47 protein-coding genes and 1 tRNA gene (1 of these 48 only partly in view) are annotated in these 57,671 nt (G+C 41.0%); 31 read left to right on the forward strand and 17 right to left on the reverse strand.

All coding sequences use genetic code 11. From position 1 onward, the window contains the following. Positions 1–828 precede the first annotated feature (828 nt). The 6 genes from QTN47_RS01105 (at position 829) to QTN47_RS01130 (ending at position 6,304) form a co-directional block, all read left to right on the forward strand. Positions 829–1,515 (forward strand): succinate dehydrogenase cytochrome b subunit, encoded by a 687-nt coding sequence (locus QTN47_RS01105; RefSeq protein WP_369327458.1) that lies wholly within the window; start codon positions 829–831, stop codon positions 1,513–1,515. 76 nt (positions 1,516–1,591) lie between these two features. Further along, positions 1,592–3,565 carry a fumarate reductase/succinate dehydrogenase flavoprotein subunit gene (locus QTN47_RS01110; RefSeq protein WP_369327459.1) on the forward strand — a complete coding sequence of 658 codons (1,974 nt, stop codon included), beginning with the start codon at positions 1,592–1,594 and terminating at the stop codon, positions 3,563–3,565. A 130-nt stretch (positions 3,566–3,695) separates the two neighbouring features. Continuing rightward, the gene (locus QTN47_RS01115) at positions 3,696–4,457 is read left to right on the forward strand and encodes a succinate dehydrogenase/fumarate reductase iron-sulfur subunit (protein WP_369327460.1); all 762 of its coding nucleotides are present in this window, start codon (positions 3,696–3,698) and stop codon (positions 4,455–4,457) included. A gap of 226 nt (positions 4,458–4,683) precedes the next feature. Continuing rightward, a complete protein-coding gene (locus QTN47_RS01120) occupies positions 4,684–4,884 on the forward strand; it encodes a hypothetical protein (RefSeq protein ID WP_369327461.1) in 201 nt (66 codons plus the stop codon). Positions 4,885–4,934: 50 nt separating this feature from the next. Further along, positions 4,935–5,717 (forward strand): hydrogenase nickel incorporation protein HypB, encoded by a 783-nt coding sequence (gene hypB, locus QTN47_RS01125; protein WP_369327462.1) that lies wholly within the window; start codon positions 4,935–4,937, stop codon positions 5,715–5,717. A 254-nt stretch (positions 5,718–5,971) separates the two neighbouring features. Then, positions 5,972–6,304, forward strand: a complete 333-nt coding sequence (locus QTN47_RS01130; RefSeq protein WP_369327463.1) for a hypothetical protein — start codon at positions 5,972–5,974, stop codon at positions 6,302–6,304. A 544-nt stretch (positions 6,305–6,848) separates the two neighbouring features. On the opposite strand, the gene QTN47_RS01135 is transcribed toward QTN47_RS01130, so the two are convergent. Then, entirely contained in the window at positions 6,849–10,121 is a 3,273-nt protein-coding gene (locus tag QTN47_RS01135) for a TonB-dependent receptor (protein ID WP_369327464.1), read from the reverse strand. A 207-nt stretch (positions 10,122–10,328) separates the two neighbouring features. Between QTN47_RS01135 and QTN47_RS01140 the strand changes: the two genes are divergently transcribed. From QTN47_RS01140 to QTN47_RS01175, 8 genes are all read left to right on the forward strand, one after another. Further along, on the forward strand, positions 10,329–10,976 hold the full coding sequence (locus QTN47_RS01140; protein WP_369327465.1) for a DUF47 domain-containing protein: 648 nt from the start codon (positions 10,329–10,331) through the stop codon (positions 10,974–10,976). Between the two features lie 44 nt (positions 10,977–11,020). After that, positions 11,021–12,061, forward strand: a complete 1,041-nt coding sequence (locus QTN47_RS01145) for an inorganic phosphate transporter (RefSeq protein ID WP_369327466.1) — start codon at positions 11,021–11,023, stop codon at positions 12,059–12,061. Positions 12,062–12,117: 56 nt separating this feature from the next. After that, a complete protein-coding gene (gene galE, locus QTN47_RS01150) occupies positions 12,118–13,173 on the forward strand; it encodes a UDP-glucose 4-epimerase GalE (protein WP_369327467.1) in 1,056 nt (351 codons plus the stop codon). A gap of 1,056 nt (positions 13,174–14,229) precedes the next feature. Then, positions 14,230–15,795, forward strand: coding sequence for a ribonuclease Y (gene rny, locus QTN47_RS01155; protein WP_369327468.1), 1,566 nt, complete (start codon positions 14,230–14,232; stop codon positions 15,793–15,795). Positions 15,796–15,912: 117 nt separating this feature from the next. Then, a complete protein-coding gene (gene rplS, locus QTN47_RS01160; protein WP_369327469.1) occupies positions 15,913–16,263 on the forward strand; it encodes a 50S ribosomal protein L19 in 351 nt (116 codons plus the stop codon). Between the two features lie 119 nt (positions 16,264–16,382). Continuing rightward, a complete protein-coding gene (locus QTN47_RS01165; RefSeq protein WP_369327470.1) occupies positions 16,383–16,607 on the forward strand; it encodes a Sec-independent protein translocase subunit TatA/TatB in 225 nt (74 codons plus the stop codon). A 35-nt stretch (positions 16,608–16,642) separates the two neighbouring features. Further along, a complete protein-coding gene (gatA, locus tag QTN47_RS01170) occupies positions 16,643–18,094 on the forward strand; it encodes an Asp-tRNA(Asn)/Glu-tRNA(Gln) amidotransferase subunit GatA (RefSeq protein WP_369327471.1) in 1,452 nt (483 codons plus the stop codon). 87 nt (positions 18,095–18,181) lie between these two features. Continuing rightward, positions 18,182–19,213 (forward strand): lytic transglycosylase domain-containing protein, encoded by a 1,032-nt coding sequence (locus tag QTN47_RS01175; protein ID WP_369327472.1) that lies wholly within the window; start codon positions 18,182–18,184, stop codon positions 19,211–19,213. Positions 19,214–19,406: 193 nt separating this feature from the next. Here QTN47_RS01175 and QTN47_RS01180 read toward each other — a convergent pair whose 3' ends face one another. From QTN47_RS01180 to QTN47_RS01190, 3 genes are all read right to left on the reverse strand, one after another. Further along, positions 19,407–20,699 (reverse strand): anthranilate synthase component I family protein, encoded by a 1,293-nt coding sequence (locus QTN47_RS01180; protein WP_369327473.1) that lies wholly within the window; start codon positions 20,697–20,699, stop codon positions 19,407–19,409. Positions 20,700–20,712: 13 nt separating this feature from the next. Further along, positions 20,713–21,165, reverse strand: a complete 453-nt coding sequence (locus QTN47_RS01185) for a hypothetical protein (protein WP_369327474.1) — start codon at positions 21,163–21,165, stop codon at positions 20,713–20,715. Between the two features lie 88 nt (positions 21,166–21,253). Continuing rightward, positions 21,254–22,516, reverse strand: coding sequence for an adenylosuccinate synthase (locus QTN47_RS01190; protein WP_369327475.1), 1,263 nt, complete (start codon positions 22,514–22,516; stop codon positions 21,254–21,256). A 338-nt stretch (positions 22,517–22,854) separates the two neighbouring features. On the opposite strand from QTN47_RS01190, the gene QTN47_RS01195 reads away from it, so the two are divergent. Beyond that, a complete protein-coding gene (locus QTN47_RS01195; RefSeq protein ID WP_369327476.1) occupies positions 22,855–23,424 on the forward strand; it encodes a signal peptidase II in 570 nt (189 codons plus the stop codon). A gap of 77 nt (positions 23,425–23,501) precedes the next feature. Here QTN47_RS01195 and QTN47_RS01200 read toward each other — a convergent pair whose 3' ends face one another. Next, positions 23,502–25,760, reverse strand: coding sequence for a RelA/SpoT family protein (locus tag QTN47_RS01200; RefSeq protein WP_369327477.1), 2,259 nt, complete (start codon positions 25,758–25,760; stop codon positions 23,502–23,504). Between the two features lie 141 nt (positions 25,761–25,901). Between QTN47_RS01200 and QTN47_RS01205 the strand changes: the two genes are divergently transcribed. Beyond that, positions 25,902–27,737: an ABC transporter ATP-binding protein gene (locus QTN47_RS01205; protein ID WP_369327478.1), complete on the forward strand. Its 1,836-nt coding sequence runs from the start codon at positions 25,902–25,904 to the stop codon at positions 27,735–27,737. A gap of 470 nt (positions 27,738–28,207) precedes the next feature. Beyond that, entirely contained in the window at positions 28,208–28,483 is a 276-nt protein-coding gene (locus QTN47_RS01210; RefSeq protein WP_369327479.1) for a hypothetical protein, read from the forward strand. Positions 28,484–28,716: 233 nt separating this feature from the next. Here QTN47_RS01210 and QTN47_RS01215 read toward each other — a convergent pair whose 3' ends face one another. After that, the gene (locus QTN47_RS01215) at positions 28,717–30,264 is read right to left on the reverse strand and encodes an SUMF1/EgtB/PvdO family nonheme iron enzyme (RefSeq protein ID WP_369327480.1); all 1,548 of its coding nucleotides are present in this window, start codon (positions 30,262–30,264) and stop codon (positions 28,717–28,719) included. A gap of 318 nt (positions 30,265–30,582) precedes the next feature. On the opposite strand from QTN47_RS01215, the gene porV reads away from it, so the two are divergent. From porV to QTN47_RS01245, 6 genes are all read left to right on the forward strand, one after another. Next, positions 30,583–31,722, forward strand: coding sequence for a type IX secretion system outer membrane channel protein PorV (porV, locus tag QTN47_RS01220; protein WP_369327481.1), 1,140 nt, complete (start codon positions 30,583–30,585; stop codon positions 31,720–31,722). Positions 31,723–31,844: 122 nt separating this feature from the next. After that, complete coding sequence (gene ispF / locus QTN47_RS01225; RefSeq protein WP_369327482.1) at positions 31,845–32,321, forward strand: 2-C-methyl-D-erythritol 2,4-cyclodiphosphate synthase; 477 nt, start codon at positions 31,845–31,847, stop codon at positions 32,319–32,321. A 60-nt stretch (positions 32,322–32,381) separates the two neighbouring features. Beyond that, positions 32,382–32,828, forward strand: coding sequence for a dUTP diphosphatase (dut, locus tag QTN47_RS01230; protein WP_369327483.1), 447 nt, complete (start codon positions 32,382–32,384; stop codon positions 32,826–32,828). A 45-nt stretch (positions 32,829–32,873) separates the two neighbouring features. Then, positions 32,874–33,692: a lipoprotein insertase outer membrane protein LolB1 gene (lolB1, locus tag QTN47_RS01235; RefSeq protein WP_369327484.1), complete on the forward strand. Its 819-nt coding sequence runs from the start codon at positions 32,874–32,876 to the stop codon at positions 33,690–33,692. A 60-nt stretch (positions 33,693–33,752) separates the two neighbouring features. Beyond that, positions 33,753–35,195: a murein hydrolase activator EnvC family protein gene (locus QTN47_RS01240; RefSeq protein WP_369327485.1), complete on the forward strand. Its 1,443-nt coding sequence runs from the start codon at positions 33,753–33,755 to the stop codon at positions 35,193–35,195. Positions 35,196–35,334: 139 nt separating this feature from the next. Next, positions 35,335–35,754: a hypothetical protein gene (locus QTN47_RS01245; protein WP_369327486.1), complete on the forward strand. Its 420-nt coding sequence runs from the start codon at positions 35,335–35,337 to the stop codon at positions 35,752–35,754. Positions 35,755–35,860: 106 nt separating this feature from the next. On the opposite strand, the gene QTN47_RS01250 is transcribed toward QTN47_RS01245, so the two are convergent. The 7 genes from QTN47_RS01250 to QTN47_RS01280 form a co-directional block, all read right to left on the reverse strand. Continuing rightward, positions 35,861–36,697, reverse strand: a complete 837-nt coding sequence (locus tag QTN47_RS01250) for a universal stress protein (protein WP_369327487.1) — start codon at positions 36,695–36,697, stop codon at positions 35,861–35,863. A gap of 170 nt (positions 36,698–36,867) precedes the next feature. Continuing rightward, entirely contained in the window at positions 36,868–38,046 is a 1,179-nt protein-coding gene (locus QTN47_RS01255; protein ID WP_369327488.1) for an acetyl-CoA C-acyltransferase, read from the reverse strand. 673 nt (positions 38,047–38,719) lie between these two features. Further along, positions 38,720–39,466, reverse strand: coding sequence for a nucleotidyltransferase family protein (locus QTN47_RS01260; protein WP_369327489.1), 747 nt, complete (start codon positions 39,464–39,466; stop codon positions 38,720–38,722). A gap of 3 nt (positions 39,467–39,469) precedes the next feature. Beyond that, positions 39,470–40,927 carry a RapZ C-terminal domain-containing protein gene (locus QTN47_RS01265; RefSeq protein ID WP_369327490.1) on the reverse strand — a complete coding sequence of 486 codons (1,458 nt, stop codon included), beginning with the start codon at positions 40,925–40,927 and terminating at the stop codon, positions 39,470–39,472. Between the two features lie 277 nt (positions 40,928–41,204). Then, positions 41,205–42,521 carry an ABC transporter permease gene (locus QTN47_RS01270; protein WP_369327491.1) on the reverse strand — a complete coding sequence of 439 codons (1,317 nt, stop codon included), beginning with the start codon at positions 42,519–42,521 and terminating at the stop codon, positions 41,205–41,207. Between the two features lie 26 nt (positions 42,522–42,547). Then, positions 42,548–43,489 (reverse strand): ABC transporter ATP-binding protein, encoded by a 942-nt coding sequence (locus tag QTN47_RS01275; protein ID WP_369327492.1) that lies wholly within the window; start codon positions 43,487–43,489, stop codon positions 42,548–42,550. Between the two features lie 394 nt (positions 43,490–43,883). Next, entirely contained in the window at positions 43,884–45,272 is a 1,389-nt protein-coding gene (locus QTN47_RS01280; protein WP_369327493.1) for an aminopeptidase P family protein, read from the reverse strand. A 240-nt stretch (positions 45,273–45,512) separates the two neighbouring features. On the opposite strand from QTN47_RS01280, the gene kbl reads away from it, so the two are divergent. From kbl to QTN47_RS01310, 6 genes are all read left to right on the forward strand, one after another. Next, a complete protein-coding gene (gene kbl / locus QTN47_RS01285; protein ID WP_369327494.1) occupies positions 45,513–46,700 on the forward strand; it encodes a glycine C-acetyltransferase in 1,188 nt (395 codons plus the stop codon). Positions 46,701–46,795: 95 nt separating this feature from the next. Further along, positions 46,796–47,623: a penicillin-binding transpeptidase domain-containing protein gene (locus QTN47_RS01290; protein WP_369327495.1), complete on the forward strand. Its 828-nt coding sequence runs from the start codon at positions 46,796–46,798 to the stop codon at positions 47,621–47,623. Positions 47,624–47,853: 230 nt separating this feature from the next. Continuing rightward, positions 47,854–48,855 (forward strand): VWA domain-containing protein, encoded by a 1,002-nt coding sequence (locus tag QTN47_RS01295; RefSeq protein ID WP_369327496.1) that lies wholly within the window; start codon positions 47,854–47,856, stop codon positions 48,853–48,855. Further along, the gene (locus QTN47_RS01300) at positions 48,852–49,490 is read left to right on the forward strand and encodes a tetratricopeptide repeat protein (RefSeq protein ID WP_369327497.1); all 639 of its coding nucleotides are present in this window, start codon (positions 48,852–48,854) and stop codon (positions 49,488–49,490) included. Before QTN47_RS01295 ends, QTN47_RS01300 begins: the two co-directional genes overlap by 4 nt. Before the next feature lie 220 nt (positions 49,491–49,710). Next, positions 49,711–50,466 (forward strand): hypothetical protein, encoded by a 756-nt coding sequence (locus QTN47_RS01305; protein WP_369327498.1) that lies wholly within the window; start codon positions 49,711–49,713, stop codon positions 50,464–50,466. Between the two features lie 242 nt (positions 50,467–50,708). Beyond that, positions 50,709–51,155 (forward strand): META domain-containing protein, encoded by a 447-nt coding sequence (locus QTN47_RS01310; RefSeq protein ID WP_369327499.1) that lies wholly within the window; start codon positions 50,709–50,711, stop codon positions 51,153–51,155. A 69-nt stretch (positions 51,156–51,224) separates the two neighbouring features. Here the strand turns inward: QTN47_RS01310 and QTN47_RS01315 are convergent. The 4 genes from QTN47_RS01315 to ispG form a co-directional block, all read right to left on the reverse strand. After that, positions 51,225–51,296, reverse strand: a tRNA-Arg gene (locus tag QTN47_RS01315). A gap of 76 nt (positions 51,297–51,372) precedes the next feature. After that, entirely contained in the window at positions 51,373–52,380 is a 1,008-nt protein-coding gene (locus QTN47_RS01320) for a retropepsin-like aspartic protease (RefSeq protein ID WP_369327500.1), read from the reverse strand. Positions 52,381–52,440: 60 nt separating this feature from the next. Continuing rightward, positions 52,441–52,968 carry a YceI family protein gene (locus tag QTN47_RS01325; protein ID WP_369327501.1) on the reverse strand — a complete coding sequence of 176 codons (528 nt, stop codon included), beginning with the start codon at positions 52,966–52,968 and terminating at the stop codon, positions 52,441–52,443. A gap of 19 nt (positions 52,969–52,987) precedes the next feature. Further along, positions 52,988–55,030 carry a (E)-4-hydroxy-3-methylbut-2-enyl-diphosphate synthase gene (gene ispG, locus QTN47_RS01330; protein ID WP_369327502.1) on the reverse strand — a complete coding sequence of 681 codons (2,043 nt, stop codon included), beginning with the start codon at positions 55,028–55,030 and terminating at the stop codon, positions 52,988–52,990. A 177-nt stretch (positions 55,031–55,207) separates the two neighbouring features. Here ispG and trmD point away from each other — a divergent pair, with 177 nt between their 5' ends. After that, on the forward strand, positions 55,208–55,891 hold the full coding sequence (gene trmD, locus QTN47_RS01335) for a tRNA (guanosine(37)-N1)-methyltransferase TrmD (protein ID WP_369327503.1): 684 nt from the start codon (positions 55,208–55,210) through the stop codon (positions 55,889–55,891). A gap of 530 nt (positions 55,892–56,421) precedes the next feature. Further along, positions 56,422–57,671: the 5' portion of an adenine deaminase gene (ade, locus tag QTN47_RS01340; protein WP_369327504.1), read on the forward strand. It continues 382 nt past the right edge of the window; 1,250 of the gene's 1,632 nt are visible here — the first part of the coding sequence; the start codon lies at positions 56,422–56,424; the stop codon falls past the right edge of the window.

Here is a 57,671-nt window from a genome sequence, read left to right on the forward strand (position 1 = left end):
AGTCACGTTTTCATGCATGACAGATATTAAATGAGCGATGATAAATACTTATAATTTAGTAAAGGATTTTATCTCAGATCTGAGTCAATTCAAGATCGGAAGGATGAACTGCTGATAGCTGATAGCTTAGAGCTAAAAGCTTTTTGTTTATTAGGATTTTTGAAAATTTAGATGAGCGGAAAATGGGACCGGGATTAATGGGATTTGGAGATTTGCAGGATTTTTTTGTGGAGTAGTCACGTTTTCATGCATGACAGATATTAAATGAGCGATGATAAATACTTATAATTTAGTAAAGGATTTTATCTCAGATCTGAGTCAATTCAAGATCGGGAGGATGAACTGCTGATAGCTTAGAGCTAAAAGCTTTTTGTTTATTAGGATTTTTGAAAATTTAGATGAGCGGAAGATGGGACCGGGATTAGGAAGGATTTTTAAGATTTATTGGATTTTTTCTTTTCTGGTGTTAGTTATCAATGAGCGTTTATAAATATCTATTATAAGGTGAAGTATTCTATCTCAGATCTGAGTCAACACAAAATCGGAAGGATGAGCTGCTGATAGCTGATAGCTGACAGCTGAAAGCTTCCAGTGATTTGTCGGATTTTTTCTTTTCCATTGATATGTGAAAGCTATTTAAATCAGCGTTTATAAATATTTATTGAAGGGAAGAAATTCTATCTCAAATGTGCGTCAATACAAGATCAGAGCGATACAATGCTGATAGCTGATAGCTAATAGCTGACAGCTTTTTTTATTTTTTTTACAATTCGGTGGCAATCATGTCCTATTTTTGCAGCGATTTTCTCACAAACAACACTTGTCAGTATGACCTTGAAACAAATTTTCACTTCTGCTGTAGGAAGGAAATTGACGATGGGCTTAAGCGGAATTTTCCTGATTCTTTTTTTGATTGTACACGTAGGATTAAATGCCTGTATCTGGGCAAACGATGGTGGTGAAATGTTCAACAGGGCGGCTCACTTTATGGGCGCGACCGTTGTAATGAGGATTTTAGAAGTTGGATTGTTTGTTTTTATTTTCATTCACATCATCCAGGGGTTAATGCTGGAAGTATCCAACCGTAGCAAGCGTGGAACTGCTTATGCTGTAAGTTACGGCAATCGCGGTAGCAAATGGTACAGCAGAAGCATGGGCCTTTTAGGCACTATCATCCTGTTGTTCCTGGTAATTCACTGGATCGACTTCTGGATCCCATCCCGTTTTACCGGTGTTGAGGATGTTACCCTCAGCGATGGAAAAACCGTTCACAATTTATACGCGTTAATGCAAAACAGGTTTGAAGTAACCTGGATTGTTGTAGTATATATATTAGGTTGTATTTCTTTAGCATATCACCTTGCTCATGGTTTTCAGAGCGCATTCAGAAGCCTTGGCGTTTACAACAAAAAGTATAATGTAATGCTAACCAACTTTGGCTATGCGTTTGCCATTATAGTTTCCCTGGCTTTCATTATGATGCCGGTGAGCATGTACTTCCATTGGTTAAGCTAAAAAGCCCGTACGCAAAGAAAAATTGCGTGGTCATTTAATCAGAATAATCAGACTAAATCAGTTAAATCTGCGACGTATGTTAGATGCAAAAATTCCTTCAGGGCCATTAGATCAAAAATGGACCGATTATAAAGGTCATTGCAAATTGGTTAATCCTGCCAACAAGCGTAAACTGGAAGTGATCATTGTGGGTACAGGGCTGGCAGGCGCTTCAGCAGCCGCTGCATTAGGCGAGCTGGGTTATAAAGTGAAGGCATTTTGTTTTCAGGATTCTCCCCGCCGTGCGCACTCCATTGCTGCTCAGGGTGGTATAAATGCTGCAAAGAATTATCAGAATGATGGTGACAGCGTTTTTCGCCTGTTTTACGATACAATTAAAGGTGGCGACTACCGTGCAAGAGAGGCCAATGTGCACCGCCTTGCAGAAGTTAGTGCCAATATTATAGACCAATGCGTTGCCCAGGGTGTACCCTTTGCACGTGAATATGGTGGATTATTGAGCAACCGTAGCTTTGGTGGTACCCAGGTGCAAAGAACTTTTTATGCTGCCGGCCAAACTGGTCAGCAATTATTAATAGGTGCATACCAGGCACTGGAAAGACAGGTTGCTCTTGGTAATGTTGATATGTATAACCGTCACGAAATGTTAGAAGTGGTTGTGATTGACGGAAAGGCACGTGGCATCATCACCCGTGACCTGATCACCGGCAAACTGGAAAGACATTTCGGACATTGCGTTCTATTGTGTAGTGGTGGATACGGTAACGTATTCTACCTTTCAACCAACGCAATGGGCAGCAATGTTACTGCTGCATGGAAAGCACATAAAGCAGGAGCTTATTTTGGTAATCCTTGTTTTACACAGATCCACCCTACCTGTATTCCCGTAAGTGGTGATCATCAGAGTAAATTAACGCTGATGAGTGAATCGTTGCGTAATGACGGTAGGATCTGGGTGCCCAAAAAACAAGGTGATAACCGCAGGCCTAACGAAATTCCTGAAGAAGAAAGAGATTATTACCTGGAAAGAAGATATCCGGCATTCGGTAACCTGGTTCCGCGTGACGTGGCCAGCCGTGCTGCAAAAGAAAGATGTGATGCAGGTTATGGCGTAGGATCTTCTAAACAAGCTGTATATCTTGATTATGCAGCAGCGATAGAGAGATATGGAAAGGGTGAAGCCAACAAACGCGGTCTTGATCATGCTTCCAAAGAAGAGATCATCGCAATGGGTAAGGATGTGGTGAAAGAAAAATATGGAAACCTGTTCGACATGTATGAAAAGATCACAGGTGAAAATCCATATGAGGTTCCGATGCGCATTTACCCTGCTGTTCACTATACAATGGGTGGCTTGTGGGTTGACTATGAATTAATGACAACTGTTCCTGGCTTATATGCACTTGGTGAAGCTAACTTTAGCGATCACGGTGCAAACCGCCTGGGTGCTTCGGCACTAATGCAGGGCCTTGCAGACGGATATTTTGTAATTCCTTATACGCTTGGTAACTACCTGGCAGATGAAATCCGTACGAGTGCAATCCCAACTTCGCACGCCGCTTTCGAAGCTGCTGAAAAGTCAGTGAAGGACCGTATTGAAAAGCTGATGAGCATTAAAGGAGCACAAACTGTCGAAAGCTTCCACAAACGCTTAGGAAAGATCATGTGGGATAAATGTGGTATGGCTCGTAACAGCCAGGGTCTGCAGGAAGCGATCACTGAAATTCAGGCGTTGAAAAAAGAATTCTGGAGCGACCTCAGGATTCCGGGTGAAATAAATGAAATGAACTTCGAGCTGGATAAGGCAGGTCGCGTTGCGGACTTTATCGAGTTGGGTGAGTTAATGTGTAAAGACGCTCTTGATCGCGCAGAAAGTTGCGGCGGTCACTTCCGTGAAGAAAGCCAGACTGAAGAAGGTGAAGCATTACGTCACGACGACAGGTTCATGTATGTGTCTGCCTGGGAATACAAAGGCGACCATAATTGGGAGTTACACAAAGAATCTTTGGATTACGAAGTGGTAAAACCAAGTCAGAGAAGTTATAAGTAAGTTGTACGTTTTACGTTATAAGTTGTAAGTGAACAGCCGACTTACTGATGTTTGAAATTTTCAATTGAAAAAATAATCCTGTGATGCGCGAAAATGTAAAGTGTGTCACATCACATAAGCACGTTTTTCTATGGAACATAATACCATGAATCTTACGCTGAAAGTATGGAGGCAGAAAAATGCCAACGATAGGGGAAATTTTGAAACTTACCAGGTGAGCGATATATCGAGCGAGATGTCTTTTCTCGAAATGTTTGATGTATTGAATGAGCGCCTGATCAGGGAAGGAAAAGATCCTATTGCATTTGATCACGATTGTCGCGAAGGTATTTGCGGTATGTGCTCGATGTACATTGATGGTAAGCCTCATGGTCCATGGACACAAAACACCACCTGCCAGTTGCACATGCGTGCATTTAAAGATGGCGATACAATTGTTGTTGAACCCTGGAGGGCTAAAGCGTTCCCTGTGGTGAAGGACCTTGTTGTAGATCGTACTTCTTTTGACAGAATTATCCAGGCAGGCGGTTATATTTCAGTAAACACAGGTAATGCCGTTGATGCAAACGCGCTTCCTGTTGAAAAAGAGAAAGCTGATGCTGCCTTTGCTGCTGCGGCCTGTATAGGTTGCGGTGCCTGCGTTGCGGCTTGTAAAAACAGCTCTGCACTGTTATTTGTGAGTGCTAAAGTGGCGCATCTTGCATTGTTACCACAGGGTGATCCTGAGCGCAAAACGCGTGTTGTTAACATGGTAGCTCAAATGGATAAAGAAGGCTTTGGTTCATGTACCGCTACAGGAGCATGTGAGGCCACCTGTCCAAAAGGTATTACTATTGAGAACATTGCGAGATTGAACAAAGAATATATGGTTGCCAGCCTTACTTCAAAATAAGCCTGCGCAATAAAAAATGTGAATATGCCGCTCCTGGTTCAGGGCGGCATTTTTTGTTCCGCAAAGTTGGATCAGCTTAGGTTCTCCGTATCTATGGGCATGTATTAAAAATTGCCAAAGCTGACTTATCTCATATTTTTTGCCCCCAACATAAGTTAAGTTGCAATATGCCATACGAGCCGTTGTATCCAAGCGGCTTGTCTTCTTGTTATTTAAATCAAGCCATATGAAAAAGAAACTGGCCATTGCCTGTTGCTCATTATTAGCCTGGGTAGTGACTTTGGGAACTCCTGTTCAAACTGGTATTACAGAGGGTGCATCTTCCAACACATCACGCTATTTATTTGAGCCATTTGACGTAGTTGTAATAACATTCGTTGCATCGGCTTTTTACTTTTTGTTTATCAGGAAGAACAGTGAGCGATGAAATTTCTGATGGATATATTTGAATTCAAACAACTCAAGTAATAATCACTTATGAGTGGTTGCCATAGCAAATGGGAAAACAGTCCGGAACACGAGAAAAGTTGCGGACGATGTGCTAACTGCGCGAACGGTCATGTGCACGCGCATGATCAAAATACGGAAAGAAATAAACACCCGGGCTCTGAAAGCCGTTCGTCGGTTTCGTCAGATGGGAATGAAATACCTGCTGCAAGGAACCGGTTCTATTTTGAGTCAAAGAATATTGTTGCTATTAACTTGTTGGGAGCATCAGGTGCGGGTAAAACCAGCTTGCTTGAGAATACCATTACTGCTCTTTCCGGTGAAATCTGTTTCTCTGTAATTGAAACTGATAGACATAGCAACTACGATACTAAAAGAATTGAAGAAACTGAGGCCAGGGTAATAAGTTTACGTACGGGTGATGGATGCCAGCTTTTTAGCCAGATGATTAATGATGCGTTGAAGATATTGAAGCCGGAAAATAATTCAGTTTTGTTTATTGAGAACCTGGCGGCTCCGCTTTGCCCAACTTTACACGACGTGGGTGAGCAAAAACGGGTTGTTATTTTGAGTGTAACGGAAGGGGAAGAAAAGCCTTTGGTGTATCCTGAGATGTATAAAACGGCAGACTTATGTCTGATTAGCAAAAGTGATCTGTTGCCGTATGTTGATATTGATCTAGAATACCTGAAAGCAAATATTCGAAAGGTGAATAATGATTTGCGTTGCATAATACTTTCCTGTCGACTTAATGAAGGGATGAATGAATGGTACGACTGGATAAGAGCAATATCTAAAATGAAAAAGAAATAAGGTAATGGATCAAAAAGCTCTTGTTTTGGTGAATGAAAAGTTAAATCGCAATAATGCATTTTTATTTCCTTTATAAGCATTATTACCAGTGTTCGCAATAAGCATTTGAACACCTTGAATTTAGAAACTTTAGTTTTAGGCAGCGTTAGAAGTTGCATGTTAAATTGCCCTAAATGCCCGCGTTTTAACTCTGGGCAAGGTTTATTTCAGCATAAATATGCAGACCTTTACAGCAGCACCATAATTGAAACGCTATGAAAGTGTTGAACAGAATTGAGGATGACGATAAGCGTTTGCTTCGCACAGCTTCAACGATTGAATTATATAAGCACAGCAGGGTTATTCTTGCTGCCTTTGCAATTTTGCTTCCAGGATTCGTGTTTTTCCTTGGGGCTCTTGTTATGAATGAATATTCTGTTGCAGTTATTGCTTTACTATTTTCTTTGTCCGGATTTTTACTTGCTAAATGGTTAATCGACGGGAAAGCGGAAAAGCTTAAAAAGCAAGAACGCGCTCAACAGGACGAGCAGGATGTCATTCAATTCCCTTCCTCAAAGACAGGTGGTTTTGCCAAATACCAATCATAGCGATCCCCAACGTTTGATCAGCGTTCGGGTGAGAACGACTTTGATAGCGTTACACGTGGACAGTGAAGCGCAGTACCAATCATTTACAGTCAATGAGCTAATACATAAAAGCTCCGTGATTTAAAAAACAAAACCCCGATAGACATCGGGGCCGACATGAGAAAATCTACTGACTAATTTGTTTGCTTGCTATTATTCTTCCACAAAGATGTCTTCGCAATATGAACTAATATTTAACCGCACGTGAATAAACTATTAACAAAGCGGAGGAAGGCACCATGTCTGATTTTTGATCGCTGATCTCTGATTTCCTTAGGTTCTACCTGCAAACAAGAGTTAACATTATTTATTCGAAAAGGAAGATTTAAGGTTTATCAGGTCATTTTCAATATTGGGCAGTACGCTCATTTCGTACAAATCAGAGAAAAAAAAAATCAGCGATCAATAAATCATCCCTCAATTCAGCCATCAGGTTTTTGCGTAACAAAAAGGGCCGCATCCGTTTCCGGAACAGCCCCTTTTTAATTATACCTTAGCTATATTATTAGAATGTGTATTTCAATCCTAATTGTGCTTGCCAGCGGCTGTTAAGCGGGTCAACCGTATAGTATTTGCCGTTATCAGTTGTTGGTTTCTGGAAGCTGAACGTTGGCGTATAGTTCTTCGCAGGATCTGAACTTGGATTGCCTGGTTTAATACCGTTAGCATCTGTTTCAAACTTCAGGAAGTTAACTGTATAGTTGTTTGTGTTACTTACGAAAGTAATGTGTCCCCAGTCATTATTCAGGAAGTTCAGGAAGTTAAACATATCCAGGCTTAACTGAAGTGAATGCTGTTTGTTGTTGCCTTTAAATCTGAATTCGTGCATCAGCTTTAAATCAAGCGTATGGTTCCATGGAGTGCGAAGTGCATTTCTTGAAGCATACTGACCACGGTGGCCTTTCAGGTATTTATCACCTTCGATGAAGGCATTCAGATCGTTCCACTGAGAAGGATCTTTCAGGTTGATATCTGACTGACTCTTTGGAATATAAGGCAACGCTGCGTTACCATTGATGATGCCGCCCGGTGCGCCGGTGTAAACAAGGCTGTATGGGCTACCACTCTGACCTGAATAAACAAAACTTAATGAAGTGATGTTTGTATTCGAACCATTCCAGTTAACACTTGTTCCTGCAAAAGCAACTATGCGATGACGCAAATCAAAGTTTGAATAGGCAAGTTGCGGATTGTTTGCAGAGATTGCAGGGTTATAATCCCAGTTACTTTGGAATGAGTTACGAATACCATTGCTGATGTCTTTAGACATGCCATAAGTGTAAGCTGCAGACCAGTTAATGTTCATCAGGTTTTTCGCACCGAGTTTAATATTGTTGGTAACTTTTGACAGCTGTGCAGTAAGATTGTAGCGGTATCCCTCTTTTGTATTGCTTAATAAGAACACGCTTGAATATTTACTGCTAACATCACCACCTGTATACAGAGGCGTTTGTGTAGGTCCTGTGCTGTAGTACTTCACACCACTGTCTTTCTTGTTGATCTGCTGGAACATAACATCGTTGATGGTCTTGGTGTACATCGCATCCAATGTAAGTTTATATCCATTGCCGAATTTGAAATCGGCTGCAATATTTGAACGCCAGATAGTTGGCATTTTGAAATTGTTGTCAATCAGGTCAAGCTCTCTTTTATTTACTGCGCCTGCTCCACCATATTTGCCGATTGTATCAACCAGTTGATTGGGTCCTACTAAAGGAACATAACCGTTGTTTGAATTCTTGTAGTCGATGTTGCCGTAGTCGTTACCATTAAGTGTATAAGCATAACCTAACCATGCGAACGGAACTCTTCCGGTGAAAATGCCGCTACCACCTCTTAACACTACAGATTGATCATTGTTGATATCCCAGTTGAATCCCAATCTTGGTGAAATAGTTGCGTTACCCAGCCATTTGTTATTCAGTTGACTGAAAGGAGTATGACTATAGGTTCCGGATTCGTGTGTGTCATTTGTAATGCTGTTCAAATCCTTATCCAGTTGTGGTTGATCCCCAACATAAGAATAGTCAATGCGGAGACCCGGAGTCAGTTTGAAGTTCTTGGTTAAAGAAATTTCATCCTGCGCATAAGCACTCAGCATTGCTACGTTAAACTTAGCTCCAGGTGTATTCTCGGAAAGGTTGGTAAAGTTGTTTTTACCCTGGTCAAAAGCGAAAGTACCACGAATACGGCTTGGAATATTGTTTACAAAGTTATCAACGGTACCGTATTGCCAACGGCCGTTCCACGAGTTAATAAATCCGTAATTAAAGTCATAGAACTCGTTGTGCGTACCAAAAGTGAACTTGTTGATGCCTTTTGTCCAGCTAACGTTATCAGTAAGTTCAATCGTTTTCTGGCGGGTATTGTAAATAGCAGCTTCGCGCCATGTACCTAACCACACGTTGCCTGCTCCGTTGGTAATATCAATATAAGGAGAAGGTGTATTTCCGCTGCGAGGAAAATCTCTGTAATCATGAACATTGATATAGCTAACTATCAGGTTGTTGTTTACTGAGTTGCTCAGTTTGCTCTTCAGTTCTGCAACAACATTCACGTTCTTTGTATGTTGTGTAAAGTCTGTTGATGAAAACTGGAATGTAGTGTTTGTACGCTCAAGGTTGTTACCCTCACCATTTGTATAGATTGCTCTGACCATTAATGAGTTGTTCGCATTAATGTTGTAATCTATACGGGCGAAGAATTTATCACTGTTTGTAAAGATTTTGTATTTGTCATAAGAACCTGCATCAAAACCTGCGGCTTGATATGCTGCAGCAATTCTTTGTGCATCAGCAACTGTAACAGCCGCACCTTTGTCACCTGCATTGAAAAAAGTAGGCTCTTGTCTGCGTGTAATTTCACCATTAACAATAAAGAACAATTTGTTTTTGATGATGGGCCCACTCAGGGTTGCACCGTATTGATAATCGTAAAAATCAGAACCGATCTTGGTTTTCTGACCATCAACACTTTTACCTACCAGTGATTGGTTTCTTCCATAGCCGTAAACAGATCCGTGGATGTCATTTGAACCGCTTTTTGTTACGGCGTTAACACTACCGCCGGTAAAGTTACCCAGCTTCACATCGTATGGAGAAAGCTGAACCTGTACTTCCTGGATCACATCTAGACTATAAGGGTTGGTTCTTGTACCTGAACCGGCTGTTCCGCTTTGACCGCCACCACTAACACCTCCAAAAGAGTTGCTAAAGCCTATTGCGTCATTGTTCACAGCACCATCAAGCGTAATATTGTTATATCTGAAGTTAGTTCCTGCGAACGAGTTGTTGTTAGACTGAGGCGTTAAGCGTGTAAAATCGCTGATGCTTCTTCCCAGGGTAGGTAAGGTGTTCAGTTGTCTTGTTCCCACAGTCAGGCCTGATGGAGAAGCTCTTCTTCCTGAAGACATTACAGTAACTTCTTTCAGATCATTTGAAGAAGTGCTTAATGCCACCTTTAGGTCCGGGTTGTTGCCTAAAGACAAAGCGATATCAGTTAGTGTTTCATCTTTAAATCCCACAAAAGAGATCTTAATAGTATAAGGGCCTCCTGGCTTCAGGTTAGGAGAAGAAAAATACCCTTTGTTGTTTGTCTGGGTATGAGTTTCGTAGCCTGTTGGCTCGTGCTTTAATGAAATTGTTGCTCCGCTAATGGCTTTACCGGCAGCATCAGAAACAAAACCATTTAACGTTGAAGTCGTTTCCTGTCCATAGGTCACCAATGTGCATAGCAAGGCAAAAAGGATCACCGAAGCAATTGAAAATAGCTTGCGCATTTTTGTTAATTTTCCGCAAATCACGAACTTGTATATTACTGAATTGTTAACCCAGTATTATGTGAATGTTAACAGCATAAAAAAGAGAAAATACATATGAACAAAAGGTTTACGGGTAATGTTATTTCTATATTAAGTTATTGTTAACTGTCGGCTTTTTACGGCTTGCACAGATCATAGTTTTATTTTTGCGCCAAAATTCCAGATATGGGCATTAACACTTTTGGCAAGTTATTCATGCCAAAGAACAAGATTTTTTACGAGTTGTTTGAAGATGTAGCTATTACCGTTAGCCAAATGGGACAACTGCTAAAGACCATGGTTAACGAGCCGGATTATGACCGCCGCAATGCTGTAATTAAGCAAATTGAGGATCTGGAACATAAAAACGACGACCATACACACAGAATTTTCACTGAACTTGGTCGCAACTTTATCACTCCTTTCGACAGGGAGGATATTCACTACCTGGCTTCTGCCCTCGATGATATATGTGACTATATTTTCTCTTCCGCCAAGAAGATCAATTTTTATAAGGTAAACCCTAACGACAGCGGCATTAAAAAGCTGGCTGACCTTATCGAAATGGGTGCAAACGAAATTAAAACTGCTGTTTATGGCCTTAGGGATATGAAGAACCTGAGGCAAATGACAGAAGCCATGGTTAGAATCAACAGCGTTGAAAACCAGGCTGATGATGTTTTTGATATGAGTATTGAAATGCTGTTCCAAAATGAAGTGGATGTAAAAGAGCTGATTAAAAAGAGAGAGATCTACCAGGCAATGGAAACTGTAACAGACAAATGCGAAGATGCCGCGAATGTTATAGAATCAATCATTGTTAAATACGCCTAGTACCGGTTTGTTACAGGGCTTTCCGTAGAAGGAAAACTAAATTTATGACAACATTACTCATACTCATTATTGTATTAGCTTTCATATTTGATTTTATTAACGGTTTCCATGATGCAGCCAACTCAATTGCCACAATAGTTTCAACAAAAGTATTGACTCCGTTCCAGGCAGTTCTTTGGGCGGCGCTCTTCAATTTTGCAGCCTTCTTTATTTCACGCTATATCATAGGTGAATTCAAAATTGGTAACACTATCGCCAAAACAGTAAATGAGCATTTCATTACACTGGAAGTAATATTCGCAGGACTGTTGGCCGCCATTGTATGGAACCTGATCACCTGGTGGTTCGGTATTCCATCCAGCTCCTCACACACACTTATAGGTGGATTTATGGGAGCCGCAATTGCATACGCGGGCGGCTTTCATGGGGATGGGATTACCGTTATCAACTATGCTAAAGTAATTCCTACATTTCTTTTCATTTTCCTCGCGCCTTTAATTGGGATGGTCATAGCCTTTATCATAACCATTATTATTGTCCATCTATGTAGACGAAGTAATCCCTTTAAGGCGGAGAGCTGGTTCAAGAGATTACAGCTGCTTTCCTCTGCAGCATTCAGTCTTGGTCACGGTGGAAATGATGCACAAAAAGTGATGGGTATTATTGGCGCCGCAATCATTTATCAGCAAAGCACAGTGGGCAACACGCTTACGTTTAACGAATTCGTTATCCATTATTCATGGGTGCCATTCTGTTCTTTCCTCGCCATTGGCTTAGGTACAATGAGTGGTGGCTGGAAGATTGTAAAGACAATGGGTACCAAAATAACCAAGGTAACCCCGCTTGAAGGTGTAAGTGCCGAAACTGCCGGCGCCATAACCTTGTATATAACCGAACATTTAGGTATACCAGTAAGTACAACGCATACTATTACCGGTTCTATAATTGGTGTAGGTGCAACAAAACGTTTGTCTGCGGTACGTTGGGGTGTTACAGTAAATCTTTTGTGGGCGTGGGTATTAACCATACCTATCAGCGCTATCATGGCTGCTGGCTTCTATTATGTAATTAAACTTATTGTCTAGTACGGCTTTTTTTAATAATATTGTCGTATTCAATTAGTGTATCAAAATCAGCCAACATGCCCAAAATTCTAGTTACCGGAGGTTGCGGATATATAGGTTCGCATACCGTAGTTGATCTTATCCAAAACGGATTTGACGTTGTTTCGATAGATGATAATTCACGTTCTACAACATACCTTTTAAACGGTATTGAACAGATCACCGGCAAAAAGCTGAAAAACTACAAGGTTGATCTAAAGAATTTTGATGAAACGCTGGCTGTTTTCCAGGAAAATGATGACATCTCCGGCGTGATTCATTTTGCAGCATACAAAGCCGTGGGTGAATCAGTTGAAAAGCCATTGGATTATTACGAAAACAACCTGTATTCGCTGGTAAACCTGCTTAAATGTGTAAAGGAATTTAAAGTTCCCCATTTTGTATTTTCTTCTTCCTGTACCGTTTATGGAAACCCGGACGTTATTCCGGTTACTGAAGAATCTCCTATCAAAAAAGCAGAATCTCCTTATGGTGCTACAAAACAAATGGGAGAGGAGATCATTAAAGACTTTACCAAAGTATCAGACACATCTGCAATATTGCTGCGCTACTTTAACCCTGTAGGTGCTCATCCGGATAACCTGATTGGGGAATTGCCATTGGGCAAACCACAAAACCTTGTGCCGGTGATTACACAAACGGCTATTGGTAAATTACCGCAGATGACTGTTTTTGGAGATGATTATGATACAAGGGATGGAAGCTGTGTAAGAGACTTTATCCATGTTTGCGACATTGCAAATGCACATACACTCGCAATAAAATTTCTGCTTAATAAAAAGAACAAACAAAAGAACGAAGTTTTCAATTTGGGAACCGGCAACGGAGTTACTGTACTCGAGGCAATAAATGCATTTGAAAAGGTAACCGGCCAAAAATTGAATTACAAGATTGGTCCACGAAGACCAGGCGATGTTATCGCTATTTATGCAAATAACAATCATGCAGTATCTTCTCTGGATTGGAAAATACAATTTGGATTGGATGATATGATGAAAACTGCATGGGAATGGGAAAAGAAGATTAAGCAGGATGAAGAGCTTATGAAAAAACAAAATCCCGTTTTGAATTAACCAGGATTAAGGAATAGAAATAAAAATAAAAAAGAGGCTTTTCGGCCTCTTTTTTTATTGCTCCTTTATTTGTGTTACACTTACAAAGAAGCGTAAATAGGGTATTGAACACAAACTCCAATAGTATGTATTGTGTCTTATACAAGTGGTACAAGTTACACGATTAAAAACGGACAATAGAACTATACGAATTGGGTGCCAATTGTAAACTAATTGTTATTTGTTTAATAATCAACTGTTTGCAAATTGGGAAGCAATGATAATGTCTCGAAATGGGAAAAAATCCGTCTCCAAAATGGAATAGTAAACGGTTGTAAAAAGAAAAAGAGACTATTTACATAGTCTCTTTCTTTCAAAGGGGGAAACTTCTTTATGGAAGTAACCTGAATCCTGATTAACAACATAAATCATGTTGTCGGGAACGGTTAAAAACGGACACTTTATATCATTCTAATTTTATGCCAACAGCCTTTTATTTTGCAACATATTGGTATTTAACTGATTATATTTTTTAAAACTGGGATTTAGTTCCATATTGGGAATTGTATTCTCATTTTGAAAATGAAACATTCTATTTGTTCTGATAAAAAATAAAAAAGGAGGCGTGATCACCTCCCTACAATTTCCTTGAAAAACGCCTCTTTAAACACCTCTGTTAAAGAAGCCCATGAACACAAACGCCAAATTCCTAATAGAAGAGTTTAGGTAAAACAGACACAGGAATAGAATATCTACTAAAATGCCAGAAACTTAAATTGTTGATTATCAATATAATTAAGGCTGATTCCTACATCCAATTTCTCTATTTGAGAGCTTTTTGTTCTATCCCCGGGAATATTTTTTTAGTTCTCTTTTTTGGCCGGAAGGACATGGGGTGGGTTTGTGCTTCTGGTACCAACGCAAAATCTTTCTAAAAAACCCTAAAAACAGGCCGTCGCATGCAATGTATTATTTCATTCGTTTATTTATCTTCGCGAATTATCGCTCACTCATTCTTATTTTTAATGAGATTGGAGACGGGATATATGATATTGAATCAAAATAAACACCACAAGCATGGATCAATCAGTTATATCTATTATAATAGGTGCGGTTGCACTAATAGTAGGAATTGTAGGGGGTAAGTTCATTTTTGCGAAAGACACCAAAAAGAAAGTAGAAGAAGCAGAACAACAGGCAAATACATTAATAAGGGAAGCTGAATTAAGAGCTGAGACTATAAAAAAGGAAAAACAGCTGGAGGCAAAAGAAAAGTTCGTTCAACTTAAAGCTGAACATGACAAAGAGGTTTTAGAAAGAAATAAAAAGATCAGCGAAGGCGAAAACCGTGTTAAGCAAAAAGAAATTGCCATCAATCAAAAAGACACTGCTTTAGACAAGCAGATCAAAGAAAACGAAGCCATTAAGGAAAACCTGAACAGGCAGATTGAGGTGGTAAACCTAAAACGCACTGAGCTGGAAAAACACCAGGAGGAACACATACGCCGTCTGGAAAAAATTGCCGGCTTAACTGCAGAAGAGGCAAAGTCTCAGTTGGTTGAAAGCCTTAAACAGGAGGCTCAAACACAGGCTCTTGCCATACAGCAGGAAATTGTTGAAGAGGCTAAACAGAAAGCCAACAAAGAGGCGCGCAAAATTGTAATTCAGTCCATCCAGCGTACCGCTGCAGAGCAGACGATTGAAAATACAGTAACTGTATTTAACCTGGAAAGCGACGAAATTAAAGGCCAGATCATTGGCCGCGAAGGTCGTAACATCCGTGCAATTGAGGCTGCAACCGGCGTTGACTTAATTGTGGATGATACCCCTGAGGCAATTGTTCTTTCCTCTTTCGATCCGTTGAGAAGAGAAATTGCACGTCTTTCACTACAAAGACTAGTATCTGACGGACGTATCCATCCCGCACGTATTGAAGAAGTTGTTGAGAAAACAAGAAAGCAGCTGGAAGAGCAGGTAATGGAAATTGGTGAACGTACAGTTATAGAATTGGGTATTCACGGTTTACATAAAGAGCTTGTGCGTATTGTAGGTAAAATGAGATTCCGTTCTTCTTATGGTCAGAATTTGTTAATGCATAGTCGTGAAGTCGCGAATTTATGCGGAATCATGGCGGCTGAACTTGGATTGAATCCCAAATTGGCAAAAAGAGCTGGTTTGTTACACGATATAGGAAAGGTTCCTGATGAGGAAACTGAATTGAGCCACGCACTTTTAGGCGCGAAACTGGCTGAAAAATTTGGTGAAAACCCGGCAGTTGTGAATGCCATTGGCGCGCACCACGATGAAATGGAAATGCAGTATGTAATTTCTCCGATTGTACAGGCTTGCGATGCTATCAGCGGCGCGAGACCCGGTGCAAGAAGAGAGATTATGCAACAATACCTGCAACGTATTAAGGATCTTGAAAACCTTGCTTTAGGGTATCAGGGTGTTGAAAAAGCTTACGCTATCCAGGCGGGCAGGGAATTGAGGGTTATTGTTGAAGCAGAAAAAGTTTCGGATACTGATAGTGATAAACTAAGTTTTGAAATAGCGCAAAAGATTCAAACGGAGATGACCTATCCCGGACAAATCAAGGTTACCGTTATCCGCGAAAAGAGAGCGGTGAATGTAGCCCGCTAAGGTATTGTGATTGAAAGAGTTCCCTTTTTGGGACTGAATTATAAAAAAGAATTTGAGATTTTATTTGGAAAATGTGGAAGGCAATGTTACCTTTGCCGTCCTTTAAATTTTAAAGCTATGAACGCAGCAGTTCAATTTGTGCATGAGCAATTAACAGCGAAGAAAGAATATCCCAGGTTTAAAGCAGGTGATAACATCACTGTAAACTATAAAATTGTGGAAGGCGGTAAAGAGCGTATCCAGAGCTTCCGTGGCGATGTGGTAAAGACTCAGGGAACTGGCGCTACAGCAACTTTCACTGTACGCAAGATTTCTGACGGCGTAGGTGTGGAAAGAATATTTCCTTTCTTATCACCAAACGTTGACTCTATCGTTTTAAACAAAGTTGGTAAAGTGCGTCGCGCTAAACTTTATTACCTGCGTACACGCAGCGGTAAGAGCGCAAGAATTAAAGAAAAAAGAGTTTAATCAACTAATATTACTGCAAAAGCGGAAGTGTTTTTACTTCCGCTTTTTTTATTTAGTTGTTAACTTTCCGTGTTATTTTTATCTCTAACTTTGGTTTTCATCTTCAAACATTTTTAAAAATGGGTAATTTAGGTTTCCAGGAAATCCTGTTGATTGCAGTTGTCGTATTAGTTCTATTTGGTGGCCGTAAAATTCCTGAGTTCATGAAAGGATTAGGTCGTGGTATCCGTGAATTCAATGACGCCAAGAACAACGTGAAAAAAGAATTAGAAGAAGGTATGAATGAAAAAGACAATCAGCCTACAACAACAACAACTAGTTCCACAACTTCATCTCAAAACTGATTTTCTCTCTAACGTTTTAAAACTGCTTTTGGCCTTTGTTTAGTTTCTCGTCTATCGAAGACTATGTTAGTGCTTTGCAAAATGGTGAAACAACATGTGAAGATGTTGTAAGCCATTATTTGTCTGTAATTGATTCGAACAAGCATCTGAATGCTTTTTTGGAGGTTTTTGCAGATGAAGCTGCAGCGCGTGCCAGGCAGTTGGACCAGGACCGGAATAACGGTAAGCCCCTTGGTAAACTACATGGTGTGGTTGTCGGGCTTAAGGATGTGATTGCTTATAAAGGCCATAAATTATCTGCCTCTTCCAAAATTCTGGAAGGATTTACTTCAATTTATAATGCAACGGCTGTAGACAGGTTATTGCAGGAAGGCGCCATTATTATTGGCCGTCAAAACTGCGATGAATTTGCCATGGGAAGCAGTAATGAGAATTCTGCTTACGGTAACGTACTGAATGCAGCGGATAATAAGCGCGTTCCTGGCGGATCTTCGGGAGGATCGGCTGTGGCAGTTCAGGCCGGCATGTGTATGATCAGCCTGGGAAGTGATACCGGCGGCTCAGTGAGGCAACCTGCAGATTTCTGCGGAATTGTTGGTCTAAAGCCCACTTATGGTCGCGTTTCCCGCTATGGATTGATTGCATATGCATCTTCATTTGATCAGATAGGTATTTTTGCAAAAAGCGTAGCCGATGCCGCTCTTACACTTGAAGTAATAGCCGGTGAAGACGACTTTGATAGCACTGCAAGTAAAGAACCCGTTGTTCCCTATTCGTCATTATTGAACAGTTCAAATTACAACGGTGCAGCTCCAAAAAAGATTGGATATTTTAAAGAAGCACTCGAACACCCCGGGCTTGATCCTGCGATAAGTCAATCTTTTAATCAATTTTTAAAAACTTTAACAGCTCAGGGTTATATCGTCGAACCGATTGATTTTGAGTTGCTTGAATATATTGTTCCTGCTTACTATATTCTTACTACAGCCGAGGCTTCGAGCAACTTATCCCGCTTTGACGGGGTAAAATATGGCCATCGTTCTGCCGTTCCATCGGAAGATTTGGCAGACTTTTACAAGCACAATAGAAGTGAAGGTTTCGGTAAGGAAGTTAAGCGCCGCATCATGCTCGGAACCTTTGTTTTGAGCGCCGGATATTTTGATGCCTATTTTACTAAGGCGCAGCAGGTTAGGAACATACTTCTTAAACAAACTTCGGCCATTTTCAGCCGTTTTGATGCCATCATTTCTCCCACTGTTCCTACACCGGCGTTTGAGCTTGGTTCTATGAACAATGACCCTATTGAAATGTTCCTGGCTGACATTTATACAGTCTTCGCAAACCTGGTTGGAATTCCAGGAATTTCCCTTCCTCTCTTCACTCATCCAAATGGCATGCCTTTTGGTGTTCAGGTGATGACTTCTCATTTTAGTGAGTTAGCTTTGCTCCGCATTTCAGAGGTGTTTTTACAGATTTCTGAGAAGTAATAGCGTTTAAGCAAAATAATGTTATACCGGTTTTGAATCGTTGATCGGTGATTTTTTAATGAGTAAACGGCGTTTGAGGACCTTATTATGCGTAAATTTTTATTACTACAATTTAAGCCTGTAGCTTCTTTTGTATTAACGGGGGTGTTGTTTTTCTCCCTTATGTCTTTCGCGACGGATGACAAAAACAAGCCTACCGGTAGCTCCGGTAAAACAGAAAAGGGTTTTTCCAGCCTTTTCGCCAATAGTTTCGATCCTTCCAAGCCTTACATTTTCCAGGTAAATCCCAAAGCAATCAGTTTCGTAGAAGAGTACATCAAAAGAAACGAAGAAGAGCTGGAAAAAATGAAAAGTTGGGGCAAGCCTTATTTTGATCTTTACGACAGGGTTCTGGCTCAAAATCATTTACCGGTGGAACTGAAATACCTTTCAGTGATAGAAAGCCATCTTCGTTCAGGATTAATTTCCGGAGCCGGTGCAGTAGGCCCCTGGCAATTGATGCGCGACGAGGCTAAACGTTACAACCTTAAGGTTGCAGGAAAAGTGGATGAAAGAAAGGATTTTGCCTTAAGCACTGCGGCGGCAGCCAAATTGTTAAAGTCATTATATGCTGAATTCGGCGATTGGTTATTGGTAATCGCGGCATATAATTGCGGTGTCGGCAGATTAAAACAGGCAATTAAAAAAGCAGACAGTAAAGATTTCTGGGAACTTCAGAGCTATTTGCCGCTGGAAACACGCAATCATGTTAAAAAATTCATTGCCACTCACTATATTTTTGAAGGTGGTGGAGGATGGACAACCATGACCGCGAAAGAAACAGAGGCTCATAAATCTACTATGGCAGCCTTGTTGCCCCCGGCTCCCGATTCCTCTTTTGCGGGTACAGAAACGACAGAAATAAGCGGCAGATTCAATTCTTCAGTAATTGCGAAATATTTGTCACTGGACCTGGTAAGATTTAATCAGTTAAATCCGCTTTTTGATAAGCAATTAGCCGAAGGTAAAAAAGTGCAACTGAGGTTGTCTGCTGATAACATGCGCTCCTTTAAAGAAAACAAGCAAAAAATATTACAGGAAAGCGTTCAATTGTTGTTTGCTTCTTCTGCTAAGATTTAAATCAATGTCATAGAAATAAGCAACATTCAAACAGTAGAGCTCTTTAAATCTGAGTACTTCGTACCCGCCTGAATGAAGTCAGTTCGGGCAGGCTTCGTAAATCGTACTTGTTTGAAAAGATTTTTCCCTAATTCAACGACATTGAGATTTAAATAGTCTTTAAACAGACTTCCTGGTTTATCTAACCTCGCAGTTATCTGTTTATATGTAATGCCTGTTCAATGGCCGACGCCTTTAACAGGCATTCTTCATATTCGCTCTCAGCAATGCTGTTGCCTGTAATGGCACCGCCAACATGATATGAAAGATATTTGTTTAATTGGTTGTATATGATGCTTCTGATCACAACGTTGAAGTCAAAATTGTTTTCCGGTGTTATATAGCCTACCGCTCCGGAGTAGATCCCCCTTTTAGAAACTTCAAACTCTTCAATTAATTCCATCACTTTACGTTTGGGTGCGCCGGTCATTGAACCCATTGGAAATGTAGCGCGGAGAATATCGGTAAATCCAACATCCTGTTTTAAATGTCCCTTAATTGTTGAGATCATTTGATGCACCTGGGGAAAAGTATAAATGCCGAAAAGCTCTTCAACTGTTACAGATGCCTCTTTGCAGATTTTGCTTAGATCATTCCTCACCAGGTCTACGATCATTACATTCTCGTTCCTGTCTTTTGAGCTGGCTCTTAGCTGTTCTTTTAAACACGCATCTTTCTGTGGATCTGATAAGTCCCGTTTGCCAGTGCCTTTAATCGGCTGCGATAAAATGATGTCTTCTTTTTTTTGAATATACCTTTCCGGGCTTGCACACAACAGATATTTATCTCTCAGTTTATAATAGGTGGCGAACGGAGTAGGGGATATTGATGTAAGATGATGATAGGTTGCTAACGGATCGATAACTGCATGTTCAGAAAAGAATTGCTGACAAAAATTTAATTCATAACAATAGCCCTGCAGTATTTTTTTCTGAATGAGATGTATCTTATCGATATACTCGTTCCTGGAAATGGAGGATTGTATTTTTATTCCGGCTGATTGAGTTGTTTCTTTTAAAGGAACCTGCTTTAAAATCTCCTGCATTATTTTTTCAGGAGCCAGTGTTGCAGAGCTTATGGTTAAAATGCCGTTGTTGAGCTGCAGTATCGTTTCTGGCTGAAAGAAAAAAACAGAAGGGAATTGAATATGGTCAGGATGGCCGGAGGTTAGCTGTTCAATTTCATTTTTTACATCATAACTGATGTGACCAAATATCCAGTCTTTAGTATGATACTGATATGCCTGAAGTTTAAGCAGCGCATTTTGGTTGGCTTCTATATATGAGAGAGCACCTGCTGCAACAAGGCATTCGGTTGATGTATGAGGCAGGCTGTATTCATGATTATCCAAAAAACAACAAATGTTGAATTGGTTGGCCCAACTCAACATTTGCTGCTTAAAAAGCCTGTTATCTGAAATAGAATAGGTAGCTGTGTTACGTTGCACTTAAAGAACGCAATTAAAAATCATCATCATCATCGTCATCAAATCCATTCGAATCATTAAAGAGATCAAACTCTTTAAAGTCTTCGTCTAATTTAAAATCATCATCATCTTCACCTTTCTTTCCACTAGTTCCGCTACTGGATTTCTTTCCTTTAGATTTTGGGATATCAAACTCATCAAAGTCCGGATCCCAATTTTCATCTTCTTCTGCTTTATTCCAATCATCATCGTCTACATCATCATCATCATCGTCGTCATCATCGTCATCATCAGCTTTGGATTTCTTTGATGGTCCTTTAGCTGAAGCTTTTTTTGAAGGCGTTACGTCTTCATCATCTTCAATGTCATCATCATCATCATCTTCTTCCAATTGTTTTTTAGGTTTAGATGACGCTGGTTCATTGGTGTCTTTCGGTGTCGCTTTGCGACCGGTTGATTTTGGTTCTTTGTTAGATTTTGCTGCCATAGTCCTGGAGAATTAACTGCGTAAAATTTCAACGAGTTTTTTAATCAACAAAATATTTTTTTGCGCATCAAATTCAGTGCCTGATAAATTATAATGCAACTATCTGATCTCTGCCCGGACCATTAGATACATACTTAACAGGAGCCCCGATATATGAGTTAATAAAATCTATATAACTGCTCATGTTGGATGGAAGGTCTGCTACATTTTTTATAGCAGTCGTATCCATGTCCCAACCGGCAAATTGTTTATAATTAGCTTCAAGTTTGACCCTTGTCATCTGGAATGGCACTTCTTCAGTTTCATTTCCATTTACGTTGTAAGACGTACAAACGTTCAATGTTTTAAAGGAATCCAGTACGTCTGCTTTTGTCATTACAACTTGCGTAACGCCGTTGATCATGCAGGTATATTTTAACGCTACAAGGTCAATCCATCCGCAACGTCTTGGACGGCCGGTAGTTGCACCAAACTCGCTTCCGATCTTTCTTAGTTCTTCACCTGTTGCATCTTCCAGTTCAGTAGGGAATGGTCCGCTACCAACTCTTGTACAATATGCTTTAGTAACACCAAGCACCTGGTTGATCTTCTGAGGAGCAATACCCAGACCTGTGCATACACCCGCCGAAATTGTATTGGATGATGTTACAAACGGGAAAGTTCCGAAATCAATATCCAGCATAGTGCCTTGCGCACCTTCTGCCAATACTTTTTTTCCTTCGCTTATTTTGTTATTGATGAAGTATTCTCCGTTAACAATATTCAGCGTGCGCAGGAATTCAATTGCTTCAAAAAACTCATCTTCCCAGCTGGAAATATCATCATTAAAGTTATAAGTATCCAGTAATTTCTGATGTTTTAAGCGAAGCTTAATATATTGGGAAACGAAATTTTTATCAAGCAGATCGCCAGCTCTTAATGCATTACGACCGGTTTTATCCATGTAAGCAGGGCCGATACCTTTCAGTGTACTTCCGATTTTTCCTTCACCTTTTGAATGTTCAGATGCTTTGTCTAAAGCTCGATGCGTAGGAACAATAATATTTGTACGTTCAGAAATAAAAAGGTTCTTTTTCACATCTATACCGAAAGCTGCAACGGTTTCGCATTCTCTTTTCAGTGTAACAGGGTCAAGAACAACGCCGTTACCTATCAGGTTCATCGTGTTTTGATGGAAGATGCCTGATGGTATTTGGTGCAGTACCACTTTTTTGTCGTTAACATACAAGGTGTGGCCTGCGTTAGGGCCGCCCTGGAAACGGGCAATAATGTCATAGCCTGGCGCGAAATAATCAACAATCTTTCCTTTGCCTTCATCGCCCCACTGTAAACCGAGAATTACGTCAACCATTGAAGTATTTGTTAGTGAGCAGCAAAAATAAATACCAGAAGTGGTTTAAAAGAATTCATTTTTAAAACAATACCATAATCTTTCTAAAACTGCTTCAAAGAGTGATTTTTTGTATGCCCGGGTGTTTTATTGCCTGTTTGCATTCAATAGCGGCATAATACTGAGCAGGCAATCGTGATAAGAAGCCACTAAAAGGGCAAAATCCTATGATAACCGAAAAACATTTTACCGGCATTCTTATGATTTAGCCGATACTTCTCTTCTGAACCATTCAGCATTTCTTTGCCGCCGTTATTTACTGGTTCATAATAAATTAAAAACCTTAAAAAATTTAATGTATGAGAAAACTATTATTAACTGGCTTAGTTATACTGGGTTTGGCTGCTGGTGCTAAGGCACAAAAAGGAACGACCTTACTATATGGTAATGTCGATTTAACCACAATGAAAGATTATTCACAGGTTGGTTTTAACCCCGGCGTAGGTTTTGGTTTTGGGGAAAACTGGACCGTTGGTGCGAACCTTGGCATATATGCAGCAAAAGACAAAAATCCAGGTTTTCAAGCCGGCCCGTTTTTGCGTTATACCAAAAAATTATCAGAAGTGTTTAGTCTGTTCGGTCAGTTGAATGCTGGATATGCAAACGTAGAGGGCGTATTTACAGGCAATATGAATGGCTTTCCAATGGTTGATGGAAATCCGGAATTGAAAGGAAATGGATTCGGTGCAAACATAACTCCGGCAATATTTATCAATGTAAAAAACGGCTTTGGCGTTAATATAAACTTCGGCGGAATCGGATTTGAAAGCTTTAAATATGATGGTAGTAGTTCTGCAAGTACGTTCGGTCTAACATTCGGTCGTGGCGCTGGTTTAGGGATTTCCAAAACTTTTGGCGGCAAAAAATAAGCAGTCATTGGGGGAAACAGAAAACGCCTGGTGTGAGCCGGGCGTTTTTGTCATGAGTCTGATATGAATAATTCCAGTTAACTGGTGACTTCTTCTGCGTCAAAGCGGTCAACAGTATGGATGCCATTCAGCTGCTTTAACCTGATTACCAGTTCTTCAAGCTCTTCCTTGTCGTGCACAAAAATTTTGATCCGCCCATTAAACAAGCCTTCGCCGCTTTCAATCGTAAGCGCCGCAATATTGATCCGCATCTCTCCACTGATGATATTGGTGATTTTGTTGATCACACCCACATCATCCATTCCAATTATCTTTAATCCGGTAAGGAAGGATATTTCTTTGTTTTTCGCCCATTTCGTTTTAACTATTCTATGCCCATAGTTGGCCATCATCTGTGCTGCATTTGGGCAGTTGGTGCGGTGAATGATCAAACCCTTTCCCGTACTTACAAATCCAAAAACGTCGTCACCTGGAATGGGATTACAACATTTGGCCAGTGAATACATTATCTTATCGCTGCTTTCACCAAATATGATAAGCTCTGAATCTTTTTTGTTCGGGTGAGGTTTGTACTCTGTTTCTGTTTTAACCTCTACTGGCTTCTGCGGTTTTGGAGCCTCCAGCTTATCACCCAGAACATGAAACTCTTTCAGCTCTTTTAGGTCCGTATGTTTAATGGCAACATTGTAAAACAGATCCAACTGAGAAGTAACCTTATAAAAAGACACCAGCTCATCAATATTATGCTGATTAAATGCCGCGCCAATACCTTCCAGTTTTCTCTGAACAATGTATTTTCCTTCGTCGGCAATTTTGCGTTTCTCTTCTTTCAGCGAGTCCTTTATCTTGCTTCTGGCTTTTGCCGTAACAACAAAACCCAGCCAGTCTTCATTGGGTTTCTGCTTACTGCTGGTAATTATTTCAACCTGGTCGCCACTTCGCAGTTTATGGCTGATGGGAACCAGTTTATGATTGACTTTCGCCCCGATACATTTACTACCGATAGCAGAGTGGATGGAAAATGCAAAATCCAGTGCTGTTGAGCCGGTGGGTAGCATCTTGACATCCCCCTTGGGGGTATACACATAAATTTCTTCAGCAAGAAAGCTCGTTTTAAAGTCCTGCAGAAAGTCAACACCATCCGTATCCTGGCTGCCGATAACTTCACGGATCTGGCTGAACCATTTGTCAAATCTGTCTTCGTCGTTGCTTCCTTCCTTGTATTTATAGTGAGCAGCAAGACCTTTTTCCGCAATTTCATTCATGCGTTTGGTCCTGATCTGCACTTCAACCCATTTTCCCTGTGGCCCCATCACGGTGGTGTGCAACGCTTCGTAACCATTGCTTTTAGGATTACTCAGCCAATCACGCAGACGTTCCGGAGAAGGCGTGTATTGATCTGTAATCAAAGAATACACTTTCCAGCAATCCTCTTTTTCTCTTTCTGTAGGAGAATCCAGAATCACACGGATTGCAAACAGATCATATACTTCTTCAAACGCAACAGCCTTCTTCTTTATCTTGTTCCAGATGGAGTGGATACTTTTTGGCCTGCCATAAATTTCAAAATTGAAATTCGATTTCTGAAGTGTTTCCTTTAGTGGCTTGATAAATTCATTGATGTAACGGGTACGTTCCCTCTTGGTTTCAGCAAGTTTCCTGGCGATGTCCTTGTACGCTTCCGGCTCAAGGTATTTCATCGAGAGGTCTTCCATCTCTGTTTTAATGGCATACAGACCCATGCGATGTGCAAGTGGCGCATACACCCAAACCGTTTCACTGGCTATTTTAAGCTGCTTCTCGCGCTTCATATAGTCCAGCGTACGCATATTATGCAGCCTGTCCGCAAGTTTTATGAGTATAACGCGGGGATCATCTGTAAGTGTAAGTAGGATCTTTTTAAAATTCTCAGCCTGTTGACTACTGTTCGTATCAATAACATTGGAGATTTTTGTCAATCCATCAACAATTCTCGCTATTTCGGCTCCGAACTCTCTTTCAATGTCCTCAAGGGTAATATCTGTATCTTCTACCGTATCATGCAATAAGGCACAAATAGTGGAGCGTACGCCAAGGCCAATTTCTTCAACACAAATTCTGGCAACAGCAAGCGGGTGAAGAATATAGGGTTCACCGCTTTTTCTGCGCATAGTTTTATGAGCTTCAACAGCCATTTCAAATGCTGTTCGAACCAGTTCTTTGTCACCTCGTTTTAATTTGGCTCTTAAACTGCGTAATAAAGCTCTATAATGGCGAAGAATTTCCTTACGTTCCTGCTCTTCATTTAGTGTGTATTTGGGCAACGACACTTCAACAACTTTTGATTGCACATCCATACACAACGAATTTACAAATTGTATTCTAAAGCTTAATAAAAATTGCGGGCTGTACACTGTTACAGAATGTGCTAACAGGAGTTAGTTGTTTTTTAGTTGTCATTTATCTGATTAATTTCACTAAATAATTTGAAGTGAAGTATGAAAATTCTATTGCAGTATATTAAGCCGTATAAATGGCTCGTGGCTGTAGCGTTGCTGATGGCGGCTATAAACCAGATTTTCTCGATGCTCGATCCTTACTTTTTTGGGAAATTCTTTGATTCTTTTTTGAGATTTCCCAGAGATATTGGATACTACGACGCTCATAAGGAATTTGTAAAAACAGGCGAAAGAACCCAATCGCAATTTGTTTGGGGTGTGCTGAGATTTCTTGGGATATTCATCGGTGTAGCGATGGTTTCGAGAATAGCCAAAGCTTTCCAGGATTACTTTAGTAATGTTATCGTTCAGAAGTTTGGCGCAAAGATCTTTACAGATGGATTAAAGCATTCCATGAAGCTTCCTTTTTCTGATTTCGAAGATCAGCGTTCCGGTGAAACATTATCTACCCTTTCTAAAGTAAGAACAGACACAGAAAAATTTATTCTCTCTTTTGTGAATGTGTTGTTTACCGTATTAGTGGGTATTGTTTTCATTTCGGTGTATTCTTTCAACCTGCATTGGTCAATTATGCCGATTTACATTGTTGGGATGGTAGGCCTGGCCACGTTAATGAATGTGCTGAGTAAGAAAATTAAGATCATCCAGAAAAGCATTGTAAAAGAGACAAATGCCCTGGCGGGAAGTACAACAGAATCGCTTAGAAATATTGAGTTAGTGAAAAGTCTTGGGTTAAGCGAGCAGGAGATCAACCGCCTGAACCAGAATACGTATAAAATTCTGGGACTGGAACTAAAAAAGGTGAAAAGCCTGCGTGCCTTGAGTTTTATACAGGGAACCTTTGTGAACTTTCTCCGCCAGGTGATCATGTTTGCGCTGGCATGGCTGGTTTTTAGAGGAAAGCTTACAGCCGGTGAAGTAATGACACTTACCTTTTATTCTTTCTTTGTTTTCGGACCGCTGCAGGAAGTTGGCAATATTATACTTTCCTACCGGGAAGCCCAGGCATCGCTTCTCAATTTTCATAATCTGATGCTTAAGAAAGTGGAACCCGCGCCTGCCAGGCCAGCATCTATCGGAAAAATTAGTGAGCTTACTTTTGAGAACGTTAGTTTCAAGCACCAGTCAGCTCAATTTAAAGCATTGGAAAATATCAGTTTCGATGTAAACCGGGGCGATACCATTGCTTTTGTTGGTCCGTCGGGTGCAGGTAAAAGCACTCTTGTAAAACTGCTTGTCGGTTTATACAGGGCACAGGAGGGGCGGATATTGTACAACAATACAGATAGTGAAGACATTCATTTTGATGAGCTGCGCACACAAATAGGTTTCGTAACCCAGGACACACAGCTGTTTGCCGGCACAATAAGAGAAAATTTACTTTTTGTCAATCCTTCCGCAAATGAGGAGCAGTTGATGGATGCGTTGTATAAGGCCAGCTGTCAAAATTTACTGGAGAGGGCCGAGAAAGGCATAGAAACGGTCATTGGAGAAGGCGGTCTTAAACTCAGCGGAGGGGAGAAGCAGCGCCTAAGTATCGCCCGCAGCTTGTTAAGAAAGCCAAGATTGCTGATTTTTGACGAGGCAACTTCCGCTCTTGATTCTATAACCGAAGAGGAGATCACCTCTACTATTAAAAATATCTCCGCGGCCAAGGAGCAAATCACGGTGTTAATTGCACACCGCCTGAGCACCATTATGCATGCTGACAGAATATTTGTGTTGGAAAGAGGACGTATTGTTGAAGTTGGCACCCACCAGGAATTGTTAATGGAAAAAGGGTTGTATTACGCGATGTGGCGTCAACAAATTGGTGAAAGAAAATATGCAGTTGCTTCAGATGTGGCGGTGCTTAGCGCTAATGGGAAGAATTAGATGTTAATGGAAAATTGACAATGGTAATGTGCGAATGTGCAGATGGGCGAATGTGCAAATGGCGGTAAAGTGGATAAGTGAAAATTCCTGCCCGATTGACATCATGGAGGCGGGGACATTGAAAATGACAATGGTAATGTGCGAATGTGCAGATGGGCGAATGTGCAAATGGCGGTAAAGTGGATAAGTGAAAATTCCTGCCCGACTGACATCACGGAGGCGGGGACAATTGAAAATGACTATGGTAATGTGCGAATGTGCAGATGGGTGAATGTGCAAATGAGTGTAGTAATGGATAAGTGAAAATTCCTGGCGGACTGACATCACGGAGGCGTGGACATTGAAAATGACTATGGTAATGTGCGAATGAGCAGATGGGCGAATGTGCAGATGGCGGTAAAGTGGATAAGTGAAAATTCCTGCCCGACTGATATCATGGAGGCGGGGACATTGAAAATGACAATGGTAATGTGCGAATGTGCAGATGGGCGAATGTGCAAATGGCGGTAAAGTGGATAAGTGAAAATTCCTGCCCGACTGACATCACCGAGGCGGGGACAATTGAAAATGACTATGGTAATGTGCGAATGTGCAGATGGGCGAATGTGCAAATGGCGGTAAAGTGGATAAGTGAAAATTCCTGCCCGACTGACATCACGGAGGCGGGGACAATTGAAAATGACAATGGTAATGTGCGAATGTGCACATGGGCGAATGTGCACATGGCGGTAATAATGGATAAGTGAAAATTCCTGGCCGACTGACATCATGGAGGCGGCGACATTGAAAATGAATTGAAGCGAAGCTTATGAACTGCTGTAGTCTAATATAATTTTAATGACCGCACATTCGCACATTTGCACATATGCTCATTCGCACATTTGCATACACATATTTTCAATTGTCAATTTTCCATTGTAGTAAAACGAAAAAAGCCACTTTGCAATCGCAAAATGGCTTTTTCTTATTTACCTTTTCCTTATCTCTTTTGTCTGCGTTTCGGGAAGAAGTTACCGGTTTTTGTTTTAGCGGCTGTTCCTTCAGGAGCTCCGTAATGCGTCATGGCGCAACGGAAACCGATGGCATTGCTGCTCTGATCTTCTTCCATATAACGGCGCGTGCCGGGGCTTAACCAGTAAGGCATATCATTCCAGCTACCTCCTTTATACACTCTCGATTTATCGCTGATAAGTGTTGTGATGCCATAGCCATAGTTAACCTGGCTCAGGGAATCACCATCAAGGTAGTCGATAGCATAAGAACGCTGGTAGTTCCTGCGGTTACGCAATGTGGAATCATTCTCAGGAATATATTTCATACGGCCAAGGCTGTCGCGAAGATTACCTTCGCCGCCGCTCACGTCGAGTTTTTTGAATACGTTACCACGATATGGGTTGAAATCGTCTTCTTCCAATCCTGTTGTAGGTCTGTAAACATCGGCTACCCACTCGCTTACGTTACCACTCATGTTATAAAGACCAAATGCATTCGGGAAGAAAGATGTTACTTCAGAAGGTATTGCAGAACGGTCGTTCAAACCACCGGCAGTACCCATGTAGTCGCCATTACCACGTTTGAAGTTGGCAAGAAAAGCACCTTGCCATGCACCGTGCCTTGTAGATCTTAAGTTATCAAAGCCATCGTTTTGCCATGCATAAACCTGTTTGTTGGCAATCAACTCCTCACCCCTTTTCTTCTCACTCTTGCGCGGTTGAGGATTTGCGCTGATGTATGCCAGCGCGGCGTATTCCCACTCAGCTTCTGTAGGCAATCTGTAGTCAGGTAGTAAAATACCATCTTCGAATTTAACGGTAGTACGGGGGCGTCCCTGAGCATCTTTCAACGGATTCTTTTTAGGTTTACCCGGAACTCCCTGGTATTCGCCCATTAAGTAAGATTTGGTATTAAAGTTTTCCTGTCCGCCACCATTTAACTCTTGCTTTAATACGTTTTTGTTCTGAAAGCCTTCGTTGATCAGTTCGATCTGGTTTACACGGTCGGTTCTCCAGATACAAAAGTCATGCGCCTGCTGCCAGGTTACACCTACCACAGGGTAGTAGTTATAGGCTGGGTGACGGAAATAATATTCTACTATTGGTTCGTTATAGGCCAGTTCACTGCGCCAAACTAAAGTATCCGGCAAGGCATTTTTAACAACGGCAGCATATTGCGGATCGGAAAAAACGTTTTCCAGCCAGTATAAATATTCCCTGTAGTGAACGTTTGCTACTTCAGTTTTGTCTATAAAGAAAGAATTCACCGTAACGCGGCGGGGGATATTGTTCCAATCACCCATTACGTCTTCCTGCGATGCTCCCATTGTGAACGTACCACCCTGCACAAATACCAAACCCGGTCCGGTTTTGATGTCCTTTGCTTTCGGAACATAAAATCCTCCCTGGTTTTTATCATTGTAATTCCATCCTGTTACCGTGGATTTATCTTGTTTCTTATGAAAAAGACTGCAAGAAGAAGCCAAGCTAAGCAGTAGAAGGGCCAGAATACTGTTTTTAAGTGTTTTTACCATTGTTAAAGCCGGTTTTACAGAATATGAACGGTAACAATAAATATTTTATTGTTGCCAATCTTACATTTTGCGAATATAATGGATTTCAAAGATGCAAATCTAGGGGTGAAAATATTTAAATTTTAACAACATAGCAGGAAATAGTTGTACAGTTCTTGTTAAAGTGGCAAAAAAATAGCACATTTGTTCAACCAAAAAATCCTGACTACTAAATTAGTACATATTGACCTGATTTTTACCTGCACATTATTTACGATACTTAACCGGCTGCCAATAGCGTTACTTATTGGCTGACTTTAAATCAATTAAACACCAAGAATGAATAAGAAATTAATGAAATTTGCTGCAGGGCTGCTCGTGGGTTTTGTTTGTAGTTCTAATGTGGCATTTTCTCAATCCAATAACTCTATAAATGTTGTTACAACCGCGGTGCCCTTTCTCCGGATTTCTCCGGATGCCCGTGCAGGTGGTATGGGCGATGTAGGAATTTCAACTGCACCCGATGCCAGTTCAGGCTTTTACAATCTTTCAAAAGTACCTTTTGCCAAAGCAAATTCAGGAATAGCACTTAACTATACGCCCTGGTTAAGAGATATTACCAAAGATGTGTACCTCGTTGCAGCATCCGGATATTACAAGCTGGACGACGAGCAAGCTATAAACATGGGCGTCAGGTACTTTAATATGGGAAATATTGATTTTACCGACGCAATGGGAAATCCCATAGGATCGAGCAGGCCCCGCGAATTTGGTATTGACTTTGGCTACACGCGTAAACTTACCGACCGGTTGAGCATGGGAGTTGCGCTCAGATATATTAATTCAAGCCTGGCGAAAGGTATTACTGCAAATGGTGTTTCATACAAAGCCGGAACTTCAGTTGCGGGTGATATCTCTTTATATAACGACTTAAAAGATGAGAACGGACAAGGTTTTGCGTGGGGATTTGCAATAACCAATCTCGGATCAAAAATCGGGTATACTGATAATGCGATAACAAAAGAGTTTATTCCTGCAAACCTGGGGCTTGGTGGTTCTTATACCTGGGTAGTAGAAGAAACAAGTAAATTTTCGCTAACTGCAGACATCAACAAGCTGCTCGTTCCCGCAGCTCCTGTAATAACCGGCGATTCTGCGGTAGACAATGCTGCAATTAATGATTATCATAATATTGGGATCTTCTCCAGTTGGTTTAAATCTTTCAGCAACAATGCATATAGTATAGCGCTCGGAGCTGAGTTCAATTATAACGACCAGTTTTTTGCCCGTGCGGGTTATTATTACGAAACAAAAGAAGCCGGTGACAGAAGATATTTTACTGCTGGTGTAGGTGTAAAATACAATTTTATTGGTCTCAATTTTTCTTACCTGGCGCCTTCAGGAAATGGCGTTACACGTAACCCGTTATCTAATACACTCAGGCTGGGACTCACATTTGATCTGGACAAACAAGAATAATAAAGTTCAATTAGTTAAAAACTTTTATGGAGCGAGGGTAGTTGTTACCTTCGCTCCTCTGTTTTTAGGCCATAAGCAAAGGGCGAAGCCTTTTTACTAACTACATATTAAACAAAAGTATAATGAAAATACGCATTGGATTTGGCATTGACTTTCATAAACTGGTAGAAGAACGAGACCTTTGGATTGGCGGCGTTAAAGTGCCACATACAAAAGGAGCTTTAGGACATAGTGATGCGGACGTATTACTGCATGCCATTTGTGATGCGCTGCTTGGGGCTGCCTGCCTTGGCGACATCGGTTATCATTTTCCTGATACTTCAGAAGAGTTCAAAGGAATTGACAGCAAAATATTATTAAAAAGGACAGTAGAGCTGGTTAAAGCGGAAGGCTATAATGTGGTTAATATTGATTCCTCTCTTTGTTTACAGGAACCCAAGATCAAACCCTTTATTCCTCAAATGCAACAGGTAATTGCGCAGATCGTCGGCATTTCAGATAAAGACGTCTCCGTAAAAGCCACTACTACCGAAAAAATGGGGTTTGTAGGGCGCGAAGAAGGGCTCGTTGCTTACGCTTCCGTATTATTGCAGGCGTAAAACAGGAATGAAATCCGGTTTATGGGTTTTCACTACAAAACACTTTTTAAGCATTACAGAATGAATAATCCCGTTTCAGTTAGAATAGTAAATACATCTGCCAACCCATTGCCTTCATATGCCACTTCCGGGTCTGCCGGAATGGATATCCGCGCAAACCTTATCGAATCGATCGTATTAAAACCACTTGAACGCGTTCTTGTTCCTACCGGCTTGTTTATGGAATTGCCTGAAGGATATGAAGCACAGGTAAGACCAAGAAGCGGTCTTGCGATCAAGCACGGAATTACCTGCCTGAATACGCCCGGTACCATTGATTCCGATTACAGGGGAGAAGTGAAAGTTATTTTGATCAACCTTTCTTCCGAAGATCATGAAATTAGTCACGGAGACAGGATAGCACAGATGGTTATTCAAAAGGTGGACAGGGTGGAATGGTTATTGGTGGATGAACTTACTGAAACTGTAAGAGGAGAAGGTGGTTTCGGTCATACCGGGAAACTATAATGGCTTTTTGAAAATGAAACCTTAATCAAGAAAAGAATCATTTGAATGAGAGTAGTTTGTTATATAATGGCCGGTATTGTGGTTTTAGCATCTTGCAGGCCTGCCAAAAAGGTGCAGCGAATAGAGAATGCAATTTCAAAAAAAGATACATCACAGACTGTTTTTATAAAGCCGGAAGAAAAGGTAGATTCTATAGTCCTTATCAAGAATATTATATCCTCAGTTCAAAAGAATAAGATCGACTTTAAAACGTTTAGCGCAAAGATTAAAGTTGAATATGAAGGCAAAAACGGCAGCGATCAGGCAACAGCCAACATCCGCATGCAAAAAGACAGCCTGATATGGATTTCACTTACCGGCCCGTTAGGCATTGAGGGGTTCCGGTTGCTGGTGGATAAGGACAGCGTGCAACTGATGAACAAACTAAAAAAGACGGTTCAATACAGGAGTATCAGCTACCTGCAGGAGCTGTCTGAAGTACCGCTGAATTTTTATAATCTGCAGGATCTGATAGTTGGAAATCCGATTTTTCTGGATAGCAATATTGTATCCTATCGCAATAATGGAAGGGAATTGCTCGTAATGATAATGGGTAAGCTTTTTAAAAACCTGGTGACGTTTGATACAAGCGACTACCGGATTCTTCATAGTAAGCTTGACGATGTTAACACGGTCCGTAACCGTACCTGTGACATTACCTACGAAGACTTTGAAAGGGTGGATCAGTTCCTTTTTTCAAAATTCCGCCGCATTTCGGTTGCGGAAAAATCGAAATTGGATATAAATCTTACTTATAAGCAGTTTGAGTTTAATAAACCTCAGACCTTTCCTTTTGCTATAGGTAAAAATTATAAAGTGAGATAATATTTACTTTTGATTAGCGTTAAAATTCTGAAATTACATTGTGACTAAATCCTGCATCTAATGATAAGGAAGATAATTTTTTCATTTTTGGTCTTGATAATGTCTGCCCAGTTACATGCTCAGCAGACCAAAGAAGAAATTCAAAAAAAGCAGCAAGATCTGCAAAGGGAAATTGAGGACTTAAACAGAAGTCTGCAGGAAACAAAGAATAACAAGAAACAATCTCTCAGCCAGTATACATTATTGCAACGCAAGATCAGGGCGCGTGAGGACCTCGTGAATAACCTGAATAAGGAAATGCACAAGATTGACGATGAAATTTATTCAGCCAATCTGGATATCTACAGGTACAAGAAAGAATTGGATACGCTAAAGGATAACTACGCGAAAAGTCTTGTTTTTGCATATAAAAACCGTAGCAATTACGATTATCTCAACTTCCTTTTCTCGGCTACAAGTTTCAATGACGCGATAAAAAGGATAGCTTATCTGAAAAGCTATCGCCAGTATAGAGAAACGCAGGTAAGCAACATTTTGAAGACTCAGCAAGTGCTGCAGCAAAAAACTGTACAGCTGGCCTCAAGCAAGAATGATAAAAACCGTAACATAGGGGAACAGAACAAACAATTAAAAGTGCTGCAGGATGACCGGACAGAGGTTAATGATGTGCTCTCCAAATTGAAAAGTGATGAAAAAAATATAGCCGCACAGATAAAGGATAGGGAAAGAACGAGAAGTAAACTTCAACTTGCATTAAGAACAATCATCAATAAAGAAATTGCCGAAGCAAAGAAGAGAGAACAGGAGAGACTGGAACGTGAGCGTATAGCCAGGCAGGAAGCAGAACGGAAGCGCAAGCTGCTTGAGCAACAACAGCAGCTGGCTAAGCAAAAGCAGGCGGCAGATGCCGCGGCTGCTGCAAAAACAAATAACGAAAGTAAAACGACGGTTCCCGAAACAAAAGAAAATAATGCTCCTGTTGCCAAAAATGACAAGCCAGCTACAACAAATGAAGTGGCAAGTAATGTTACTGCTCCGGCGAGGCCAGACAGGACATATAGTCCATTGGAATCTACTACTGAAGGGTTGACCCAATCGCTGAATTTTGAGAATGGCAGAGGACGCTTACCATGGCCGGCTGATGCTGGCTTTGTGGCAGTTCACTTTGGCGTTTACCAGATACCCGGAACTAATTTGCGCGGAAACAGCGATGGAATTGATATTTCAATGAATGTAGGTGCTACAATTAAAGCAGTGGCAGATGGAGAAGTCTCTACAATTGTGGACCTCGATAACCAGACGGTAGTGGTTCGCCATGGTAAATACTTTACTACTTACAGCAATCTTTCTTCTGTTAGTGTTTCAAAAGGTCAGCATGTGAAGGCCGGTACCGTTATTGGGCGTGTTGCTGCCGGAAGTGACGGAGAAGGATTGTTAACTTTTATGGTTACGAATGATAAGGGAAGCAATCTTAATCCGGAACTTTGGTTGAGAAGAAAGTAATCAAATTCTTATAAATTAAAAAGGAGTGTCAGAGATGGCACTCCTTTTTAATGCGATAAATTTTAATCTCATTTTCTCGACGAATTACTTTGATCCGCCATTGAAAGCTATATATTTGTCGTTATAAAACCCTAACTATATGAAATCAAGACTGTGCTCGCTTCTCTTATTGTCTTTTCTAACAATAAGCTTTTACTCCTGTAAAAAAGATACCGACAAACCCTATCCAACGACTATTGAAGGATTGTGGATAGGAACTTATACGGTAAACGAACTGACGCAGGATCCGCAGTTTTACAGCTTTAGCATTAAACCTGGAGGTGATATCCTGGTTGAAGGTAAGGGCGGTGACGATGTAACTTATTATTCTGCCGGAACCTGGAAGTTATCAAACGACACGTTAAAAGCTGAGATTCACTCCATAAACGTCAACGTGAAAGTTACTCAGTCTCTTACAGCCATTTTTGATCCAATGAACAGGAAGCTTAAAAATGGCGTTTGGAAAGATATCGCAGGCGCAAGCCTGAGCGGTACGTTCCAAATGGATAAGGTTAAATAAGAAACAGAATTACGATTTTTCTAATATTGAAACCTAAAATAAAAATGTCCATAGTAATATGGACATTTTTATTTACAGTGCTTATCAAAAGAATTTTCTGATTCGATCATTCATGAATCACCATCAAAGGCACATGGCTGTGAAACGCCAGCATTTTGGTGTGGCTGCGTCTGAACAAGCTATCAAATAATCCATGTTTCTTAGGAATAGTAATGATAATATCTGCATGTTTTTCCAGCACAAAATTGTTGATGCCTTCGGTGAAATCGGGATTGTCAACAAAGTAATATTCAGGATTGTATCCTTGCAGCAATGTGTCCAGCATCAGGCTTTCAAAAGGAGTATCCGCGGTAAACTTCTTTTGTTCGTGATCTATATTTAATACCAGCAATTTTGCTTTTGTTGTATCAAGAAGTAGCTTGATAGGCTCAATCGGCGTAGTTTCTACCACCTTCTTAAAGTCGCAGGCCAGCACAATTTGTTTAATAGGTGTGTATGTTGCTTCGGCCGGAACTATCACTACCGGGACATTTGTATTTTTCGCCACGCTTATGGTTGTGCTGCCAATTAATACTTCTTTAGCTTTTCCGCCACCGGTTACGCCCATTACAATCAGATCAACGTTCAACTCTTTACATATATCATCAATGTTTTCTGATAATAAATTAAACTCACTCATCGCCTCGAAAACGAGTGTTCCGGAATTGGTTCTCTCTTTCAGGCCTTCAATAAAGTTCTGGATGTTTTCTTCGCTGGATTTTCTTATTTCATCAACACCGATCAGCTCAACCGGCGCTACCATTGCATCAACAACAACAGGTACCTGGTATGCATTATAAAAAATCAATTTTGTCGCGCCGATTTGATTAGCTAATTGCACCGCATATTCAGAAGCGTTTCTGGCAACATCCGAAAAATCTGTAGGAACAAGGATGGTTTTCATAACGTGTTCGTTTGTATTCTAAAATAAGCCCAAATCTATATCAATAATATGACCTTTATCATAACATTTGAAGCGCCTGAAAGTTGGCCGGTATTGATTAAATTATAGTAAACTCTATGAACTTTCTGCCAACTAAAACGCTCATGAATGATAGCACTACGGCACGAGTGCTAATCTATGTTTTCAATAATTCCAGCAACGCCCTGGCCGCCACCAACGCAAGCTGTTACCATGCCATATTTTTTGTTCAGACGTTTCATGTCGTTAATGATCTGCACTGTGAGTTTGCAGCCTGTACAACCCAATGGATGTCCTAACGCAATAGCCCCGCCATTAATATTTACAATAGCAGGATCCAAACTTAGTTCTCTGATAACGGCTAATGATTGGGAGGCAAATGCTTCATTTAATTCAATCAGATCTATATCTGCCAAATTCATGTTAGCCTGTTTCAATACTTTAGGAATTGCAGCTACCGGACCAATGCCCATAATACGCGGATGAACGCCGGCGCTGGCACAATTAACCAATCTTGCAATTGGCTTTAATCCCAATTCATTCACCATCCGTTCGCTCATAACTATTACAAATGCGGCACCATCGCTGGTTTGGGATGAATTACCCGCTGTAACACTTCCGCCAAGCGCAAAAGCTGGTTTTAATTTGCCCAACGCTTCAATGTTGGTGTCAGCACGCACACCTTCATCCGTATCTACAACATAATTTTTTGATTTCTTTTTGCCCTTTTCATCAACGTACACTTCTTCCACATTTATGGGTAAGATGCCTGATTTGAAATGTCCGTTCTCAATGGCATGCATGGCTTTTTGGTGTGATGCAAGCGCAAATGCATCCTGGTCATCACGACTCACGTTGAATTCTTTTGCTACCGCTTCAGCTGTTAGCCCCATGCTTAAATAATAATCCGGCTCATCTTTGGCAATGCTGTATGCAGGGACTGTTTTCCATCCAGCTGTCGGTACCAGGCTCATGCTTTCCGTTCCGCCGGCAATGATGCATTCAGCCATGCCAGTGCGGATTTTCGCAGTGGCCGTTGCAATGCTCTCCAATCCGCTCGCACAATACCTGTTGATAGTGATGCCCGCAACTTCAATGCCTAGTGCCCTCGCGGCAATAATGCGCCCGAACTGTAAGCCTTGCTCCGCTTCGGGAACAGCATTACCCACAATTACATCATCTACACGTTTTGCATCAAGTTGGGGAACAGACGCCATTAAGCCCTTTATGACGTCGATAGCCAGATCGTCAGGCCTGTAAAAACGGAACCCACCACGTTTACTTTTGGCAACAGCAGTGCGAAAACCTGCCACAATATATGCTTCCTGCATGGCAACAATTTTAGTATCCAAATATACTCAAAAGTTGTCTATGCAACTAGTTAAATAGTGGGGGAGCTTAAAGCCTAAAGCCTAAAGCCCAAAGCTCGGGGGCGCATATTTTTGTTGTCTCTTGCTTATGGCCAGATCATTCAATCAAGAGCTGCGGAATTGCATGGGGATTTCTGTAATTGTGTCTGCGATTAGCTATGTCAACCCTTCGGGTTTGGATTGATGCGAGATGCTGGTTCTATAAAAATGTCATCCCTTCGGGATTTTTTTAATGGACCCCGCCAATTGAATTTCTAATTATTTATAGCCAGATCATTCAATCAAGAGCTGCAGAATTGCATGGAGATTTTTGTAATTGTGGCTGCGATTAGTTATGTCAACCCTTCGGGTTTAGGATGATGCGAGATGCTGGTTCTATAAAAATGTCATCCCTTCGGGATTTTATATAATGGATCCCGCCAATTGAATTTTTAAAATCTTATGCGATTGATAGTTATCGCGATCAAATTCTGTTTTTATGCTAATCCGGAAGGGATGGCATTATTATAGTAAAAAAAAAGCTCGTGTTCAGGAAATCCCGAAGGGATGACATTCTCCCAGGCAAATTCAATATCAAAGAGAGTATACAAATAGTTAACCTTTTGGCTGAAAGCTGATAGCTAATAGTTCACAGCTACCCAAACATTTCTTCCGCCTGTTGAATGCTTTCCGGTTTGCCAACATCAATAAACCTGCGGCCACTGTGATCAAATGCTTTGATGGTTTCTGTTGCACATAAGTCGAGATAAACATCCACGATGGAAAATTTGCCATTCCTGTGCATTAATGGGAAGAGACGTGTATTAATGATGTGAATGCCGCTAAAGGCTTTCTCGGCTAAATTATCAGAAGGCTTTTTTATTTTTTCTTCACCGGTCTTATTGTTTCTCCAGCCACACAATTCGTCGTTATTGTTGAACAAAAAATACCGTGATGTTTGCCTGTTACTTACAGCTAGCGTTGCCAAAGCAGATGAAGATTCATGTAGCGCGATCATTGATGCGAGGTCGAGATCTGTCAGCACATCTGCATTCATCATGATGCAATTTTCTTCGTCTTCAAAAAAAGGAGAAGCCTTGAGTAAACCACCGCCGGTTTCCAATACTTCGTTCGTCTCATCACTTATGGAAATGTCTGCTCCCCATCCATTGTTCTCTTCTATCGTTCGAAGGACCTGATCTGCAAAGTGATGCACATTTACAATGATGTCTTTAATGCCGGACGCCTGTAAAAACTCAACATTTCTTTGCAGCAGACTTTTGCCATTCACCAGTGCAAGAGCTTTAGGATGATGATCTGTCCAGGGCTTTAATCTTGTGCCTAATCCGGCGGCTAAAATCAACGCCTTTTTTACAGGCTTATTTGAAAGAGAAGAACTCATGAATTATTTGCTTTTTTCTAATGTGCGAACCCAGTTAACCTCATTTGAATGATGTAACTCCACTTTTACCTTAAACTTGTTTTTCAAATGCCTGGCCGTTTGTTCTGCTGCATATACACTGCGGTGTTGTCCGCCGGTGCATCCAAAGTTGATCATCAGGCTGTCAAAATCCCTGCGCAGGTAATCTTCCACTGAGATATCAACAATGTCAAACACGCTGTTTAAGAAGTCACCCATTTTGGTTTGTTGTTCGAGAAAGTCAATAACCTGTTTATCTTTTCCCGATAAGGTCTTGTATTGATCAAATCTTCCCGGATTTAAAATGCCCCGGCAGTCAAATACAAACCCGCCTCCGTTGTTTGTGGTGTCTTGCGGAATACCTTTCTTATAACTGAAACTGTTTATCTTAACGACAAGTGGTGTGTTTTCATTGGCCTGAATGGTTTCAAAACGTTGAATTATCTCATCACTAACTGCGATCTTCAACATCCTGTGAAACTCAGGAACTTCAACACCTATACGCATATTTTCGACAAAGTCTTTCATGTTGCGTAGTGCCAATGGAAGACTGGCAAGAAAATGCGCTTTTCTTTCAAATAATCCTCTAAAGCCGTATGCTCCTAAAACCTGCAATAACCTGATCAACACATAGCCGTCATATTGATTAATAAAAGTTGCTTTGTCGATCTGTTTACCAAGTAATTCTTCAACCTGTGAAATGTAATACGCAAGTAAGCTGCTTTTCCATTCCTCGCTCAGTCCTGCTCTTGCCTGCCACAACAAACTGGCCACATCATATTGCAACGCGCCCTGCATGCCACCCTGGTAATCAATAAAGGAAACTTCATCGTTGTTTACAATTATGTTCCGGCTTTGAAAGTCCCGGAACATGAAATACTTGAGTTCTGTTTGGGTAAGATAACTGCTCAGCGCTTCAAAGTCATCCAGCATTGCCTGTTTGTCATAAGGCATGCGAAGTGTATCGAGAAAATAATATTTGAAATACAATAGATCGCTCATGATTGCCTGCTTGCCGAACTCCTTAGCAGTAAGGCACCAATTGTAGTCCAGACCTTCATGACCTAATATTTGAATTTGTGCAAGTTGCTGCAGACTTTTTTGAAAGAGACTATAAGCATAATCCCCGTGACCGTTAGTTTCCAGTTTATCGATGAGTGAAACCGTGCCAAGGTCTTCCTGGATGTAAATTGTATGATCTTCATTTACCGCATAGATCCCGGGCACCGGCAAATTCTTTGATTTAAGATGCCTGCTAAAACTTATAAAAGTGTTGTTTTCCTTAACATTCAGATTATGTGTGCCGATATATGTTTTATCATTGAGATATATTCTGAAATAGATCCGGTCGCTGCCGCTTTGCGGTAGTTTTTCAATACGGTCTGCCTGTTGTTTGCTGAAAGAAAAAAACAGGTTTTCAAGCCCCTTCACAATTTGTTCCATAGCGGCAAAAATAGCGCTAAAGCGATAGAAAACCACAAAACCACAGAGACACAGCGACACTGAAGAAACACGGAGATTTTTCGCCGCGGACAACTAAAGACAAAAGGGGGGCTAGTTTCTTAACCACGGAGACACGGCGACACTAAAGAAGCACAGAGATTTTTGAAGGTTTATTTTTCCAAAACCTTTTTTCGCTGTGTTTCGCCGCGTCGCCCGTGCCTCTGTGGTTTAAATTCCTTTGTGTTTCGTCGTGTCGTAGTGTCTCCGTGGTTCAATATCAGCGGAGCGCCCATTTAATCAGTTCTTTCCATGTGGGTTTTTTGCCATACATCAGGATGCCTGTTCTGTAGATTTTTCCGGCCAGCCAGGTAGTGCCAAGAAATGTGACGATGAGCAACGCCATACTGATTAATAGCTGCGCCCAGGTTACGCCTTCCGGAATACCATGTGCCAGCCTTGCCATCATTACAACCGGTGAAGTGAACGGAAAGATGCTTCCGAAAACAGCCAGTCCGCTGGTCGGATCGTTTACTGCCTTAGTCATGATCACAATAGAGAATATGATTGGCATTGTTATAGGCAACATCAGGCTTTGTGCATCCTGCGGGTCTTCGTTTACAGAACTGCCAACAGCCGCAAAAAGAGAAGAATACAATAAATATCCGCCGAGGAAATAAAAAATAAAGCAGCCGATGATCAGCGGGAAATTGATCTGGGCAAGCCCTGCCATAAAGCCGCTGTCCTGCGATGCATGTTTAATGGCTTCGGCAGCCTGCATGCTTGCCGGTTGTACCGGTTGACTATGCATTTGTTCTGCAAGTCCCGGGAAAAATATCGGTAGTAAAAATTGCAGGCCGCCAACCAACACAATCCATATAATAAATTGCAACAAGCCAACACTTCCTATACCAATGATCTTACCCATCATTAATTGAAATGGTTTAACACTGCTCACAATTACTTCGGCAATACGGTTTACCTTTTCTTCCATGACACCGCGCATCACCATTGTGCCGTAAATGAACAAAATAATATAGATCAGAAATCCGGAGATAAAACCTACTCCATAACTAACACCCGCTTTGGCAGATTCATCGGTACCTGAAAGTGTTGTGAAGCTGATATCAGTTTTCTTTTGGATGCTATCTAATGTTGATTGAGAAATGTTCAGGGACATTAACCTTCTTTCTTCAAGTGCTTTGTTTAATGTGCCTTCTATTTTCCCTTTTGTCATTAATCCCAATGCCTTACCAGATCTGTAGATCAATTGTTGATCCTGTGAAGTTGCATAGTTCTCAGGTACATACACAAAGCCATTGTATTTGCCCGTTTCCACTTCTTTTCTTAGGGTGGCCGTATCTGTCTGTACAAATTCGAAGACGATATCCTTGTCGCTTTTAACAGCGCCATTAAAAACATTGGCTTTATCAAGAACAGCGACCTTTACATTGTTCTCTCCCTTCACAGAAAAATAGATCATCATAGCGTAAAAAAGCATGATGATCAGTGGAACCAATATAGTAGTTAGCAAAAAGGTTTTTTTCTGTACGCGACTTAAAAATTCTCTTCTTGCTATGAGTAAAGTTTTGTTCATATGAGTGATTAAAAGTGTTTGGTTTGTTATTGTTCAACTGCCTGGAAAGTGCGCGTGGTGGAATGCGTGCCTTCTACCAACCTGATAAATATTTCATTCAGCGATGGGAATATTTCGTTGAAGGATTCAATTTGCAGATCCTTGCTAATAAAATATTGCAGCACATCATTGTTTGAATAGTCCGGGTTGAGTTGTATTGTCAATTCCTTCTCGCCATGCCTTTTTACATCAAACAAATGAATGGCCAAATGTTCCGGAAGTAAACGATTGCTGAATGTAAGCCTGAACAAATTTTGTTTGTAAGTGTGTTTTACCTGTTGGACAGTTCCGTCCAGTATTTTCTTTCCCAGATTGACCAATACTATATGATCGCATATTTCCTCAACCTGTTCCATCCTGTGGGTACTGAAAATAATAGTGCTGCCACGTTGTGAAAGTCCGAATATTTCATCTTTTATCAGGTTGGCATTGACAGGATCTAATCCACTAAAAGGTTCATCAAGAATGATCAACTTTGGCTCATGCAGCACCGTTGTAACAAACTGCAATTTCTGACTCATACCCTTACTTAGATCTTCCACTTTTTTGTTCCACCACGATTCCATTTGTAAACGCTGGAACCACCATTTTACCTTGGTCATGGCTTCATCGCGGCTCAGTCCTTTTAACTGTGCCAGGTATAATGCCTGCTCTCCGATTTTCATCTTTTTATACAAGCCTCTTTCCTCAGGCATGTAGCCAATCTTCTGGATATCTCTTAACGGATTGAATGGCTGCCCATCGAAGGTGATAGTACCATCATCAGGAAAAAAGATTCCGGTGATCATGCGGAGGAGCGTGGTTTTTCCTGCTCCGTTAGGGCCAAGCAGACCAAAAATGCTTCCCTGTTCTATCGTAAAACTTATGTCATCAACAGCTTTCTGGGTGGCGTAGTATTTCTTAAGATTTTGTAGTTCAAGTAGCGGCATAAGGAGTTTGTTAAGTATCAAATCTAATATAAATGATTGGGATTAGGATGGTCTTGATCGGGATTGGTGGGATTTGAGGATGAACGGATTTTCTCATAGTTGACAATTGAAAGTGGAAAATTGAAAATGTGCGGATGAGTGGATGTGCAAATATGCAAATGTGCAAATTGGAGGCGTAATTGATAATAGAAAAGGGAAAATTGAAAATGGTGGATTTGCGGATGTGCAAATTTGGGAACCGGTAAATGCCCGGGTGTAGGATGGATGAATAATTAATGAGCCAGTGTTAAGTAAATAAGCCTTTCCAAAACTGAACAGTCTTTTGACTTTTTACTTTTGACTTATTACTTAACACCGGCTTTAGCTTTAAGCTTTAGGCTTTACGCTTTAAGCTTTAAGCTTGCCTCTCCGCTTCTACTTCTTCAACCGTTTTAGCGATGGGTGAGCCGAGTAATTTTTTGCCGGTTCCGGTGATCAGAAAGTCTTCTTCAATGCGGATTCCGCCGAAATCTTTATAGGTTTCAAGAACATCGTAGTTAATGAATTCAGTGAATTTATTTTCAGCCTTCCACATGTCAATTAACTCTGGGATGATGTAGATGCCGGGCTCAACTGTCAGTACAAAGCCGGCTTCCAGTTGACGACCAAGACGCAGCGATTTTAATCCGAATTCTTTGCTTTTTTTGAATGTATCTGTATATCCTACATATTCTTCACCAAGGTCTTCCATATCATGTGTGTCTAATCCCAACATATGACCCAGCCCACATTGGAAAAACATAGCATGAGCACCCGCCGCTACAGCTTCTTTAGCATTTCCTTTCATCAACCCAACGGCACTTAAGCCCTCAGCAAGCTTTTCGCAGGCCAGTAAATGCACATCTTTATAAAAAACGCCCGGGCGCAAAGCTTCAACGGCTGCGTTGTGTGCATTTAAAACAATGTTGTACAGATCCTTTTGGCGGGAGGTAAACGTTTTGCCAACAGGAAAAGTCCTGGTCATGTCTCCGCCATAGTGCATGCCGTTTTCAGCACCGCTATCGCACAACACCATCATACCTTCTTTCAGTACATTACCCTGGCTGTGGTTGTGTAAGATCTGGCCATTAACAGTAAGTATGATTGGGAACGCAATATTGCCACCTTTACTCAAAGCCAGCCCATGTATTTGTCCAGCCAGTTCATTTTCAGTCATTCCGGGACGTGCATTGCGCATTGCAGTTAAATGCATCTCTGTTGTTATGCTTACTGCTTTTTCAATTTCTGCAACTTCTTCTTCACTCTTAATGGAACGAAGTGCAACGATTGCTTTTATCAAAGTAACTGAAGCATTTTCTTTTACATTTGAAAGCGGAATATTAAAAAATCCCGATATTTTCTGTGTGTTTTCCGGTCTGTATGGTGGAGTAAAATGAATGCGTCTTTTTTCACTTACCGCTTTGGCCAGTACATCCGCGAGACTTTTATAAGAAGCAGTGTCATTGATCCCTGCTTTAGCAGCCTGTGATGGTAATGTTTCAAGTGGCCCGGTCCAGATGATATCATCAATGCTGCCGTCGTCGCCAAAAACAGTTTCTTTGTTATTGTCAATGTCTATCACCAATGCAAGGTTTGCACGATCCAGCCCGGTGAAATAAAGAAAGTTGCTATCCTGCCTGAAATGGTACTGGTTATCCTTGTAATTCATACTGCTTTCCTCGTTACCCAAAATCAAAATAACACCGGATTGCACTGCAGTTTTTAATTGTTGTCTCCTGTTTATATATACTTCTCTGTGAAACATGGTCACGCATTTTTGAAGCAGCAAATGTCAAAAGAATTTCTGAAAACCTGCGTGCTGGTCAACATCAGCCTAAAAAAAGATACAAATTGTTTGTATGAATAATTGATTGTCATGTGCTTGGGAAACGTTTGCATTAGAAAATCAAGCGATATAAAGGGCCAGCAGTGCAAATGTTGGTAAAACAACAGGCCATTTCAATGAATTACACAGTTATATTTGCTGCGCAAAAAAATATCTACTATGAATGAGTCATTTGTTGCCCGAATAAAGAATGAACTGGAAGAGATCAATACAGCCGGTTTGTTTAAAAGAGAAAGAATTATAACGAGTGAGCAGGGTGCGGAGATTGTTGTAAATGATAAAACCGTTCTTAATTTTTGCGCGAACAACTACCTTGGTTTGTCTTCTAACCCGAAAGTGATAGAAGCTGCACACAAAGCCATAGATACACATGGCTATGGCATGAGCAGTGTTCGCTTTATTTGCGGTACTCAGGATATTCATAAAGAATTGGAGCAAAAGATCGCCGGCTTTTTAGGTACAGAAGATACCATTTTGTATTGCGCAGCATTTGATGCAAATGGAGGCGTATTTGAGCCACTGTTTAACGAGCAGGACGCTATTATCAGTGATGCTTTGAACCACGCATCTATTATTGATGGGGTTCGTTTGTGTAAGGCTCAGCGTTATCGCTACGAGCACAATAGCATGGACGATCTTGAAGCGAAATTGATAGATAGTGCTCATTTGCGCAGCCGTATCATCGTAACAGATGGTTCGTTCAGTATGGACGGAACAATTGCACAATTAGATAAGATTTGCGACCTGGCTGATAAATATGACGCAATCGTCATGATTGATGAAAGCCACTCTTCAGGATTTCTTGGCAAAACCGGACGTGGTACACATGAATACCGTAACGTAATGGGCCGTATCGACATCATTACCGGCACATTGGGTAAAGCTTTAGGAGGTGCAAATGGTGGATTTACGAGCGGTAGGAAAGAAATTATTGAAATGTTGCGTCAGCGTTCAAGACCATATTTGTTCTCCAATACTTTGGCGCCAAATATTGTGGGTGCTTCAATTGCAGTGCTCGATATGCTTACAGAAACGACGGAATTGAGAGACAAGCTTGAATACAACACAAAATACTTCCGCAGCAAAATGACCGAAGCGGGTTTTGATATTAAACCCGGTGATCACCCAATTGTACCGATTATGCTGTACGATGCAGTGGTAGCACAGAATTTTGCGGCCAAATTGCTGGAAGAAGGGGTGTATGTGATTGGCTTCTTTTACCCGGTTGTGCCTAAAGGACAGGCGAGGATCCGTGTTCAGTTAAGTGCCGCGCACGAACAGGCGCACCTGGATAAAGCCATCGCAGCCTTTACCAAAGTAGGTAAGGAGCTGGGCGTTTTAAAATAAAATTATCCGCAAAACGCAAAGTTCGTTAAGGCAAAATCTTCAGCCTTACGTTACTTTGCGTTTTTCTTTTAGTGTTCATTCATTAAATTATAAGTATGAAGAAGTTATACAATGTGAGTTTGGCATTGGTGGCATTTGTAATGGTTTTTGCTTCATGTAATCAGAACAATGTAACTGTTGATAACAGTATTCAAAAGTATTTTGACGAGAATAAAGTAACAGGCACATTCGGCATGTTCGATAATGGACAGGGACAGTTTACAATTTATAACCTGTCCCGCTTCAAGGATTCTACTTACCTGCCGGCGTCAACATTTAAAATTGTGAACTCGCTGGTCGGCCTGGAAACCGGTCGTATTTCTAACGAGAACATGGTGATCAAATGGGATAGTGTTGTGAGAGATGTTGCTGCATGGAATAAAGACCTGACCATGAAAGAAGCGTTCAAAGTTTCAGCTGTTCCTTATTACCAGGAAGTTGCACGCAGAATAGGGAAAGATACCATGCAACACTGGTTAGATACGCTGGGCTATGGTGCCAAACACGGCAAAGCTGTGATTAAAACAATTGATACCTTCTGGCTGGATAACTCGGTTAAAGTAACTGCAGATGAGCAATTGGGACTTGTTAAAAAGTTGTACTTCGACCAGTTACCATTCCGCAAACAGACTACGCAGGAAATCGTTAAGCGTGTAATGCTGCAGGAAGACAATGCCAATTATAAGCTGAGTTACAAAACAGGTTGGGGGTACCGCGAAAATGGTAACGCACTGGGTTGGATTATTGGTTGGATAGAAGAGAACAAACATCCCTATTTCTTTGTGCTGAATGTTGAAGGTCCGAAAGATACCAATCCCGAGGTTCGTATAAATATTCTCAAAGCTGTGTTAAAACAGTACGGGTTTATGGAAGGGAAGAAATAGCTGTGAGCTATCAGCTATCAGCAATGAGCTTGTTCTGTCGCTCTAAATGTGATAGGTCTTAAAAATGATAGGGGGAACAATTTTTGTTCCGAGTAGTGCATTGTTTTTAAATGATAGTTTAGGAATGAATTTTGTTCGATCTTAGTTACCATTTTCAAAAGTTGAGAGCTGATAGCTAATGGCTGATAGCTGACAGCTCAAAGCGTTTAGATCATCATTACATTTTGCCCATGTTTTCTTTTCAACATATAGAATTTTTATTGGGATTGATTTTGATCGTGCCTTTGGTGCTGCTTTTTCTGAATGTGCTGTACTGGAAGAAAAAAGTAAAAAAAGCATTGGGGGATGAGGAGTTGATTGAAGGGCTGACAAAACAATACTCAAAATCATTATTCAGGCTTAAATTCATTTTTTTGGCTGCTGCCGTTGTATTGTTGGTGTTCGCAGGTGCCAATCTGCGTAAGCCAGCAACCGGTGATAAAGAGAAACGTGCAGGCATAGATGTGATGATTGCGCTGGATGTGAGCAAGAGTATGCTTAGTGAAGATGTAAAACCTTCACGCCTGGTAAAGGCAAAACAGTTGGTGAGCTTGATGATTGACAGGCTGCAGGATAACCGCATAGGCTTTGTGGTTTTCGCCGGGCAGGCTTATCTTCAGATGCCGCTGACTTCAGATGCCGCCGCAGCAAAAATATTTGTAAGCAATGCATCGCCTGATGCAGTTCCCATGCAGGGGACAGTAGTTAGCGATGCGCTGAAGTTGTGTGACAATTCGCTCGATACAAAAGAAAAAAAATATAAAGCTGTTATATTGATAACCGATGGAGAAGATCATGATACCAAGACCGAGCAGATCCTGCAGCAATTGTATGATCACGGCGTGATTGTTCATACGGTGGGAGTGGGTACAGCGGAAGGTTCGACCATTATAGATCCAGTGACAGGCCAGGCAAAACGGGACAACAATGGTCAGACCGTTATCTCTAAACTGAATGAAAAGGAATTGGAACTGATCGCATCCAAAACCGGAGGAACTTATCACAGACTGGATAATACAGTTGATGCGGTAAACGATATAACCGGTGTTTTGGATAATATGGACAAAAAGCTCATCAACGGTGAAGGAAATGAACGGCAATACGCGTCCTTTTTTCCTTTTTTTATAGCTTTTGCGCTATTGGTGCTTTTATCCGAACTATTTATTCCTGAAACAAAAAAGGAGAAAAATTGAAGTTTTGCTATATCATACTAATCATTTTCCTTCCCTTTTACGCAATCGCACAAAAAGGGGACTTACTTGTAAATAAAGGCAACGATGCCTACAAGAAAGGTGAATTTGACAAGGCGGAAGCTGATTATCGCAAGGCGCTGACGAAAGAAAAGAACAATACAGCAGCAATGTTTAATCTCGGTAATGCGCTGCAACAGCAAAACAAAAATGATGACGCCGATAAACAGTACGCCGATTTGTTGAGTGACAATAATTTGTCCGCTGATGTAAAAAGAAATACGTATTATAATAAAGGGGTGAACTTTGTAAAACAGAAAAAATTGCCAGAGGCTGCAGATGCATTTAAACAATCGCTGAAAATAGATCCTACAGATAACAATACAAGAGAAAATTTGCAAAAGGTTTTAGATGAGTTGAAAAAACAACAGCAACAGCAGCAACAGCAACAACCGAAAAAACAAAAGGAGGAGAAGAAGAAGGATCAGCAAAAACAGCAACCCCATGAACCCAAACCGAATTTATCCATGCAAAAGGCTGAGCAATTGCTGGATCAGTTGAGAGAGAAAGAAAAGCAGCTGCAAAACCAGGTGCAAAAACAACGGACAACGAATCAACAACCAGATAAGGACTGGTAGTGTGTTAATGGAGAATTGAAAATTGACAATTCAGGTCATGCTTAAATCGTTCGGACAGGCGGAATTTCAAATGGGCAGAAATTACTTTAATTCATATCTGCACTTATAACGTAACACGTAAAACTTATAACTTAAAACGTATAACGTAAAACGTATAACTTACAACTTGTAGATCACATCACCGCTGAAAGCTGATAGCTGACAGCTGAAAGCCAATACCATGTTTAGAAAAATATTTCTCGCTGCAGCTCTTATGTGCCTGGTCTTTGCATCCTGCCTGGATACGGAGGAAAAAATCTCACTGAATGCAGATAACAGTGGTACCTATCAATTGAATATGGATATGAGTAAAATGCTTGAGCAGATGAAAGCATTTATGCCACAATCTGATTCTCTGTTCCCGGCCGATGAACAAGACAGGGTAGTGCCCCTGGTACAGCTGATTGATTCTGCATCTGCTCAGCAACAAGCATTGTTTAAAGAAGGAACAATGCTTGTGCATTCTAATAAAGACAGTAATGAACTCTCATTAACCTTTGTTGTTCCATTCAAAAATACCGACGACCTGGCCGCTATAAAAAAGCATTTGTTTGAGTTGGTCGACGTTAAAAAAATATCAGAAGGAATGGCTGGTGCAGGAGGAATTGGAGACGAAGCCGTTAAGGGAATGGCCATCATTGCACCTACTTCAACCGGATTTACTTTCACTGCCGGCAAACATGAAATCAGCAATCAGTTAAGCCAACGAAGCTCTCTTGATAGCCTGTTGAGCGATCAATCCGTGCAGCAGTTCAGAATGCTGAGTTTTATGGGTGGTATCAACTACAAGACTGTTCTTGAATTACCGTCTCCGGTTAAAAATTATAAAGGACAGGCTGCCAACATCTCCGACGATAAGAAGACGGTGACTTTCACCAATACACTCAATGAATTGTTTGATACGCCCGATGCATTTGAATATAAGGTTGATTGGTAGGGGCGGGGAGCTGGTAGCTATAAGGCTTTAGGTATCAGGTATCAGTGTAAGGTGTAAGGTGTAAGGTGTAAGGTGTAAGGTATCAGGTGTAAGGTATAAGGCGTAAGGAGAGGGAATGGTGTTATCGCTTTATGGAACATGAAACTGTTTCAATCCTTAAATCACCAAAATCCTCAAAAATCCTGGTCCTGCTTTGAACTGCAAAATCTAAATATTATTTTTAGATACCTAAACGTTCTGATATGAAAAAGAACTTTTCTTCAATAACCCTGATGACGCTGCCATTGGTATTTTTCATATGCCTTCATGCAAACTGTTCTCCGAAAGCCCCGGCAGGGCCGACGCTGACGGGTACATTCTGGCAATTATCTCACGCGCGGGAGGTGACATACAAGCCTGCCAAAGGTGTTCATAAAGTGTATATTACGCTTGATGAAAGCAATAAAGTAAGTGGCTTTTTGGGCTGCAATAACCTGGTCGGCAGTTATGATATTTCAGGAGGTAAAGCGTCTATAAAATTTCAGGCTGCTTCCACACGCATGATCTGCCCCGGTGAAGCAATGAAGATTGAAGATGCACTTAACGCAGCACTTTCGGCAGCAACGCAGTATCACATTGAGGGAAACACATTAACCCTGATGAATGATTACGGAACAGTAGTGGCAGACTTTGTAGCCGGGCAGAAATAACTCAATTGAATAACTGCAGAAATCTGTATAAAAAAAGATCATTTTTTCAATGATCTTTTTTGTGTTAGGTGGCTTCGCCAGGAATCGAACCTGGATCTGGAGCTTCGGAAACTCTTATACTATCCATTGTACTACGAAGCCAAATGGTGGCAAAAGTAAAGGAATAACCTTTTATTGACAACTTAATTATAACTGCGTTAAGTTCCGGAAAACGACGCTATTTCGTTAGTATCAGCAACCCTTTTTGGTTGTTTAATTCCCAGTTCGCGAATTTATTCAGCAGTGCTTTGCCTGCGATGATCTTTTTGCCTTTTTCAGTAACCGCCACAACCACATTGTCAATAGAATAATTGCCAACCTGAATATTGTTTAGTCTGTATTTCCTGCAGGTATCCACCGCGCCGTTGGCCATTTCATATTCACCGGTTCCAATGTAATTCGAAAGCATGTTTTCTTTCTTTAACTTTTCTTCCATGTCTTTGTTGATAAGCATGTCCGAAGCTCCCGTATCCAGCAGCCAAACCAGCGTTTCATCTCCCATTTTAATTTTAATAAAGCTCATGCCGCCAAGGTTCAAAACATTTACGCTATCCGCCAGCGGGCCTTTTACATCATTTCTGGCTCTTGAGGTCCAGTTTTTTTCTTCCTCGTTCTCTGTTTGAAAAGGATCGCCGCATTTATACATTACTTCATAAAATAACATTGAATTGGGGTTCTCTAAAGTTTTTATTTCAGCGTCAGTCAGTTTGTTTGTTTTGATGAGATCAAGCTGGCACCGGCAGAATTTTTCAACACGCTGTGGGTTTAAAGATTTTTCTGTGGTTGCCTGAATGTTCTCCATACAACCCTTAACAAACTCCTCTTCAAACCCATCCGCCTGTAAAAGCATTGATTGCCCTGTGCTGGTAAGACATTCCTGGATGTCTTTTTCAACTGCAGGATCTTCCTTCAAAAGACCTGGCAAATCAACAATGCCATTCTTTGTAAAACTTTTATACTGTTTCGCGCTAAAACGGCGGTCAAGTTTATCAACCTGGCAGTTGCAAGCAGCAACCGCGGCCTGATTGCTGTTGTCTTTGTGAAGGGATCTGAGACAGCTGCCGATTAACTGTTTGCGGTTGAGTATGGGCTTGCCTTCTTTAGTTTTAACATACAAGCTCTGGGCTGGCAAGTTTAAAGAAAACAGTACCATCATTCCCCAAAGTAGTACGGAATGTTTGTGCATAAAATTTTGCGCTTAAATAAAGGTTATTGGTTAGAATTGAATGCAGATGAATAAGTGATGTTAAGGCAGGGCATTTACCTTTAGCGTGACCTTTACAATATCACTCATAACCATGCTTCCTCCGCCTACGCCATAATCTCTCCTGTTGATAGAGAAGGTAGCGTTAAACTGATAGCCGTTTGACGTTTGGTCGACTGTGAACGGAATAGTTATGTTTTTTGTTTTGTTCTTTATTGTAAGATTGCCTGTTGCGGAGTACTGCCCGTTTGAGCCGGTAATCCCCGAGCTTGTAAAGGTGATATTGGGATATTTACCTACGTCAAAATATTCTTCTTTTCTAAGATGACTATCTCTCATATCGTTGTCAGTGTTAATACTGTTCGCATCAATAGTAACATTGAAATATGATGTAGCCGGATTTTCCGGAACCCACTTGATGGCTCCTTTAAGACCTTTGAATTCTCCTCTTGTTGCAAGACCAAAATTGTTTATTGAAAACGTAACAGATTTTTCGGCGTCTACCGGTTTTAAATCCACAAAGGCAGTCAGGCCAATAAACAATGCTACCAGGCAAAAAATATTCTTCATGCAAATGTTTTAAAAGAGATTAAGCAATTGGTGCCAAATTAGCCATGGGCTGGGGTTCTACCCATGCATCACTTTCTTTTAAAAGATTGATCAGTTCTTCTACGGCAACATCACTATCAACATTTCTTTTTACCACTTCTTTGCCTTTGTATAAAGTGATCTTTCCAACACCGCTTCCTACATACCCAAAATCAGCATCAGCCATTTCGCCGGGGCCGTTTACAATGCAACCCATAATTGCAATCTTAACGCCTTTCAGGTGATTGGTGACTGAACGGATTTTTGCCGTAGTTTCCTGCAGGTCGAATAATGTTCGTCCGCATGAAGGGCAGGAAATATATTCTGTTTTGGAAATACGTGTACGAGTAGCCTGTAAAATAGTAAAGGCTGTGTTGTTGATGAATTGCTCCACCGATTTGTTCTGCAAATAGTTGCGGCCGGATGCATTCATCTTTTCGTAATTCTCAGAAGCTAAAGCATAGCTGGCGGCTGTCATGCCCAGGCAAATACCGTCACCAAAGCCGTCGAGGAATAAGGCTCCGCATTCTGTTGAATAGTGAATGAGATGTTCGTCAGTTGAATGCCAGTAGCTGTCTGTAGTAATAATAACCGGGTTGTTGATATTGTTATTCATCAGCTCCATAAACATTCTGCGTATGGCAGGCATGCTGTGTTTGTTGGTTGATGAAAGACATAAAACCGCAGTTTCGTCGTTGGCAATATCTGCGAGATAAGTATAATTATTGATAGGGGTTTCATCACTAAAGCAGTCAACCATCACAAAATTCAACATATTGCTTTTTGATGAAGCTGCAGCAAAACCGCTATCCTGGAATATCGGGAAGTATTTGGTTTTGTCTTCAGCAAGCTCCCATGTGGCTGGGTAAACAATTACCTTAAGTGTTCCCGGTAAAGCAAAGTCAAGCAGCTGATGTCCCGTAAAAATATAGTCGGCAGCGGCATCACTTATGTTCCACTTATCTGAAGCCTCGTCATAAGTATAGCCTACACTTTCCAGTTGTTTGGGCGTAATTTCTTTTAACTTGCTCAGATCTGCAATAACAACCGGAACATGTTTCGAGCCGATATTATCTACCTGGAAGGTCTTTCTCCTATTATGGTTGAACGGATCATAAGGGATTTTTTCAACCGGCGGAATGCTTTCACTTTTTGCAGGCTCTCCTGTATACCGTTTTACAAGATCCTTACAAACGGGGATTTCAAATTCCGGGTCTTCAGTAAGTGAAACACGAATGGTATCACCAATGCCATCTTCCAGTAAAGTGCCTATGCCGGCAGCGCTTTTCACCCTGCCATCTTCGCCGTCGCCAGCTTCCGTTACACCCAGGTGGAGTGGATAGCATTCACTGAATTCCTGTGTCATTTGTTGAATCAACAGGCGGTAAGCTTGTACCATTACCTGCGGGTTACTGGCTTTCATACTCAACACAATGTTATGATAGTTTTCGTCCCTTGCAATACGCAAAAACTCCATTGCACTTTCCACCATTCCCATGGGCGTATCGCCGTAACGGCTCATAATCCTGTCGCTCAAAGAACCATGGTTTGTACCAATCCGCATGGCGGTACCATATTCTTTACAGATCTTAATGAGCGGAGTAAAGCGGGTGCGGATCCGTTCAATTTCTTCGTTGTATTCTGCGTCGGTATATTCAATAAAATCAAACTTCTTTTTGTCTACGTAATTGCCCGGATTCACTCGTACTTTTTCAATAATTCTTGCTGCGATTTCTGCTGCATTCGGTGTAAAGTGAATATCTGCAACCAGTGGAGTTGTATAACCTCTTTTGCGTAGTTCGTTCTTTATATTAAGCAGGTTTTCGGCTTCTTTTTTTGAAGGAGCGGTAATGCGCACAAGCTCAGCCCCGGCTTCAATGCAACGTATGGTCTGTTCAACTGTACCAATTGTGTCCATTGTATCCGTCGTTGTCATTGTTTGTAACCGTATCGGGTTAAAATTGCCCAGCGTAAGATCTCCAATCTTTACTTCTAAAGTCTTCAGACGGCTGTATGTGGTAAGTGAGTTACAATATAATTGCATAAAATCTTCTTTCTAGAATGTAGCAAAAATAATGAATAGAGAAACTCAATTCCTGCCGGTACATAAGTTTAGCGGCTTGTTGGCAGTTAAGAGAGAATAATAAGCGCTCAATGAGGATTTTATAATACGAAAATTATCTTTGCCGGATGAGCACATCTGCTCAATAAAGAAAGTTACATGAAAATAGACATCATAACCGTAGTGCCTGAATTGCTGGAGAGCCCTTTAAGTCATAGTATTATGAAGCGCGCCCGGGAAAAAGGGTTGCTGGAAGTGAATTTGCATAATTTAAGGAAATGGGCCATTAATAAATACGGGCAGGTGGATGATTACCAATATGGGGGCGGTGCAGGTATGGTAATGATGTGCGAGCCATTAGTTAATGCAATCGAAGAACTTCAGAAAGATACGTCTTACGACGAAATAATATATATGACGCCCGATGGCGGCACTTTTAACCAGCGTACGGCAAATAATCTGTCTCTTAAAGAAAATGTTTTGATTATTTGTGGACATTACAAAGGCATAGACCAGCGGATCCGTGATCACTATGTTACAATGGAGATTTCTATTGGAGATTATGTTTTGAGCGGGGGAGAATTGGCCGCTGCGGTTGTTGTAGACGCGGTTGGAAGATTACTACCGGGGGTGTTAAACGATGAAACATCGGCGTTAACAGATTCTTTTCAGGATAATTTACTTGCTCCTCCGGTGTATACACGCCCCGAAAATTTTAATGGATGGGAGGTTCCAGCGGTCCTCTTAAGCGGAGACCCTAAAAAGGTAGACCAATGGAGGTATGAACAATCCCTTGCAAATACCAGGCTGCGGAGGCCTGATCTGCTAAAAGACGATCTGTAACTGTGACTATTACAGATAACTTATAAATCAGCTTAAATAAATGAATAATACTCCTAAGAGGTTAATTGTGTCCGATTCGGATATGGTAAAGTCTTTGTAAAGTATTTTGGTAAAAAAAGTCTTCTGATATTTGTGGTACAATATCCTTGGGAAAAGTCCCGTTTTAGATTCCAATATCTAAGTCCAATATCTAAAAATCCAGTATTCAGAAATCCAGTATGTCCGTGGAAAACCAGTAGCTAAACAATACTAGATTGTTTAGTTGTAAAATGTAAGTTCTAGTAATAGGAAACCATTAAGGCCCTGCTCCAGCGGGGCCTTAAGTTTTATTATTCTTCCCCGCAATTATTTTTTGCTTTCTCTGATGATATTATTGCAGTCCAATTGATTGTGTAACAGAATTATGTCGCATGCGTCTGCATAACCGGCTCTTTTCCCAAGCCATTATTTAAGATCCGTTTTCAAAAAAATGATCACCTTTGATCCGGTTAGCGCCGAAAGGCGCACTTCTTTTAAATCGAAAAATAGCTATGCAAGCCAATTCTTTCAGTATCAAGGCAAATCTGGCAGATGTCTGGAAAAAAGAAATCTATCCCGCGGAAATAAAAGTGGAAAATGGGAGGATTGCCGCCATTTGTCCTATTGAAGAGGAGCAGTCAATATATGTCCTTCCGGGTTTTGTTGATAGCCATGTTCATATTGAAAGTAGTTTACTGATCCCTGTGGAATTTGCCCGGCTGGCGGTTACACATGGAACCGTTGCCACCGTGAGTGATCCGCATGAAATTGCCAATGTTTGTGGTATGGCGGGCGTAGATTTTATGATTGCAAACGGTAAAAAAACGCCTTTTAAATTTTATTTCGGTGCGCCAAGTTGCGTGCCCGCGACCAGCTTTGAAACGGCTGGCGCAACATTGGAAAGTGATGATGTGAAAGCACTTCTCCAGCGGCCGGAGATTAAATACCTAAGCGAAATGATGAATTTTCCAGGTGTGCTAAATGGCGACGAGGAAGTCATGAAGAAATTAAAGGCTGCGCATGATCTGGATAAGCCTGTTGACGGTCATGCGCCGGGTTTGCGGGGCGAAATGGCAAAAAAATATATAGACGCCGGTATTTCAACTGATCATGAGTGTTTCACAGCAGAAGAAGCATTGGACAAGATCGGGTATGGTATGAAAATTCTGATAAGGGAAGGTAGTGCCGCAAAGAATTTTGAGGCGCTCGCAGATCTTTTGCATGAACATGCGGATGTAATAATGTTTTGTAGTGATGATAAACATCCTGACAGTTTGATTCTTGGTCACATAAACCAGCTTTGTGCAAGGGCAGTTGCAAAAGGGATTTCATTATTTAACGTGCTACAGGCCGCCTGCGTAAACCCTGTTCAGCACTACAAACTAGACGTTGGACTGCTGCGCGTAGCGGACCCTGCAGACTTTATTGCAGTAAATGATTTGAAAGATTTTAAAGTAGTACAAACCTATATAGGAGGCAACCTGGTTGCGGAAAACGGCAGCTCAAAAATTCAATCAGCCCAGGTTTCAGCGATTAATTTTTTTGACTGTGATCCAATTCAAACCGATGACATCCAAGTAAAGGCAGCTGGCAAGAGTTTCATTGATGTTATAGAAGCGCTTGATGGCCAGCTGATCACCAATAAATTGAGTTCATCACCCAGGATTGTTGATGGATACGTCTCCTCCGATACAGACTGCGATATTTTAAAACTGGTGGTTGTAAACAGATATAAAAAGGCACCGGTGGCCGTTTCTTTTAT

This window comes from Danxiaibacter flavus, from assembly GCF_041060425.1.
Classification (GTDB): domain Bacteria; phylum Bacteroidota; class Bacteroidia; order Chitinophagales; family Chitinophagaceae; genus Danxiaibacter; species Danxiaibacter flavus.

Coding starts and splice junctions, on each gene's coding strand:
- QTN47_RS01195 (WP_369327476.1), top strand. CDS start 22,855: ATGAGAAAACTATTATTAACTGGCTTAGTTATACTGGGTTTGGCTGCT.
- QTN47_RS01260 (WP_369327489.1), bottom strand. CDS start 39,466: ATGAGTTCTTCTCTTTCAAATAAGCCTGTAAAAAAGGCGTTGATTTTA.
- QTN47_RS01280 (WP_369327493.1), bottom strand. CDS start 45,272: ATGTTTCACAGAGAAGTATATATAAACAGGAGACAACAATTAAAAACT.
- QTN47_RS01145 (WP_369327466.1), top strand. CDS start 11,021: ATGACAACATTACTCATACTCATTATTGTATTAGCTTTCATATTTGAT.
- QTN47_RS01275 (WP_369327492.1), bottom strand. CDS start 43,489: ATGCCGCTACTTGAACTACAAAATCTTAAGAAATACTACGCCACCCAG.
- QTN47_RS01310 (WP_369327499.1), top strand. CDS start 50,709: ATGAAAAAGAACTTTTCTTCAATAACCCTGATGACGCTGCCATTGGTA.
- galE (WP_369327467.1), top strand. CDS start 12,118: ATGCCCAAAATTCTAGTTACCGGAGGTTGCGGATATATAGGTTCGCAT.
- QTN47_RS01115 (WP_369327460.1), top strand. CDS start 3,696: ATGGAACATAATACCATGAATCTTACGCTGAAAGTATGGAGGCAGAAA.
- porV (WP_369327481.1), top strand. CDS start 30,583: ATGAATAAGAAATTAATGAAATTTGCTGCAGGGCTGCTCGTGGGTTTT.
- QTN47_RS01205 (WP_369327478.1), top strand. CDS start 25,902: ATGAAAATTCTATTGCAGTATATTAAGCCGTATAAATGGCTCGTGGCT.
- ispG (WP_369327502.1), bottom strand. CDS start 55,030: ATGCAATTATATTGTAACTCACTTACCACATACAGCCGTCTGAAGACT.
- QTN47_RS01320 (WP_369327500.1), bottom strand. CDS start 52,380: ATGCACAAACATTCCGTACTACTTTGGGGAATGATGGTACTGTTTTCT.
- QTN47_RS01135 (WP_369327464.1), bottom strand. CDS start 10,121: ATGCGCAAGCTATTTTCAATTGCTTCGGTGATCCTTTTTGCCTTGCTA.
- trmD (WP_369327503.1), top strand. CDS start 55,208: ATGAAAATAGACATCATAACCGTAGTGCCTGAATTGCTGGAGAGCCCT.
- ispF (WP_369327482.1), top strand. CDS start 31,845: ATGAAAATACGCATTGGATTTGGCATTGACTTTCATAAACTGGTAGAA.
- lolB1 (WP_369327484.1), top strand. CDS start 32,874: ATGAGAGTAGTTTGTTATATAATGGCCGGTATTGTGGTTTTAGCATCT.
- QTN47_RS01255 (WP_369327488.1), bottom strand. CDS start 38,046: ATGCAGGAAGCATATATTGTGGCAGGTTTTCGCACTGCTGTTGCCAAA.
- kbl (WP_369327494.1), top strand. CDS start 45,513: ATGAATGAGTCATTTGTTGCCCGAATAAAGAATGAACTGGAAGAGATC.
- QTN47_RS01245 (WP_369327486.1), top strand. CDS start 35,335: ATGAAATCAAGACTGTGCTCGCTTCTCTTATTGTCTTTTCTAACAATA.
- QTN47_RS01325 (WP_369327501.1), bottom strand. CDS start 52,968: ATGAAGAATATTTTTTGCCTGGTAGCATTGTTTATTGGCCTGACTGCC.
- hypB (WP_369327462.1), top strand. CDS start 4,935: ATGAGTGGTTGCCATAGCAAATGGGAAAACAGTCCGGAACACGAGAAA.
- QTN47_RS01290 (WP_369327495.1), top strand. CDS start 46,796: ATGAAGAAGTTATACAATGTGAGTTTGGCATTGGTGGCATTTGTAATG.
- QTN47_RS01240 (WP_369327485.1), top strand. CDS start 33,753: ATGATAAGGAAGATAATTTTTTCATTTTTGGTCTTGATAATGTCTGCC.
- QTN47_RS01130 (WP_369327463.1), top strand. CDS start 5,972: ATGAAAGTGTTGAACAGAATTGAGGATGACGATAAGCGTTTGCTTCGC.
- QTN47_RS01120 (WP_369327461.1), top strand. CDS start 4,684: ATGAAAAAGAAACTGGCCATTGCCTGTTGCTCATTATTAGCCTGGGTA.
- QTN47_RS01185 (WP_369327474.1), bottom strand. CDS start 21,165: ATGGCAGCAAAATCTAACAAAGAACCAAAATCAACCGGTCGCAAAGCG.
- QTN47_RS01270 (WP_369327491.1), bottom strand. CDS start 42,521: ATGAACAAAACTTTACTCATAGCAAGAAGAGAATTTTTAAGTCGCGTA.
- QTN47_RS01105 (WP_369327458.1), top strand. CDS start 829: ATGACCTTGAAACAAATTTTCACTTCTGCTGTAGGAAGGAAATTGACG.
- QTN47_RS01200 (WP_369327477.1), bottom strand. CDS start 25,760: ATGGATGTGCAATCAAAAGTTGTTGAAGTGTCGTTGCCCAAATACACA.
- QTN47_RS01140 (WP_369327465.1), top strand. CDS start 10,329: ATGGGCATTAACACTTTTGGCAAGTTATTCATGCCAAAGAACAAGATT.
- rplS (WP_369327469.1), top strand. CDS start 15,913: ATGAACGCAGCAGTTCAATTTGTGCATGAGCAATTAACAGCGAAGAAA.
- QTN47_RS01305 (WP_369327498.1), top strand. CDS start 49,711: ATGTTTAGAAAAATATTTCTCGCTGCAGCTCTTATGTGCCTGGTCTTT.
- QTN47_RS01215 (WP_369327480.1), bottom strand. CDS start 30,264: ATGGTAAAAACACTTAAAAACAGTATTCTGGCCCTTCTACTGCTTAGC.
- QTN47_RS01265 (WP_369327490.1), bottom strand. CDS start 40,927: ATGGAACAAATTGTGAAGGGGCTTGAAAACCTGTTTTTTTCTTTCAGC.
- QTN47_RS01295 (WP_369327496.1), top strand. CDS start 47,854: ATGTTTTCTTTTCAACATATAGAATTTTTATTGGGATTGATTTTGATC.
- QTN47_RS01250 (WP_369327487.1), bottom strand. CDS start 36,697: ATGAAAACCATCCTTGTTCCTACAGATTTTTCGGATGTTGCCAGAAAC.
- dut (WP_369327483.1), top strand. CDS start 32,382: ATGAATAATCCCGTTTCAGTTAGAATAGTAAATACATCTGCCAACCCA.
- QTN47_RS01175 (WP_369327472.1), top strand. CDS start 18,182: ATGCGTAAATTTTTATTACTACAATTTAAGCCTGTAGCTTCTTTTGTA.
- QTN47_RS01110 (WP_369327459.1), top strand. CDS start 1,592: ATGTTAGATGCAAAAATTCCTTCAGGGCCATTAGATCAAAAATGGACC.
- rny (WP_369327468.1), top strand. CDS start 14,230: ATGGATCAATCAGTTATATCTATTATAATAGGTGCGGTTGCACTAATA.
- QTN47_RS01165 (WP_369327470.1), top strand. CDS start 16,383: ATGGGTAATTTAGGTTTCCAGGAAATCCTGTTGATTGCAGTTGTCGTA.
- QTN47_RS01190 (WP_369327475.1), bottom strand. CDS start 22,516: ATGGTTGACGTAATTCTCGGTTTACAGTGGGGCGATGAAGGCAAAGGA.